Annotated in this window: 43 protein-coding genes, 1 tRNA gene and 1 other RNA gene (1 of these 45 running past the window's edge); 32 read left to right on the forward strand and 13 right to left on the reverse strand. The window is 53.9% G+C overall.

Annotated features, from left to right (window positions below):
- Both ssrS and zapA read right to left on the reverse strand, forming a co-directional pair.
- Positions 1 to 64: non-coding RNA, 6S RNA (gene ssrS / locus UR289_RS09635), on the reverse strand (it extends 120 nt beyond the left edge of the window).
- A 41-nt stretch (positions 65 to 105) separates the two neighbouring features.
- Positions 106 to 435 (reverse strand): cell division protein ZapA, encoded by a 330-nt coding sequence (gene zapA / locus UR289_RS09640; protein ID WP_006811891.1) that lies wholly within the window; start codon positions 433 to 435, stop codon positions 106 to 108.
- Between the two features lie 168 nt (positions 436 to 603).
- Here zapA and UR289_RS09645 point away from each other — a divergent pair, with 168 nt between their 5' ends.
- The 8 genes from UR289_RS09645 (at position 604) to UR289_RS09680 (ending at position 10634) form a co-directional block, all read left to right on the forward strand.
- On the forward strand, positions 604 to 1182 hold the full coding sequence (locus UR289_RS09645; protein ID WP_029739212.1) for a YecA family protein: 579 nt from the start codon (positions 604 to 606) through the stop codon (positions 1180 to 1182).
- Positions 1183 to 1213: 31 nt separating this feature from the next.
- Positions 1214 to 2527 carry a Xaa-Pro aminopeptidase gene (pepP, locus tag UR289_RS09650; RefSeq protein ID WP_029739211.1) on the forward strand — a complete coding sequence of 438 codons (1314 nt, stop codon included), beginning with the start codon at positions 1214 to 1216 and terminating at the stop codon, positions 2525 to 2527.
- Positions 2524 to 3702: a 2-octaprenyl-6-methoxyphenyl hydroxylase gene (gene ubiH, locus UR289_RS09655; protein WP_320709881.1), complete on the forward strand. Its 1179-nt coding sequence runs from the start codon at positions 2524 to 2526 to the stop codon at positions 3700 to 3702. The genes pepP and ubiH overlap by 4 nt, the downstream gene beginning before the upstream one ends.
- 12 nt (positions 3703 to 3714) lie before the next feature.
- On the forward strand, positions 3715 to 4917 hold the full coding sequence (gene ubiI / locus UR289_RS09660; protein ID WP_320709883.1) for an FAD-dependent 2-octaprenylphenol hydroxylase: 1203 nt from the start codon (positions 3715 to 3717) through the stop codon (positions 4915 to 4917).
- 397 nt (positions 4918 to 5314) lie between these two features.
- The gene (gene gcvT, locus UR289_RS09665; protein ID WP_320709885.1) at positions 5315 to 6409 is read left to right on the forward strand and encodes a glycine cleavage system aminomethyltransferase GcvT; all 1095 of its coding nucleotides are present in this window, start codon (positions 5315 to 5317) and stop codon (positions 6407 to 6409) included.
- Positions 6410 to 6432: 23 nt separating this feature from the next.
- Positions 6433 to 6822 (forward strand): glycine cleavage system protein GcvH, encoded by a 390-nt coding sequence (gene gcvH, locus UR289_RS09670; protein WP_008499718.1) that lies wholly within the window; start codon positions 6433 to 6435, stop codon positions 6820 to 6822.
- 124 nt (positions 6823 to 6946) lie between these two features.
- Complete coding sequence (gene gcvP, locus UR289_RS09675; RefSeq protein WP_320709886.1) at positions 6947 to 9820, forward strand: aminomethyl-transferring glycine dehydrogenase; 2874 nt, start codon at positions 6947 to 6949, stop codon at positions 9818 to 9820.
- A gap of 70 nt (positions 9821 to 9890) precedes the next feature.
- Positions 9891 to 10634, forward strand: coding sequence for an SDR family oxidoreductase (locus tag UR289_RS09680; RefSeq protein WP_032660097.1), 744 nt, complete (start codon positions 9891 to 9893; stop codon positions 10632 to 10634).
- A 72-nt stretch (positions 10635 to 10706) separates the two neighbouring features.
- Here UR289_RS09680 and bglA read toward each other — a convergent pair whose 3' ends face one another.
- Both bglA and UR289_RS09690 read right to left on the reverse strand, forming a co-directional pair.
- Positions 10707 to 12140, reverse strand: coding sequence for a 6-phospho-beta-glucosidase BglA (bglA, locus tag UR289_RS09685; RefSeq protein ID WP_320709889.1), 1434 nt, complete (start codon positions 12138 to 12140; stop codon positions 10707 to 10709).
- Positions 12141 to 12256: 116 nt separating this feature from the next.
- Positions 12257 to 12988: a MurR/RpiR family transcriptional regulator gene (locus UR289_RS09690; protein WP_320709931.1), complete on the reverse strand. Its 732-nt coding sequence runs from the start codon at positions 12986 to 12988 to the stop codon at positions 12257 to 12259.
- A gap of 51 nt (positions 12989 to 13039) precedes the next feature.
- Here UR289_RS09690 and yqfB point away from each other — a divergent pair, with 51 nt between their 5' ends.
- Together yqfB and trhA are read left to right on the forward strand one after the other, a co-directional pair.
- Positions 13040 to 13351: a N(4)-acetylcytidine aminohydrolase gene (gene yqfB, locus UR289_RS09695; RefSeq protein WP_047060448.1), complete on the forward strand. Its 312-nt coding sequence runs from the start codon at positions 13040 to 13042 to the stop codon at positions 13349 to 13351.
- A 165-nt stretch (positions 13352 to 13516) separates the two neighbouring features.
- The gene (gene trhA, locus UR289_RS09700) at positions 13517 to 14176 is read left to right on the forward strand and encodes a PAQR family membrane homeostasis protein TrhA (RefSeq protein ID WP_033146591.1); all 660 of its coding nucleotides are present in this window, start codon (positions 13517 to 13519) and stop codon (positions 14174 to 14176) included.
- A gap of 74 nt (positions 14177 to 14250) precedes the next feature.
- On the opposite strand, the gene ygfZ is transcribed toward trhA, so the two are convergent.
- Positions 14251 to 15231, reverse strand: coding sequence for a tRNA-modifying protein YgfZ (gene ygfZ / locus UR289_RS09705; RefSeq protein WP_033146590.1), 981 nt, complete (start codon positions 15229 to 15231; stop codon positions 14251 to 14253).
- 294 nt (positions 15232 to 15525) lie between these two features.
- On the opposite strand from ygfZ, the gene sdhE reads away from it, so the two are divergent.
- Both sdhE and UR289_RS09715 read left to right on the forward strand, forming a co-directional pair.
- Positions 15526 to 15792 (forward strand): FAD assembly factor SdhE, encoded by a 267-nt coding sequence (gene sdhE / locus UR289_RS09710; protein ID WP_010435322.1) that lies wholly within the window; start codon positions 15526 to 15528, stop codon positions 15790 to 15792.
- On the forward strand, positions 15773 to 16183 hold the full coding sequence (locus tag UR289_RS09715; RefSeq protein ID WP_021242050.1) for a protein YgfX: 411 nt from the start codon (positions 15773 to 15775) through the stop codon (positions 16181 to 16183). Before sdhE ends, UR289_RS09715 begins: the two co-directional genes overlap by 20 nt.
- Positions 16184 to 16189: 6 nt before the next feature.
- Here the strand turns inward: UR289_RS09715 and fldB are convergent, their stop codons facing one another.
- Positions 16190 to 16711 (reverse strand): flavodoxin FldB, encoded by a 522-nt coding sequence (gene fldB / locus UR289_RS09720; RefSeq protein WP_039262979.1) that lies wholly within the window; start codon positions 16709 to 16711, stop codon positions 16190 to 16192.
- A gap of 101 nt (positions 16712 to 16812) precedes the next feature.
- Here fldB and xerD point away from each other — a divergent pair, with 101 nt between their 5' ends.
- From xerD to lysS, 5 genes are all read left to right on the forward strand, one after another.
- Entirely contained in the window at positions 16813 to 17709 is an 897-nt protein-coding gene (xerD, locus tag UR289_RS09725) for a site-specific tyrosine recombinase XerD (RefSeq protein WP_023309098.1), read from the forward strand.
- A gap of 28 nt (positions 17710 to 17737) precedes the next feature.
- Complete coding sequence (gene dsbC / locus UR289_RS09730) at positions 17738 to 18451, forward strand: bifunctional protein-disulfide isomerase/oxidoreductase DsbC (protein WP_320709892.1); 714 nt, start codon at positions 17738 to 17740, stop codon at positions 18449 to 18451.
- Positions 18452 to 18456: 5 nt separating this feature from the next.
- The gene (gene recJ / locus UR289_RS09735; RefSeq protein WP_045355605.1) at positions 18457 to 20190 is read left to right on the forward strand and encodes a single-stranded-DNA-specific exonuclease RecJ; all 1734 of its coding nucleotides are present in this window, start codon (positions 18457 to 18459) and stop codon (positions 20188 to 20190) included.
- Between the two features lie 90 nt (positions 20191 to 20280).
- A protein-coding gene (prfB, locus tag UR289_RS09740; protein WP_096151315.1) for a peptide chain release factor 2 occupies positions 20281 to 21379 on the forward strand; the annotation gives its coding sequence in 2 pieces (ribosomal slippage) (positions 20281 to 20355 and positions 20357 to 21379; 1098 coding nt in all).
- Between the two features lie 9 nt (positions 21380 to 21388).
- A complete protein-coding gene (gene lysS / locus UR289_RS09745) occupies positions 21389 to 22906 on the forward strand; it encodes a lysine--tRNA ligase (RefSeq protein ID WP_320709895.1) in 1518 nt (505 codons plus the stop codon).
- Positions 22907 to 22944: 38 nt separating this feature from the next.
- On the opposite strand, the gene idi is transcribed toward lysS, so the two are convergent.
- Positions 22945 to 23487 carry an isopentenyl-diphosphate Delta-isomerase gene (gene idi / locus UR289_RS09750; RefSeq protein ID WP_033146588.1) on the reverse strand — a complete coding sequence of 181 codons (543 nt, stop codon included), beginning with the start codon at positions 23485 to 23487 and terminating at the stop codon, positions 22945 to 22947.
- A gap of 163 nt (positions 23488 to 23650) precedes the next feature.
- Here idi and actS point away from each other — a divergent pair, with 163 nt between their 5' ends.
- From actS to UR289_RS09770, 4 genes are all read left to right on the forward strand, one after another.
- A complete protein-coding gene (gene actS, locus UR289_RS09755) occupies positions 23651 to 24394 on the forward strand; it encodes an amidase activator ActS (RefSeq protein ID WP_039262983.1) in 744 nt (247 codons plus the stop codon).
- A gap of 80 nt (positions 24395 to 24474) precedes the next feature.
- Positions 24475 to 24548: transfer RNA gene (locus tag UR289_RS09760), tRNA-Gly, on the forward strand.
- 523 nt (positions 24549 to 25071) lie between these two features.
- On the forward strand, positions 25072 to 25686 hold the full coding sequence (locus tag UR289_RS09765; RefSeq protein WP_320709896.1) for a hypothetical protein: 615 nt from the start codon (positions 25072 to 25074) through the stop codon (positions 25684 to 25686).
- Between the two features lie 40 nt (positions 25687 to 25726).
- Positions 25727 to 26515 (forward strand): hypothetical protein, encoded by a 789-nt coding sequence (locus tag UR289_RS09770; RefSeq protein WP_320709897.1) that lies wholly within the window; start codon positions 25727 to 25729, stop codon positions 26513 to 26515.
- A 120-nt stretch (positions 26516 to 26635) separates the two neighbouring features.
- Here the strand turns inward: UR289_RS09770 and UR289_RS09775 are convergent, their stop codons facing one another.
- From UR289_RS09775 to UR289_RS09790, 4 genes are read right to left on the reverse strand one after another with little or no spacing between them, the layout of a single operon-like run.
- Complete coding sequence (locus UR289_RS09775) at positions 26636 to 26836, reverse strand: hypothetical protein (protein ID WP_320709898.1); 201 nt, start codon at positions 26834 to 26836, stop codon at positions 26636 to 26638.
- Positions 26837 to 26889: 53 nt separating this feature from the next.
- The gene (locus UR289_RS09780; protein WP_320709900.1) at positions 26890 to 27705 is read right to left on the reverse strand and encodes a major capsid protein; all 816 of its coding nucleotides are present in this window, start codon (positions 27703 to 27705) and stop codon (positions 26890 to 26892) included.
- An 18-nt stretch (positions 27706 to 27723) separates the two neighbouring features.
- Positions 27724 to 27915 carry a hypothetical protein gene (locus UR289_RS09785; protein ID WP_320709902.1) on the reverse strand — a complete coding sequence of 64 codons (192 nt, stop codon included), beginning with the start codon at positions 27913 to 27915 and terminating at the stop codon, positions 27724 to 27726.
- 3 nt (positions 27916 to 27918) lie between these two features.
- The gene (locus UR289_RS09790; RefSeq protein ID WP_320709904.1) at positions 27919 to 28278 is read right to left on the reverse strand and encodes a hypothetical protein; all 360 of its coding nucleotides are present in this window, start codon (positions 28276 to 28278) and stop codon (positions 27919 to 27921) included.
- A gap of 1836 nt (positions 28279 to 30114) precedes the next feature.
- On the opposite strand from UR289_RS09790, the gene UR289_RS09795 reads away from it, so the two are divergent.
- The 7 genes from UR289_RS09795 (at position 30115) to UR289_RS09825 (ending at position 35247) form a co-directional block, all read left to right on the forward strand.
- A complete protein-coding gene (locus tag UR289_RS09795) occupies positions 30115 to 30540 on the forward strand; it encodes a hypothetical protein (RefSeq protein WP_320709906.1) in 426 nt (141 codons plus the stop codon).
- A gap of 23 nt (positions 30541 to 30563) precedes the next feature.
- Complete coding sequence (locus tag UR289_RS09800) at positions 30564 to 30824, forward strand: hypothetical protein (protein ID WP_320709907.1); 261 nt, start codon at positions 30564 to 30566, stop codon at positions 30822 to 30824.
- Positions 30821 to 31003 carry a hypothetical protein gene (locus UR289_RS09805; protein WP_158681349.1) on the forward strand — a complete coding sequence of 61 codons (183 nt, stop codon included), beginning with the start codon at positions 30821 to 30823 and terminating at the stop codon, positions 31001 to 31003. The genes UR289_RS09800 and UR289_RS09805 overlap by 4 nt, the downstream gene beginning before the upstream one ends.
- Positions 30972 to 31628 (forward strand): hypothetical protein, encoded by a 657-nt coding sequence (locus UR289_RS09810; RefSeq protein ID WP_320709908.1) that lies wholly within the window; start codon positions 30972 to 30974, stop codon positions 31626 to 31628. The genes UR289_RS09805 and UR289_RS09810 overlap by 32 nt, the downstream gene beginning before the upstream one ends.
- Before the next feature lie 86 nt (positions 31629 to 31714).
- On the forward strand, positions 31715 to 32287 hold the full coding sequence (locus tag UR289_RS09815) for a hypothetical protein (RefSeq protein WP_320709909.1): 573 nt from the start codon (positions 31715 to 31717) through the stop codon (positions 32285 to 32287).
- Between the two features lie 217 nt (positions 32288 to 32504).
- Complete coding sequence (locus tag UR289_RS09820) at positions 32505 to 34589, forward strand: hypothetical protein (protein WP_320709911.1); 2085 nt, start codon at positions 32505 to 32507, stop codon at positions 34587 to 34589.
- Positions 34590 to 34935: 346 nt separating this feature from the next.
- Positions 34936 to 35247, forward strand: a complete 312-nt coding sequence (locus UR289_RS09825) for an HNH endonuclease signature motif containing protein (RefSeq protein ID WP_320709913.1) — start codon at positions 34936 to 34938, stop codon at positions 35245 to 35247.
- Between the two features lie 1132 nt (positions 35248 to 36379).
- Here the strand turns inward: UR289_RS09825 and UR289_RS09830 are convergent.
- The gene (locus tag UR289_RS09830; RefSeq protein ID WP_071602994.1) at positions 36380 to 36628 is read right to left on the reverse strand and encodes a hypothetical protein; all 249 of its coding nucleotides are present in this window, start codon (positions 36626 to 36628) and stop codon (positions 36380 to 36382) included.
- A gap of 234 nt (positions 36629 to 36862) precedes the next feature.
- On the opposite strand from UR289_RS09830, the gene UR289_RS09835 reads away from it, so the two are divergent.
- A complete protein-coding gene (locus tag UR289_RS09835; protein ID WP_032968401.1) occupies positions 36863 to 37042 on the forward strand; it encodes a DUF3606 domain-containing protein in 180 nt (59 codons plus the stop codon).
- A gap of 58 nt (positions 37043 to 37100) precedes the next feature.
- Entirely contained in the window at positions 37101 to 37379 is a 279-nt protein-coding gene (locus UR289_RS09840) for a hypothetical protein (RefSeq protein ID WP_048957349.1), read from the forward strand.
- Positions 37380 to 37406: 27 nt separating this feature from the next.
- Here UR289_RS09840 and UR289_RS09845 read toward each other — a convergent pair whose 3' ends face one another.
- Positions 37407 to 38603 carry a tyrosine-type recombinase/integrase gene (locus tag UR289_RS09845; protein ID WP_320709916.1) on the reverse strand — a complete coding sequence of 399 codons (1197 nt, stop codon included), beginning with the start codon at positions 38601 to 38603 and terminating at the stop codon, positions 37407 to 37409.
- 539 nt (positions 38604 to 39142) lie between these two features.
- On the opposite strand from UR289_RS09845, the gene UR289_RS09850 reads away from it, so the two are divergent.
- Positions 39143 to 40807, forward strand: a complete 1665-nt coding sequence (locus UR289_RS09850; protein WP_320709917.1) for a ShlB/FhaC/HecB family hemolysin secretion/activation protein — start codon at positions 39143 to 39145, stop codon at positions 40805 to 40807.
- Positions 40808 to 40821: 14 nt separating this feature from the next.
- On the forward strand, positions 40822 to 41921 hold a 1100-nt coding region (locus UR289_RS09855), incomplete at its 3' end, for a filamentous hemagglutinin N-terminal domain-containing protein (RefSeq protein ID WP_320709920.1).

Below are 41921 nucleotides of genomic sequence, written 5' to 3' on the forward strand. Positions count from 1 at the left end.
ACATTCTTGTGGTATGAAATATCGGCTCAGGGGACTGGCCCGCTTGCGAACATCTCAGAGAAATTTTGTCTTCACAGTTACTCTACCATAGTCAACTGAGAAGTGTTATTCAAACTTTGGTCCCGGTCTTTCGGGATTGCGACCTTGATCAAGCAATGCCTGTTCTATGGTCTGCTGGAGCATTTTAATGCGCTGCTCCATGCTTGCCGCGTAGTCGCGGGTCTTCGCTTTTTCCTGAGTCAGTTCATAGCTGATGTTCAACGCGGCGATGAAAACCAGCTGCTCAGTATTTGTGACTCTAGTGCGTTCTTTTAGATCTTGCAACCGCTGATTCAAATCGTCCGCTGCCTGATTCAAAGCATCCCTTTGTTCAGGCGGACAATTCACTCGCAGTGAACGGCCAAAAATCTGGAGATCGACGGGTTGTGCAGACATGCCACCTTCCTGCTGATTGACTGCGCTGCCTTCGCTTATTGCCCCGGGGGCTGCGAAGGGGCGACACTATAGCTACCCTGATGTGAAGATACAAGCCCTTTTCTGGTATCACCAGGGTCCAAAGTGGTAGCATATCATGAAACTTCCCCCCTTTGATGACGAATGCTCATGTCTATACAGAACGAAATGCCTGGTTACAAGGATTTAAACCAGTTACTGAACCAGCAGGGAGTTGGTTTAACCCCTGCCGAAATGCACGGTCTGATCAGTGGCATGCTGTGCGGCGGAAACAGCGACAGCTCATGGCAGCCGCTGATCCACGACCTCACGAATGAAGGGCTGGCGTTTGGTCACGAGCTGGCGGAAGCGCTGCGTAAAATGCACGCCGCAACCAGCGATTCGCTGGAAGACGATGGCTTCCTTTTTCAGCTTTATCTGCCTGAAGGCGACGACGTCAGCGTGTTCGATCGCGCCGATGCGCTGGCCGGCTGGGTAAACCACTATCTGCTGGGGCTCGGCGTGACGCAGCCTAAACTGGATAAAGTGACCGGCGAAGCGGGTGAAGCGATTGACGACCTGCGTAACATCGCCCAGCTCGGCTACGATGAAGACGAAGACCAGGAAGAGCTGGAAATGTCTCTTGAAGAGATTATCGAGTACGTGCGCGTGGCGGCACTGCTGTGCCACGATAACTTCACGCGCTCTCAGCCGACCGCGCCGGAAGTCCGCAAGCCAACCTTACATTAAGAAAAATAACGCACAGGAGGGTGTCATGGTTATCTCGAGTCAAGAGTATTCGCGCCGCCGTCAGGCGCTTCTGGCAACAATGCAGCCGGGCAGCGCCGCGCTGATTTTTGCTGCGCCCGAAGTCACGCGCAGCGCCGACAGCGAATACCCCTATCGCCAGAGCAGCGATTTCTGGTACTTCACCGGCTTTAACGAGCCGGAAGCGGTGCTGGTGCTGATTAAGAGCAATGACACCCACAACCACAGCGTGATTTTCAACCGCGTGCGCGATCTAACGGCCGAAATCTGGTTTGGCCGCCGCCTGGGCCAGGAGGCCGCACCGGCGAAGCTGGGCGTTGACCGCGCGCTGGCGTTTAGCGAAATCAACCAGCAGCTCTATCAGCTGCTTAACGGCCTCGACGTGCTCTATCACGCGCAGGGCGAATATGCGTACGCCGATGAGATTGTTTTCACCGCGCTGGATAAGCTGCGCAAAGGCTCGCGGCAGAACCTGTCCGCGCCGGCCACGCTGACGGACTGGCGTCCGGTGGTGCATGAAATGCGCCTGTTCAAGTCTGAAGAAGAGCTGAATTTGATGCGTCGTGCGGGCGAAATCAGCGCCCTGGCGCACACCCGCGCCATGGAAAAGTGCCGTCCCGGGATGTTCGAATACCAGCTGGAAGGCGAAATTCATCACGAATTTAACCGCCACGGCGCGCGTTATCCCTCCTACAACACCATTGTTGGCGGCGGAGAAAACGGCTGCATTCTGCACTACACCGAAAACGAAAGCGCGCTGCGCGACGGCGATCTGGTGCTGATTGACGCCGGTTGCGAATATCAGGGCTACGCGGGAGACATCACCCGTACTTTCCCGGTGAACGGTAAATTCTCACCGGCACAGCGCGCCATTTACGACATCGTTCTCGAGTCGCTTGAGACGGCGCTCAGGCTGTATCGTCCCGGTACCTCCATGCAGGAAGTGACCGGCGAAGTGGTGCGCATCATGATTACCGGTCTGGTCAGGCTCGGGATCCTGAAAGGGGAGGTCGACACCCTGATCGCTGAAAATGCGCATCGACCGTATTTCATGCACGGCCTAAGCCACTGGCTGGGGCTGGATGTGCATGACGTTGGCGCGTACGGCACCGACCGTTCGCGCGTGCTGGAGCCGGGCATGGTGTTAACCGTGGAGCCAGGCCTGTATATCGCGCCGGATGCCGACGTGCCTGAAGAGTACCGCGGAATTGGCATTCGCATCGAAGACGACATCGTGATCACCGAAACCGGTAACGAAAACCTGACCGCGAGCGTCGTGAAAAACGCTGACGATATCGAGGCGCTGATGGCAGCGGCACGCGCATGAGCGTGATTATCGTTGGCGGCGGCATGACCGGGGCCACGCTGGCGCTGGCCATTTCGCATTTGACGAAGGGGCAGCTTCCGGTGCACCTGGTTGAAGCTATCGCGCCGCAGGCAAAAAATCATCCCGGTTTTGATTCCCGCGCTATTGCCCTGGCGCAGGGTACCTGCCAGCAGCTGTCCCGTATTGGCATCTGGCAGGCCATCGCCGATTGCGCGACGGCAATTAAAACCGTTCACGTAAGCGATCGCGGCCATGCTGGCTTTGTCACGCTGGACGCGCAGGATTACCGCATTGACGCGCTGGGTCAGGTTGTCGAACTGCACGACGTCGGATTGCGTCTGTTTCGTCTGCTCCAGGATGCGCCGGGCGTCACGCTGCATTGCCCGGCGCGCGTGGCCAGCGTGAGCCGCAGTGAGGAGTCGGTCAGCGTAACGCTGGAAAACGGCACCGTGCTTGAAGGCCAGCTTCTGGTCGCCGCGGACGGCTCGCATTCATCGCTCGGCGCCCAGTGCGGCGTGGAGTGGCGTCAGCAGCCTTACGGGCAGGTTGCGGTCATTGCGAATGTCGCGACCGCAGCTGAACATCACGGCAGGGCGTTTGAACGCTTTACGCAGCATGGCCCGCTGGCGATGCTGCCGATGTCGGACGGGCGCTGTTCCCTGGTCTGGTGTCATCCGCAGGATAAGGCTGAAGAGGTTAAAGCCTGGTCGGACGAACGTTTTTGTACCGAGCTGCAGAAAGCCTTTGGCTGGCGGCTGGGGCGTATTACCCATGCTGGACAGCGGGCGGTTTACCCGCTTTCGCTGACTACTGCCTCTCAGTCCATCTCGCATCGTCTGGCGCTTGTCGGTAATGCCGCGCAGACGCTGCACCCCATCGCGGGGCAAGGGTTTAACCTTGGCCTGCGGGATGTTATGAGCCTGGCGGAAACCCTTTCTCAGGCGTGGGGCGAACAAAAAGACTGTGGCGCATACCCGGTGCTCAGCCATTACCAGAAGCGCCGCCAGGTGGATAAAGAGGCGACGATTGGCGTCACCGACGGCTTAGTCCATCTTTTTGCCAATCGCTGGGCACCGCTGGTTGCGGGTCGCAACCTCGGGCTAATGGCGATGGAATTATTCATTCCGGCACGTGACGTGCTGGCGCAGCGGACTCTTGGTTGGGTCGCGCGTTAAGGAGTTATCACCGTGCAAAATGTTGATGTCGCCATTGTTGGCGGCGGTATGGTCGGACTGGCTCTGGCCTGTGGTTTACAGGGCAGCGGCCTGCGCGTGGCGGTGCTGGAGCAAAAGCAGCCTCAGCCCGTTGCGCCAGATGCCCCGCCGGAACTCCGCGTCTCGGCGATCAATGCCGCCAGCGAGAAATTGCTGACGCACCTTGGCGTCTGGGCAGATATTGTGGCGCAGCGCGCCAGCTGCTATCACGGCATGGAAGTGTGGGATAAAGACAGCTTTGGTCATATTGCTTTTGATGATGAAAGCATGGGTTACAGCCATCTGGGTCATATCGTCGAAAACGCGGTGATCCACCACGCGCTGTGGCAGAAAGCGCAGCAGTGCAGCGACGTGACGCTGATTGCGCCTGCGCAGATCCAGCAGGTGGCGTGGGGTGAAAACGAGGCGTTTATCACCTTACAGAGCGGCGACATGCTGACCGCGCGTCTGGTGGTCGGTGCTGACGGTGCGAACTCCTGGCTGCGGAATAAAGCCGATATCCCGCTGACCTTCTGGGACTATCGTCATCACGCTCTGGTGGCGACGATCCGTACCGAGGAGCCGCACGGCGGCGTGGCGCGGCAGATTTTCCACAACGACGGCATTCTGGCGTTCCTGCCGCTTTCCGATCCGCACCTGTGCTCGATTGTCTGGTCCCTGGTGCCTGAAAAAGCCCAGCTGATGGAGGAGGCGACGCCGGATGCCTTTAACCAGGCGCTGTGCATGGCGTTTGATAACCGCCTTTGCTTGTGCACCCTTGAAAGCGAGCGGCAGGTGTTCCCGTTAACCGGCCGCTACGCGCGTCAGTTTGCGGCGCACCGTCTGGCGCTGGTGGGGGATGCGGCGCATACCATTCATCCGCTGGCAGGGCAGGGCGTCAACCTTGGCTTTATGGACGCGGCGGAGCTGGTTGAGGAACTGCGTCGCCTGCATCGCGAAGGCAAAGATATCGGTCAGCATCTGTACCTGCGTCGCTACGAGCGCAGCCGCAAGCACAGTGCGGCGATGATGCTGGCGGGCATGCAGGGCTTCCGCGAGCTGTTTGCCGGGGCGAATCCGGCGAAAAAACTGCTGCGCGACATTGGCCTCAAGCTTGCTGACACCCTTCCGGGTGTTAAACCTCAACTCCTCCGTCAGGCGATGGGTCTTAACGATCTTCCCGACTGGTTACGCTAATCTCGATCCCCGTCACACTTTATTTTCCCGGCCTCTGCGCCGGGGAAATTCCCTCGTTTGAAATATTCTAATTTCACGTCATTTTTCGCATTAGAAAATCTAATCTGCGAGATTTTATGTTACGGAAATTCGGCCCGTTTTTCCGCACGAAATATCACCATGTGCTAAATCCTGTTAGATCATTGTTAATTTTGTGCGGGGTTAATCGCATTTTTCCAGTGAATAACTCTGTAGGCTTTTTAGCGTTTTTTGGTCATAAGCTAATGTGATGACCCGTTTTACCTTATGGTTAACCGCCGGTTTCGGTGGTAAGTTCGGGTAAAAGAGAACGTTTGCGTCGGCGCCGGATAACGGGGCCGATACCGGGTTTCACGGTGAATTTTTCAACGAGGACAAGATGGCTCAACAGACTCCTTTGTACGAACAACACGTGTTATGCGGCGCCCGCATGGTGGACTTCCACGGCTGGATGATGCCGCTGCACTACGGCTCGCAGATTGATGAGCACCACGCGGTGCGCACCGATGCCGGTATGTTCGACGTGTCCCACATGACGATTGTCGATCTGCGCGGTAGCCGCACCCGGGAGTTTTTGCGTTATCTGCTGGCAAATGACGTTGCCAAACTGAAGACGCCGGGTAAAGCGCTCTATACCGGCATGCTGAATGCCTCCGGCGGCGTGATTGATGACCTTATCGTCTACTATTTCACTGAAGATTTCTTCCGCCTCGTTGTCAACTCCGCCACCCGTGAAAAAGACCTCTCCTGGATCACCCAACACGCCGAACCTTATGCCATCGACATCACCGTCCGTGACGATCTGTCGCTGATCGCCGTACAGGGGCCGAACGCGCAGGCGAAAGCCGCGTCTCTGTTTAACGACGAGCAGCGCAAAGCAACCGAAGGCATGAAGCCGTTCTTCGGCGTGCAGGCGGGCGATCTGTTTATCGCCACCACCGGCTACACCGGTGAAGCGGGCTACGAAATTGCGATGCCGAACGAGAAGGCCGCTGATTTCTGGCGCGCGCTGGTGGAAGCTGGCGTGAAGCCTGCGGGTCTGGGCGCGCGCGATACGCTGCGTCTGGAAGCGGGGATGAACCTCTACGGTCAGGAGATGGATGAAGGCATCTCTCCGCTGGCCGCCAACATGGGCTGGACCATCGCATGGGAACCGGCTGACCGTGACTTTATTGGCCGCGAAGCGCTGGAGATGCAGCGCGAGAAGGGCACTGAACAGCTGGTGGGCCTGGTGATGACCGAGAAGGGCGTGCTGCGCGGTGAACTGCCGGTGCGCTTTACCGATGCCGACGGCAATCCTCGCGAAGGCGTGATCACCAGCGGTACCTTCTCCCCGACGCTGGGCTACAGTATTGCACTGGCACGCGTGCCGGCGGGCATTGGCGAAACGGCGGTGGTACAAATCCGCAACCGCGAAATGCCGGTCAACGTGACCAAACCGATTTTTGTTCGCGCCGGTAAGCCGGTCGCCTAATCATTTTTATCAGGAGAACTTCAATGAGCAATGTGCCAGCAGAACTGAAATACAGCAAAGAACACGAGTGGCTGCGCAAAGAGGCGGACGGCACTTACACCGTAGGGATCACCGAGCACGCGCAAGAGCTGCTGGGCGACATGGTGTTTGTTGACCTGCCTGACGTGGGCACGACCGTTAGCGCGGGCGACGACTGCGCCGTGGCGGAGTCCGTAAAAGCGGCATCTGACATCTATGCTCCTGTGAGCGGCGAAATCGTTGCCGTCAACGACGCGCTGAGCGATTCGCCAGAGCTGGTGAACAGCGAGCCTTATGAAGGCGGCTGGATCTTCAAGATCAAAGCCAGCGACGAATCTCAGGTTGCCGCGCTGCTGGATGCGACCGCGTACGAAGCACTGTTAGAAGACGAGTAATCGTTTATCCCCCTCTCCTTTCGGGAGAGGGCAGGGGCGAGGGTGCCCATCTTCCCCTCACCCTAACCCTCTCCCAGAGGGAGAGGGAACTTAAATTCACTGCACGTTTCAGGAACCATCGCTCATGACACAGACTTTAAGCCAGCTTGAAAACCGTGGCGCCTTCATTGAACGTCACATTGGGCCGGATGCTCAGCAACAGCAGGAGATGCTGAAGACAGTTGGCGCGGATTCATTAAACGCACTGATCGGCCAGATTGTGCCAAAAGACATCCAGCTTGCCACGCCGCCTCAGGTGGGGGAAGCCACCACGGAATTCGCCGCGCTGGCGGAGCTAAAGGCTATCGCAGGCCTGAACAAGCGCTATAAGTCTTACATTGGCATGGGCTACACCAACGTGCAGTTACCGCCGGTTATCCTGCGCAACATGCTGGAAAACCCGGGCTGGTACACCGCTTACACCCCGTATCAGCCGGAAGTCTCTCAGGGCCGTCTGGAAGCGCTGCTGAACTTCCAGCAGGTGACGCTGGATCTGACCGGTATGGATATCGCCTCCGCCTCGCTGCTGGATGAAGCGACCGCCGCCGCCGAAGCAATGGCGATGGCAAAACGCGTGAGCAAGCTGAAAAATGCCAACCGCTTCTTCGTCGCGGCGGACGTGCATCCCCAGACGCTGGACGTGGTGCGCACCCGCGCGGAAACCTTCGGCTTTGACGTGATCGTCGACGACGCTGACAAAGTGCTGGATCACCAGGACGTCTTCGGCGTGCTGCTGCAGCAGGTGGGCACCACCGGCGAAGTTCACGACTACGGCGCGCTGATTGCCGAGCTGAAAACCCGCAAAGTGGTTGTCAGCGTTGCCGCCGATTTTATGGCGCTGGTGCTGCTGACGGCGCCGGGTAAACAGGGCGCGGATATCGTATTCGGTTCAGCGCAACGCTTCGGCGTGCCGATGGGCTACGGCGGCCCGCACGCGGCGTTCTTCGGCGCGAAAGATGAATTCAAACGCTCTATGCCAGGCCGCATCATCGGCGTCTCAAAAGACGCTGCCGGTAACACCGCGCTGCGCATGGCGATGCAAACCCGCGAGCAGCACATCCGCCGCGAGAAAGCGAACTCCAACATCTGTACCTCCCAGGTGCTGCTGGCAAACATCGCCAGCCTGTACGCCGTGTTCCACGGCCCGGCTGGTCTGAAACGCATTGCCAGCCGCATTCACCGTCTGGCCGATATTCTGGCCTGCGGTCTGCAGCAGAAAGGCCTTAAGCTGCGCCACGCTCACTACTTCGACACCCTGTGTGTGGAAGTGGCGGACAAAGCGGCCGTGCTGGCGCGCGCGAATGCAGCAGAGATCAACCTGCGCAGCGACATCCACAACGCCGTCGGCATTACGCTGGATGAAAGCACCACCCGCGACGATATCCTGAACCTGTTCAGCGTGTTGCTGGGTGACGCGCACGGTCTGGACATTGATGCGCTCGACAAAGAGGTCGCGCTCGACAGCCGCTCCATTCAGGAAAGCATGCTGCGTAACGATGCGATCCTGACGCATCCGGTGTTTAACCGCTACCACAGCGAAACCGAGATGATGCGCTATATGCACTCTCTGGAGCGCAAGGATCTGGCGCTGAACCAGGCGATGATCCCGCTGGGCTCCTGCACCATGAAGCTGAACGCCGCGGCGGAGATGATCCCGATCACCTGGCCTGAATTCTCCGAGCTGCACCCGTTCTGCCCGCCAGAGCAAGCGGAAGGTTATCATATGATGATCAACCAGCTTTCCGACTGGCTGGTGAAACTGACCGGTTATGACGCGCTCTGCATGCAGCCGAACTCCGGCGCGCAGGGCGAATACGCGGGTCTGCTGGCGATCCGTCACTATCACGAAAGCCGCAACGAAGGTCACCGCGATATCTGCCTGATCCCAAGCTCCGCCCACGGTACCAACCCGGCCTCTGCCCAAATGGCGGGCATGGAAGTGGTGGTGGTAGCGTGCGATAAGAACGGCAACATCGATCTGGTCGACCTGCGTGCGAAAGCCGAGCAGGCGGGCGACAAGCTCTCCTGCATCATGGTGACCTACCCGTCTACCCACGGCGTGTACGAAGAGACCATCCGTGAAGTGTGCGAAGTGGTGCACCAGTTCGGCGGTCAGGTTTACCTCGACGGCGCAAACATGAACGCTCAGGTGGGCATTACCTCTCCGGGCTTTATCGGCGCGGACGTGTCGCACCTGAACCTGCACAAAACCTTCTGCATCCCGCACGGCGGTGGCGGCCCGGGCATGGGCCCAATCGGCGTGAAAGCGCACCTGGCACCGTTTGTACCGGGCCACAGCGTAGTGCAGATTGAAGGCATGCTGACCCGTCAGGGCGCGGTCTCTGCGGCACCGTTCGGTAGCGCCTCTATCCTGCCAATCAGCTGGATGTACATCCGCATGATGGGCGCGGAAGGGCTGAAGCAGGCGAGCCAGGTGGCGATCCTGAACGCCAACTATATTGCGACTCGCCTGAAGTCTGCCTTCCCGGTGCTCTATACCGGCCGCGACGGTCGCGTGGCGCACGAGTGCATTCTCGATATTCGTCCGCTAAAAGAGCAGACCGGCATTAGCGAGCTGGATATCGCCAAGCGTCTGATCGACTACGGCTTCCACGCGCCAACCATGTCGTTCCCGGTTGCGGGTACGCTGATGGTGGAGCCAACGGAATCTGAAAGCAAAGCCGAGCTGGACCGCTTTATCGACGCGATGCTGGCCATCCACATGGAGATCGATCGCGTGCAGGACGGCGAGTGGACGCTGGAAGATAACCCGCTAGTTAACGCCCCGCACACCCAGGACGAAATGGTGGCAGAGTGGAACCACGGTTATTCCCGCGAGCTGGCCGTCTTCCCTGCAGGCGTGGCAAACAAATACTGGCCGACCGTGAAGCGTCTTGATGACGTGTACGGCGACCGTAACCTGTTCTGCTCCTGCGTGCCGATGAGCGAATACCAGTAATATTATTGGTGTAGTCATAAAGGCCGGGTAAGGCGAAGCCGCCACCCGGCTTTTTTATTGGGAGAAGAAAATGGCAATAGCACTGGTCACCGGCGCCAGCCGGGGCATTGGGAAAGCCACCGCGCTGCAGCTGGCGCGCGAAGGCTACACCGTGGCGGTGAACTATCACCACAACATTAAAGCCGCGACGGACGTGATCAACCAGATCGTTGAAGCGGGCGGTAAAGCCTTTGCCGTCCGCGCGGATATCAGTGATGAAGCCCAGGTGCTGGCGATGTTTGACAGCCTCGATCGTGAAGGCGAGCCGCTTCGTGCGCTGGTCAATAATGCGGGCATTCTGTTTGAGCAATCCACTATCGAGAACCTCTCCGCTGAGCGCATTAACCGCGTCCTGGCGACCAACGTCACGGGCTACTTTCTCTGCTGCCGGGAAGCGGTAAAACGCATGTCCTTCAGGCATGGCGGCAAGGGTGGGGCGATAGTGAACGTCTCTTCCGCCGCGTCGCGCCTGGGCGCGCCGGGTGAATATGTGGATTATGCCGCGTCCAAGGGGGCGGTCGATTCGCTGACAACCGGGCTATCGCTGGAAGTGGCGGCGCAGGGCATTCGCGTCAACTGCGTGCGTCCGGGTCTGATTTATACCGATATTCATGCGTCCGGCGGAGAGCCGGGGCGAGTGGATCGCGTGAAATCCTTGCTGCCGATGCAGCGCGGCGGCCAGCCGGAAGAGGTGGCGCAGGCGATTGTCTGGCTGCTGAGCGAGAAGGCGTCGTACGTAACGGGCAGTTTTATTGAGTTGGCGGGCGGGAAGTAAACCCCTCTCCCAAAGGGGAGAGGGGATCAATCGTAGGCCGGTGCAAGCGTAGCGCCGCCCGGCGTTACGGCGTTAAAGTTTCTCGCCGTTGCTGGCAATCACTTCCTTATACCAGTTAAAGCTCTTCTTGCGGGAACGCGACATGTCGCCCGTGCCGTCGTCGTGCTTGTTCACGTAGATAAAGCCGTAGCGCTTGCTGTACTGGCCGGTGGTGAACGACACGCAGTCGATGCAGCCCCATGGCGTATAGCCCATCAGATCCACGCCGTCGTGCGTCACGGCTTTGATCATCTCTTCCACGTGGGCACGCAGGTAGTCGATGCGATAGTCGTCGTTGATGCTGCCGTCTTCTTCCACCTTATCGTAGGCGCCGAACCCGTTTTCCACGATAAACAGCGGTTTCTGATAACGTTCGTACAGTTCGCACAGGGAATAGCGCAGGCCTACCGGATCGATCTGCCAGCCCCAGTCGGATGCTTTCACGTGCGGATTCGGCACGCTGCCTTCGAAGCCGGAAATCGCATCGCCGGTACCGCCTTCCGCTTTCACCGCGTTGGTCATGTAGTAGCTGAAACCTAAGTAGTCGCAGGTACCTTCACGCAGGATCTGCTCGTCGCCTGCCTCCATTTTGATGGAGAAGCCGCGGCGCTCCCACTCGTTCAGCACGTAGGACGGGTAGTAACCACGCAGCTGGACGTCGGTAAAGACATAGCGCTCGCGCATGGATTCCTGGGCGAACATCACGTCTTCCGGTTTGCAGGAGAACGGATAGAGCGCCACCATCGCCAGCATGCAGCCGACCTTCATCTCCGGGTTGATGCGGCGCGCGGCTTTCACCGCCAGGGCGCTGGCCACAAACTGGTGGTGCAGGACCTGGTACATGGTCTCTTCCGGATTGTCATGTTCGGTATAGACCACGCCCGAGCAGCAGTAACCGAACAGTGGCGCGCGCCAGTTACGCTGGTTATTGATTTCGTTGAAGGTCATCCAGTATTTGACTTTGTTTTTGTAGCGCTCAAAGACCACTTCCGCGAAGCGCACAAAGAAATCGACCACTTTACGGTTGGTCCAGCTGCCGTACTCCTGCACCAGGTGCAGCGGCATTTCGAAGTGGGAGAGGGTGATCACCGGTTCGATGTTGTATTTCAGCAGCTCGTCGAACATGTCGTCGTAGAACTTCAGCCCCTCTTCGTTTGGCTGCGTTTCGTCACCTTTCGGGAAGATGCGCGTCCAGGCGATAGAGGTGCGGAAGCACTTGAAACCCATCTCGGCAAACAGCTTGATGTCTTCTTTATAGTGGCCGTGGAAGCCGATCGCCTCGTGGTTTGGGTAGTATTTACCCGGCACTACTTCCTGGGTGATTTCGCGCGGGACGCCGTGCGCGCCGCCGGTCAATACGTCACAAATGCTTGGCCCTTTTCCGCCTTTGTTCCAGCCGCCTTCAACCTGGTGAGCGGCAACCGCGCCGCCCCATAAAAAATCTTTTGGTAAGGTTAATTTTTTCATCGCTGCTCTTCTCAATAAATGGCTTATTGGCATCGAGTCTAGCAAAGCGAAATTGAATGTCACGATATAACAATTCACAGTAAATGTGATTTGTTACATCAAAAAAACAGGGTGTTTTATTCTGTGAGTTTCTTCGCCAGTTTACGCCCGAGAGACTCCAGAATATAAATGACGGGAATTTGCGTGGTGATGTCATAGACGCCTGCAATACGCGTCTGAGGAACATGCCAGGAGAGATTAAAGTCCGCCAGTTTTGCGAGACGCGAGTGCTCGTGGCTGGTAATAGAGAGCACCTTGCAGTGATGCAGGCTGAACTGGCTGGCGAAGCGCAGGATCTCCTCGGTCTCGCCCGAGACGGAGAGCACAATCGCCAGCGCATTTTTCGCCATATCGTTGGTGACCGGGAAATAAGGATCATCAATATGGTTACTGAATTTTCCGATATTAGAAAAGAAACGTGCGCCATATTTTGCCAGCGAACCCGATGTTCCGGCACCGACAAATATAACTCGCTCTGACGATAAAATAATATCAACCGCCTTATCTAATAACGCATCGAACTCTTCATTATTCACGCTTTTAAAAAAGCTGATAATTTCGCTGGCACCGAAATTTGCCTGCTGGGGCTCGTTCTGTTCAAGATAAAGCTTAAAGCGCACCCGAAATTCAGAATACCCTTCACAGTTAAGCTTGCGGCAAAAGCGCAGGATAGTCGTGGTTGAGACGTCTGCCGCATCCGCCAGCTCGCGGATGGTCATGTACATCACTTTGTCACGATTTTTTATGACATAGTTGTAGACCATCATCTCCAGGTTATTGAGACTGGCAATGGCGGAATGGGAGAACATGCTCACAATGGCTACACTCACTCATCAGACTTTTCTTCAGGGAATAATAACATGCAGCCAAACGACATCACTTTTTTTCAGCGCTTTCAGGACGACATCCTGGCCGGGCGTAAAACCATCACTATCCGGGATAAAAGTGAATCCCATTTCAAAACCGGCGATATCCTGCGGGTGGGGCGTTATGAGGATGATGGTTATTTTTGCACCATTGAAGTAACAGGAACGTCAACCGTTACGTTCGACACATTGACGCAAAAACATGCTGAACAGGAGAACATGACCCTGGATGAATTGAAAAGCGTGATCGCAGAGATCTACCCCAGACAGAACCAGTTTTATGTAATTGATTTTAAATGTTTATAATTGAAATCGAAACGCACGTTCGCTGAAATTAAAGTGTAACTGTCTGATTGTAATTTAGAAACGTTATGTTTAACTTTATTTTAGCTAACAGGTGTTCACTGGAATCATTCTCAGTTAGCATAGTTATGCGATGAATAATCATCTTTTGTTTTCCCGGAGTTTTGTATGGTGAGCAGACCATTAATCGCACAGGGATATTCGCTGGCTGAGGAAGTAGCCAACAGCATCAGCCACGGCATTGGCCTGGTGTTTGGGATTGTCGGTTTAGTGTTATTGCTGGTGCAGGCGGTGGACGCCAATGCCAGCGCGATGGCCATTACCAGCTACAGCCTGTATGGCGGGAGTATGATCCTGCTGTTCCTGGCGTCGACGCTGTATCACGCGATCCCGCATCAGCGGGCCAAGATGTGGCTCAAGAAATTTGACCACTGCGCTATCTATCTTCTGATTGCAGGCACTTACACACCGTTTCTGCTGGTGGGGCTCAACTCACCGCTGTCGCGTGGCCTGATGATTGTTATCTGGAGCCTGGCACTGCTGGGGATCCTGTTTAAGCTGACCATCGCGCACCGGTTTAAGGTGCTGTCACTGGTCACCTATCTGACAATGGGCTGGCTGTCGCTGATTGTGGTGTATCAACTGGCAATCAAACTGTCGGTAGGGGGCGTGACGCTTCTGGCCTTAGGCGGCGTGGTGTACTCGCTCGGCGTGATTTTCTACGTCTGCAAGCGCATCCCATACAACCATGCCATCTGGCACGGCTTTGTGCTGGGCGGCAGCGTATGCCACTTTTTGGCGATCTATTTGTACGTGGGGCAGGTGTAGTTTTTTCCATCGTGCGGGCGGTTGCCCTCACCCCGGCCCTCTCCCACAGGGAGAGGGAGGGCACCTGGATACGATTACTCTTCTAACGAATATGGCAACGGCTCGATGCTCAGCGTGTTCGCATCGTCACGCACGCGGAACACGCTGTCGGCTTCCATGTCGTTGTTCATGACGGCCTGTACCAAAAGACGTCCATCATCCAGCTGTACGGCGGCTAACACGGTGCCGGTGCGGCGCCAGTTATCACCCATCTTCAGCTCTAAGTCTTCACCCGCTTCAGGTACACGGCTGGCATGGCCCGCCAGCGTCCAGAGCGCTCGTTTGTTAGCTCCGCGGAATTTTGCACGCGCCACCATCTCCTGGCCGGTATAACAGCCCTTTTTAAAGCTGATCCCCCCCAGAGCCTGCAGGTTTGTTGCCTGAGGAATAAACTGCGCGCTGTTTGCGGCGTCAATCACCGGCAGACCCGCTTCGATATTCAGCGCCAGCCACTGCTGACTGTTGTTGAGCTGCGCTTCGCCGCGCAGCGCTTCGGTCACGCGTTCGGCCGTTGCCGCATCCGTGACTAACAGGAAACGCTCCGCAGGGTGTTCAAACCACAGGATGGAGGTCGCGCCTTCGCTGACCACCTGCTTTTCTGCATCCGGCAGTTCGCTGAAGAGATTTTTCAGCGCCGCACGCGCCTGGAAACCGGCCACTCCCAGCAGGACATGTTCGTCGTCCGGGGCGATAGTGACTTTGGAGAAGACCGCGTACTTCTTCAGCTCTTTGAGCTGGGCCTCTTGCAGGCTGCGGCGCTCAATAAAGGCAAAGCCGTCCTGACGGCGGAAGAGTCGCAGGTTGCTCCACATTTTGCCTTTTGGGTCGCAATGCGCGGCCAGCAGGTGCTGGTGTTCGGTCATCTGGCTGACGTCGGCGGTCACCTGGCCCTGCAGATATTTTTCGGCGTCGGCACCGCTGAGCGTTGCCAGCGCCCAGTCATCAAGAGAAATAAGCGTCAGCGGCAGACGCGCAGAGGCGGCGGGCTGGCGAGGAGAAAATGGTGTAAATGCCATAACGATATCCTGAATTGCTTAACGCTTTGATAATGCCTAATGGTAAAAGAGCCTGCAGGCAATGCAAGCGCTTTCAACAGACCATTTGTGCCCTAAACCGGTTATGCGTAGCGCTACGCAAAATAATGTAATCCGCTGTCTTTGTAGGGATTATTCTGGAAGCCTGCTCGGCGATCGCAATATTCCAGTAATGAAACGGTCAAAAACACGTTACACTAGCTGGTGTCCCCGTAGAGAAATAAAGAACACTGAACGGGGTACCGACTGTGCCAAACGTAATGCAGGAAACTGAACATGGATATTAACAACAAGGCCCGTATTCACTGGGCGTGCCGTCGCGGCATGCGTGAACTTGATATTTCCATCATGCCTTTCTTCGAATATGAGTATGACAGCTTAAGCGATGATGATAAGCGTCTGTTTGTTCGCCTGCTTGAGTCTGACGATCCGGATTTATTCAACTGGCTGATGAACCACGGCAAACCCGCCGACACCGAGTTGCAACGGATGGTGCAATTAATTCAAACACGGAATCGGGAACGTGGTCCTGTGGCAATCTGATCTTCGCGTCTCGTGGCGCTCGCAGTGGATGTCTTTATTGCTCCACGGCCTGGTCGCGGCCTTTGTTTTACTGATGCCGTGGCCGCTGAGCTATACGCCGCTGTGGCTGCTGTTACTGTCGTTTGTCGTTTTTGACAGCGTACGCAGCCAGCGTCGCATTAATGCCCGTCAGGGAGAGATTAAATTACTGATGGATTCCCGCCTGCGCTGGCAGGGTAAAGAGTGGGATATTCTCGGTATGCCCTGGATGCTCAACTGCGGCATGATGTTACGGTTACGCAAGGTGGACGGCGGGCGTTGCCAGCATCTGTGGCTGGCGGCTGACAGTATGGATGCTGCCGAGTGGCGAGACCTGCGCCGGATGCTGTTGCAACAGACGACGCAGGGGTAATGCGCGTTAGCTAAACTTTTCAGCCATTTCGCCCAGAATCTGCTCGCACCAGCTTTGCAGGCGCTCATCGCTGAGATCGTACTGGTTGGTTTCATCCAGCGCGAGTCCAACAAACAGCTCGCCGTCGGCAATAATCGGTTTTTTACTGGTGAACTCGTAACCTTCGGTTGGCCAGTAGCCGATAAACGACACCCCTCTCGGCGCCAGCTTGTCATGCAGCATGCCGAGCGCGTCCAGGAACCATTCCCCGTAGCCCAGCTGATCCCCCATGCCGTACATGGCAATGATTTTGCCGTCGAGATTGACCGAATCGAGTTGATCCCAGATGGCTTCCCAGTCTTCCTGTATCTCACCAAAATCCCAGGTTGGGATGCCAAGGATCAGGACATCGTACTGTTCCATCAGCGCGACCGCGTCATCTTTCAGGTTATGCAACGTCACCAGTTCCGGGCCAATGATGTCGCGAATTTTCTCTGCCGCCATTTCGGTGTAGCAGGTGCTGGAACCATAGAACAGACCAATATTCATCGCGTAACTATCTCAATTCTTGCTTTGACTATGCGCGTAGTGTACCAGAAACCGGTCGCAATCAGGCATAATGGCCTGACTGCAGAATCAAAGGGGCTGATGTGGAAAAGGATCTCGCACTGATCGAACAGTTTCTCGACGCGCTGTGGCTGGAGAAAAATCTGGCGGAGAATACCCTCAGCGCCTACCGTCGCGATCTCACCATGCTGGTGGAGTGGCTTGCGCACCGGGGGTTATCCCTTGCGAGCGCGCAGCGTGACGACCTGCAGGCGCTGCTGGGGGAACGTATCGCTGGGGGCTACAAAGCCACCAGTTCCGCGCGTTTGCTCAGCGCCATGCGTCGGCTGTTCCAGCACCTCTACCGTGAGAAGATTCGCGAAGACGATCCCAGCGCGCTGCTGGCATCCCCTAAGCTCCCGCAGCGGCTGCCGAAAGATCTCAGCGAAGCACAAGTTGAGAGATTATTACAGTCACCGGCAGTTGACCTGCCGCTGGAGTTACGCGATAAAGCCATGCTTGAGCTATTGTATGCTACCGGCTTGCGCGTTTCGGAACTGGTTGGCCTGACGATGAGCGACATCAGCCTGCGTCAGGGTGTGGTGCGCGTCATTGGTAAAGGCAACAAGGAAAGGCTGGTTCCGCTGGGTGAAGAGGCGGTTTACTGGCTGGAAACGTACCTGGAGCACGGTCGTCCGTGGCTGCTCAATGGTACTTCTATCGACGTCCTGTTTCCGAGCCAGCGCGCCCAGCAGATGACGCGGCAAACGTTCTGGCATCGCATCAAGCATTACGCCACACTGGCGGGTATCGATAGTGAAAAGCTTTCGCCGCACGTATTGCGTCACGCCTTCGCGACGCATCTGTTAAACCACGGCGCTGATTTACGCGTGGTGCAGATGCTGCTGGGCCACAGCGATCTTTCCACGACGCAAATTTATACCCATGTCGCGACGGAACGCCTGCGGCAGCTACACCAACAGCACCACCCTCGTGCGTGAGTGCCGACGAATTGTAACAGGATCACATATGAAAAAGTCTTTCGCGCTGTTCACCCTGCTGGCAGCCTCATTTACCGGTTTCGCCCATGCGGACGACGCCGCCATCAAACAGTCGCTGGCTAAGCTTGGCGTCACCGGCAGCGATATTCAGCCTGCACCGGTTGCCGGCATGAAAACGGTACTGACCAACAGCGGCGTGCTGTACGTCACCGAAGACGGCAAACACATTATTCAGGGGCCAATGTACGACGTGAGCGGCGCGCAGCCGGTGAACGTCACCAACCAGCTGCTGATGAAAAACCTGAACGCGCTCGAAAAAGAGATGATCGTCTATAAAGCGGCGCAGGAAAAACACGTTATTACCGTTTTCACCGACATCACCTGCGGCTACTGCCACAAGCTGCATGAAGAGATGAAAGACTATAACGCGCTGGGCATTACCGTGCGTTACCTGGCCTTCCCGCGCGCGGGCGTGCAGAGCCAGCCAGAGCAGGACATGAAGGCTATCTGGTGTGCGAAAGACCGCAACAAAGCGTTTGACGACGTGATGAACGGCAAAGACGTTAAGCCGGCCTCCTGCGACATTGATATCGCTAACCACTATGCGCTCGGCGTGCAGTTTGGCGTGAGCGGTACGCCAGCGATTGTCCTGAGCAACGGCTATGTTGTTCCGGGCTATCAGGGACCAAAAGAGATGAAAGAGTTCCTCGACGCGCACCAGAAACAGTTTGGTGGTAAATAATCCGCGTGAAAGCCCCGATAAAATTGCGCCGCCGCGAGGCGGTTGAACCCGTTGATTTACCGGACGATCTCCCGGCGCTGCTTAAGCGTCTCTACGCCAGCCGCGGCGTGCGTCGCGCTGAGGATCTTGAACGCAGCGTGAAAGGGATGCTGCCCTGGCAGCAGCTGAGCGGTATCGAAAAAGCTACCGAAATGCTCTACAACGCGCTTCGAGAGGGAACGCGGATTGTGGTGGTAGGCGATTTCGACGCCGACGGCGCAACCAGCACCGCGCTGAGCGTGCTCAGCCTGCGCGCGCTGGGCTGCGATAACGTCACGTATCTGGTGCCGAACCGTTTTGAAGACGGCTATGGCCTAAGCCCGGAAGTGGTCGATCAGGCCCACGCCCGTGGTGCACAGATGATCATGACCGTCGATAACGGGATCTCCTCCCATGCGGGCGTCGATCATGCTCACGCGTTGGGGATCCCGGTGCTGGTCACCGATCACCACCTGCCGGGCGAAACGCTGCCGGATGCGGAAGCGATTATTAACCCCAACCTGCGCGACTGCGATTTCCCGTCGAAATCCCTCGCAGGCGTGGGCGTAGCGTTTTATCTGATGCTGGCGTTACGGACCCTGCTGCGCGATAAGGGCTGGTTCGACTCTCGCGGTATTGCCGTACCGAACCTGGCCGAATATCTCGATCTGGTGGCGCTGGGCACCGTCGCGGACGTGGTACCGCTCGATACCAATAACCGCATTTTGACCTGGCAGGGCCTAAGCCGCATTCGGGCGGGCAAGTGCCGTCCGGGGATCAAGGCGCTGCTGGAGATTGCCAACCGCGATCCGCTCAAGCTGGCGGCAAGCGACCTGGGCTTTGCCCTCGGGCCGCGTCTTAACGCAGCCGGAAGGCTGGACGATATGTCCGTCGGCGTGGCGCTGCTGCTGTGCGACAACATCGGTGAAGCGCGCGTGCTGGCCAACGAGCTGGACGCGCTGAACCAGACACGCAAAGAGATTGAGCAGGGGATGCAGGCCGAAGCGCTGACCCTGTGCGAAAAGCTTGAACGCAGCGGCGATACGCTGCCGGGCGGCCTGGCGATGTACCATCCCGAGTGGCATCAGGGCGTGGTGGGCATTCTGGCGTCGCGTATTAAAGAACGTTTCCATCGGCCGGTGATCGCGTTCGCCCCCGCGGGTGACGGCACGCTGAAAGGCTCTGGTCGCTCAATTCAGGGGCTGCACATGCGCGATGCGCTGGAACGTCTCGATACGCTGTATCCGGGTCTGATGATCAAGTTCGGCGGCCATGCGATGGCGGCTGGCCTGTCTCTGGAAGAGGCGAAGTTCGACGAGTTTCAGCGTCTTTTTGGTGAGCTTGTCACCGACTGGATTGACCCGGCCCTGCTGCAGGGGGAAGTGGTTTCCGATGGCGAGCTTTCACCGCTTGAGATGACGATGGACGTGGCCCAAATGCTCCGCGATGCCGGTCCGTGGGGGCAGATGTTCCCGGAACCGCTGTTTGACGGTCGTTTCCGTCTGCTGCAGCAGCGCATCGTCGGTGAACGTCATCTGAAGGTGATGGTTGAACCGGTCGGCGGTGGACCGCTGCTGGACGGCATTGCCTTCAACGTCGATACCTCCATCTGGCCGGACAACGGCGTGCGCGAGGTCGAGCTGGCGTACAAACTGGACATCAACGAGTTTCGCGGTAACCGCACCCTGCAGATCATCATCGACAATATCTGGCCAATTTAGCGGCAGTAATCTCTATAAAAAAGGGCGTGGATTCGGTACAATCCCGCTCTTATCACCGCATTTTGACAAGTCCATAAAAGAAAACAGACCATGTTTGAAATTAATCCGGTAAAAAACCGTATTCAGGACCTCACGGAGCGCTCTGACGTTCTTAGGGGGTATCTTTGACTACGATGCCAAGAAAGAGCGTCTTGAAGAAGTAAACGCCGAGCTGGAACAGCCGGACGTCTGGAACGAACCTGAACGCGCACAGGCGCTGGGTAAAGAGCGTTCCTCTCTCGAAGCTATCGTAGATACGCTGGATCAAATGGCTCAGGGGCTGGAAGATGTTTCCGGTTTGCTGGAGCTGGCCGTCGAAGCCGACGACGAAGAAACCTTTAACGAAGCCGTGGCAGAACTCGACGTGCTGGAAGAGAAGCTGGCGCAGCTGGAATTCCGTCGTATGTTCTCCGGCGAATACGACAGCGCTGACTGCTATCTCGATATTCAGGCAGGTTCTGGCGGCACCGAAGCGCAGGACTGGGCCAGCATGCTGACGCGTATGTACCTGCGTTGGGCAGAAGCGCGCGGCTTCAAAACCGAAATTATCGAAGAGTCTGAAGGTGAAGTCGCGGGTCTGAAATCCGTCACCATTAAAATCATTGGCGATTACGCCTACGGCTGGCTGCGTACCGAAACCGGCGTGCACCGCCTGGTGCGTAAGAGCCCGTTCGACTCCGGTGGCCGTCGTCATACCTCCTTCAGCTCCGCGTTTGTTTATCCGGAAGTTGATGAAGATATTGATATCGAAATTAACCCGGCGGACCTGCGTATCGACGTTTATCGCGCATCCGGCGCGGGTGGTCAGCACGTTAACCGTACGGAATCAGCGGTGCGTATTACCCACATTCCTACCGGGCTGGTAACACAGTGCCAGAACGACCGTTCCCAGCATAAGAACAAAGACCAGGCCATGAAGCAGATGAAAGCGAAGCTTTATGAGCTGGAGATGCAGAAGAAAAATGCTGAGAAACAGGCGATGGAAGACAACAAGTCCGACATCGGTTGGGGCAGCCAGATCCGTTCTTACGTCCTTGATGACTCCCGCATCAAAGACCTGCGTACCGGGGTTGAAACCCGCAACACGCAGGCGGTGCTGGACGGCAGCCTGGACCAATTTATCGAAGCAAGTTTGAAAGCAGGGTTATGAGGAACCAACATGTCTGAACAACAAGCACAGGGCGCTGACGCGGTAGTCGATCTTAACAACGAACTGAAAACCCGCCGCGAGAAGCTGGCAGCGCTGCGCGAGCAGGGCGTGCCGTTCCCGAACGATTTTCGTCGTGACCATACCTCAGACCAACTGCACGCTGACTTCGACGCTAAAGAGAACGAAGAGCTGGAAGCGCTGAACATCGAAGTGGCCGTTGCAGGCCGCATGATGACCCGTCGTATCATGGGTAAAGCCTCCTTCGTGACCTTGCAGGACGTTGGTGGCCGTATTCAGCTGTACGTTTCCCGTGACGACCTGCCGGAAGGCATCTACAACGAGCAGTTCAAGAAGTGGGACCTGGGCGATATCCTGGGCGCGAAAGGTAAACTGTTCAAAACCAAAACCGGTGAACTGTCTATCCACTGCACCGAGCTGCGTCTGCTGACCAAAGCCCTGCGCCCGCTGCCGGACAAATTCCACGGCCTGCAGGATCAGGAAGCGCGCTATCGTCAGCGCTACCTGGATCTCATCTCTAACGATGAATCCCGTAAGACCTTCAAAATTCGCTCCCAGATCATGGACGGTATCCGCCAGTTCATGGTCAACCGCGACTTTATGGAAGTGGAAACCCCAATGATGCAGGTGATCCCAGGCGGCGCGTCTGCGCGTCCGTTCATCACCCATCACAACGCCCTGGACCTGGACATGTACCTGCGCATCGCGCCGGAACTGTACCTGAAGCGTCTGGTGGTCGGTGGTTTCGACCGCGTGTTCGAAATCAACCGTAACTTCCGTAACGAAGGTATCTCCGTTCGTCATAACCCAGAGTTCACCATGATGGAACTCTATATGGCGTATGCGGATTACAAAGATCTGATCGAGCTGACCGAATCCCTGTTCCGCACTCTGGCGCAGGACATTCTGGGCACCACGCAGGTTCCTTACGGTGAAGAAGTCTTCGACTTCGGCAAGCCGTTCGAAAAACTGACCATGCGCGAAGCGATCAAGAAATACCGTCCGGAAACCAACATGGCGGACCTGGATAACTTCGATTCTGCGAAAGCGATCGCGGAAAGCATCGGTATCAAGGTTGAGAAGAGCTGGGGTCTGGGCCGTATCGTGACCGAGATCTTCGAAGAAGTGGCCGAAGCGCACCTGATTCAGCCGACCTTCATCACCGAATACCCGGCTGAAGTCTCTCCGCTGGCGCGTCGTAATGACGAGAACCCGGAAATCACCGATCGCTTCGAATTCTTCATCGGCGGCCGTGAAATCGGCAACGGCTTTAGCGAGCTGAACGATGCGGAAGACCAGGCTCAGCGCTTCCAGGATCAGGTTGACGCGAAAGCGGCAGGCGACGACGAAGCGATGTTCTTCGACGAAGACTACGTGACCGCGCTGGAGCACGGTCTGCCACCAACGGCGGGCCTGGGGATTGGTATCGACCGTATGGTCATGCTGTTCACCAACAGCCACACCATCCGCGACGTGATCCTGTTCCCGGCGATGCGCCCGGTGAAATAAGGCGTTAAGATGTAAAAAAAGCCCCGAAAGGGGCTTTTTTATTGCGCCGCGAAGGCTTTGAGTTTTTCGCGGGCGGTTGTCGCTTCCATGACCATCCACGGGCTAAAGGCCCAGGGCGTCGCGTCCAGCGCGCGGAATAACGCGTCCAGCTCCACCCACTGATAGTCCATCACTTCATCTTCGTTTATCGTCACGTCATTGGTGATGCGGGCCGCGAATACCGGGCAAATTTCGTTTTCCACGATCCCGGACGGGTCGGTTTCCCGATAGCGAAATTCAGGGGCGACGGCGGTGATATCGGTTAGCTCAGCGCCCACTTCAAAGCGGCAGCGGCGGATTATCGCCTGTATCGTCTCTTCGCCGGACTGCGGGTGGCCGCAGACGGAGTTGGTCCAGACGCCGGGCCAGGCTTTTTTGGTTAAGGCGCGCCGGGTGATCAGACATTCGCCGTTTGCGTTAAAAAGCCAGGAAGAGAAAGCCAGATGCAGCGGGGTATGTAAGGTGTGCGCGGCATATTTTTCCTGAGTGCCAATCACCATTCCCTGGTCGTTTACCAAAATAACGTGTTCTTGAATACTCATTGATGCTCCAGTGCCAAAATGCCGAGTGGTTCAGCACCATCAGCCGGATCATTATACGGCATTCTTATACGAACGGTTTGGCGCGTAGAGCGGAAAAGGGCATGACCCATATTCGTTTTGGCTGTTATCATAGTGCGCCATTCACGCTGACCGAGGATCTGTTTTGTTTGCAGGAAGCCTGACGAGAAACCCCATCACCGCCATTTTTTGCCTGACGCTGACGCTATTGCTGGCGGGCTGTTCAGGGAGCAAATCTTCGGATATGGGCAGCTATTCCGGTTCGGTCTATACCGTTAAGCGCGGGGATACGCTGTACCGGATTTCGCGCGCAACGGGAACCAGCGTGAAGGATCTGGCGCGGCTGAATAACCTCTCGCCGCCCTACACCATCGAGGTGGGGCAGCAGCTGAAGGTTAGCGGCGGCTCGTCCTCGGGCAAAAAATCCTCTTCGAAAGGCAAAACCGCCAAAGTGACGCCGTCCTATCAGGTGCCGCAATCATCATGGCCGCCGGTTGGACAGCGCTGCTGGATTTGGCCTGCCAGCGGTAAAGTGGTCGCCCCTTACTCACTTTCTGAAGGTGGCAACAAGGGTATTGATATCGCCGCTGCGCGCGGTACGCCGGTTTATGCCTCCGGGGCAGGGAAGGTGGTGTACGTGGGTAACCAGCTGCGCGGCTACGGTAACCTGATCATGATTAAGCATGGCGAAGACTACATCACTGCCTATGCGCACAACGATACTATGCTGGTCAACAACGGGCAGAACGTCAAAGCCGGGCAGAAAATTGCCACCATGGGCAGCACCGGTACGGACGCGGTGAAGCTGCATTTCCAGATTCGCTATAAGGCGACTGCCATCGACCCGCAGCGTTATCTGCCTGCGCCCGGCAGCAAACCGAAGTGCTAAGTGATTATTTTATCGCCGGTTAGTTGTTAAGAGGCTTGTATGAAGGTGCGTAAGGTCTATAATGCCATACGCACCTCAAAGCGGGCGTAGTTCAATGGTAGAACGAGAGCTTCCCAAGCTCTATACGAGGGTTCGATTCCCTTCGCCCGCTCCAATCTCCTGATAAATCAAGAGGTTACTATTTATCAGTTAGTTACGTTGCTCCGCTAAAGCAGGTACAACTTAAACTACCCATTGTTCTACGCCCGCACCTGTCGCGTGATTGGTCTGTGGTACAAGGGAGCATATCATCACGCTGGCGGTGGTTCCACGTTCTTACCGCGACAGCACAACAACGAACAAAAAGCCGCATACCTGGCACAACTCCCAAACAGATTGATCACACGCATTTAAGCCCGATGTGTGGCCTTGTGAGCCACGTAAACAGGTGAATAGTGGTAATGCCCCGGTAGCTACAGATCCGGCTCTGCCAGCGCTTCGCTCACGCTCCTAACGGTACACGAGCACCCTGATAAGGTGTGATCCTTCTGACAATCTGATGTAGTCGCTACGCTCCGCTTGTTGCTTGTACCACTAACGGGGCTTTATGGATGCTATTGTCTGTGACCTGGTTAGTTGTAAAATCATAAAAACTTTCATGTAATGTTAAGCACCTGTATGGATAAAAGGACGGAACTATGGTTAAAAATTACGAGGAAGAATCATTTAAAGTTATCAGTCGATTCAATGCATTACACTTAACCCCAGAAAGATTAATGAAGATCGGGGCTTTTGTTGTTTGTTATGGTCAGTTTGAAACTACTTTGGAGCGTGCCTTATGGACTCTGAGAGAGATTGATGTAAAAGGAGTTAGGCCCTTTACCGAAAAATTGCCATCTGATAAATGGTTCGAGTATTTGGGAAATGGTAATGATAAACTTAGCAATGAATGTAATACAGTCTTAAATCTTGCTTCTCTCGCTGCTATTGATTTGGCTGATTATAGGAATAGTTTGGTTCATGGATATTTATTACCGCTGGGTGATAAGCCTTCATTCATGAGAAATCCAAGATGGCATGGTGAACTTAGGAATAAAAGAACAGGCGATGCCTATATCGAAGAGCCACTCCTAGATCTTGCTATTATTTCTGGATGGACATTATTTAGGGTTGTTAGTCTAACAGAAAAAATTTTTGAGGATGAATCGGCAGAACTCTCAATAGTTATGTTAGAAAACGAAGTAAAAGAGGCACGAAGCTGTACAAATGAGTTACGCCATCTCAGAAGTTTAATGAATGAAGAGAAATATTAGTCAAAATCTTGAATTTCAATTATGAGGTATGGGAGGTTTTATGGATGGTGTTTGTAAGTTATGTCTTGAAGCAAAAGAACTTCAGGAATCACACAGTATCCCTAGAAGTTTCTTTAACAAAGCAAAAGGAAACGGCGGTCAAGTTATCTCTATGCAAAAAGGAAGGGAACCAAGAAGAGAAAATTTAGATCCTAAAGAACCAATGCTATGTTTTGAATGCGAACAATTTCTTAGTGGTCAATACGAGTCTTATGGGATCAGATTGCTAAGAAACCCTCACAATATTAGAAAGAACTCTGATCATATTATTATTAGCAACTTCGATTACAAGCGCTTTTATCTATTTCTATTATCAATACTTTGGAGAGCCTCTAATGCTATGGACCTGCATTATTCTTCGGTGGTAGGGAATCCTGATTTTGGGGAGATGATGAGGCGCTGCATTAAAAATAACATTGTTAGGTTTAATAATAAGAGTCAGGTTAAAATTGATAACTTTATCAAGATTAGAGTGCTACGGATTGTTGATAGCACTGGCAATATTCCTGATCATGTCATCAAATCGGTCCTCACGAACTTTGCTTTTGGTGAGATTGAAAGTATAAATGGGATTGGATGGTATTTTATAGCTGAAGGTTTTATCTTTCACTATGTATTTTATCCTGGTGAAAATTACTATGATGCCCGCACTACAAGATTGAACTCACAGCTTACATCTGGAAGTCATCAGAAAATACAAAAAGTAGAGGTATCTAAAGATAGAATGTTGGCAGAAATGTTTAATTATATGATCGAATGTTCGAAAGGCTATCATCAACAAAGAGAATAATGATTTTTGTTCTTTTGCCCCTCTATGAAAGGAATTGTTTTCCCCTTTATATAACCTTTACGCCACAGGCCCCAGCCAATAAAAAAGGCCAGCCCTCACAGGCTAGCCTTTTGAATATTTTCAGTTTTTCATGCACTGCCGGAGTTTTTTCTTCTCCAACATAATTTTTAATGCTCGCTCAAAGCCGTGTAGCTTTTCATAGCGGCATAACGACACCTGATCGATCCCAAGTTTGCGGGACAGCGCCGCACGGTTGATAATATCGGCATTGGTGGCGGTGTACACCTCACCCATCCCCGGAATGTTGATCGCTAATTTCATTGCTCACCTCAAAATTAAAGAAAAACCCCAGCAATGCCAGGGCTTAAAGTCTGTTACTTCAGCGTAATAGTGGTCAGCCACTGAGGACGCAACAGGAGAGGCAACAGAGAAAATTCTGACTGCATTTTAATCATCCCGTCATCGTCTACGCTGGTCCAACCGTAGCGATCCTTAACGCCACCGGTGACGGCGTACGATTGATTGCGGCTGCATGGACCCGCGATACGGCGCAGGAAGCTCATTTCCGGATTAGTCATGCGTGGGACGACCAAACCGCTGTTTTCTTCAACTGGGTAGGTAGGGTCACCAGCCAGATCAACGAAGGTCACAGGACCCAGCGACATGGTATTAAAGCCACTCAGCGCGTTAGGGATAACCACACCGGAGATCTGCGCCTGCTGTACGCTGTGCAGAATGAACGCCTGAATCTCTTTGTTGGTGGCTATAGCGTCATAAAGACCACTGTCACACATAACATACAGACGGTCGCTATAGTTGCGGGCACCGCCTAAAGCTTGGGCCATCTGCCGACGCAGTTTGGCAAGTTGCTGGTACAGAGAATCGGATGAAGCATCCAGGACAAAGGAACCAGGGGACACGCCAAACACCGCATCAAAGGAAATATCACCGTCATCTGTATGAGGTGCAGTAACCTTACGTTCAAACAGTGCCTCAGCGAGGGAAGTTTCCACAGTGCGACGATAGTCACGCTCGAATTGGGTAGCACGTTGAGAGATAACCTCAGTGATCGCCATGCTCTGATTAGTTTGAGGACTGATCAGTCCCTGCCAGTCAGCCGGGCGGACCATTCCGGTCTCATGAAATACATTGATCTCCGCATCACGGAAAACAGCGGTCCCGGCTTTCATGTGGTTTGTGTCCGTACCTTAGCGGGAGACGCTCTCTAGCTTGCTCTCTTCTGCTGCGGTGATATCAGCCACACGCGCATTAGGAACACTTGATGTACCACGGGAGAACAGGCCCAAGTCCTGGATCAGATAGTTGCCCTCTTTGGTATCCTTCAGGGTTCCAACCAGATCCAGACCTTCAAACTCTTTACGGATATCTTTAACGCTCATTGATTAAGCCTCCATGCTGTTGTTGTTGCCAATACGAATAGATCCATCTGCGGTTAAACGCTTGATCGCTTCCTTCAGGGAGTCGGCATCTTTGGCGCGGAGGTTGAACGTGTTTACATAGGCGTTGCGGTCCACCACAACGACAGTCTTGTTATCGCCTGCGGAGACGTTCACCAGACAGATCAGAGGTTGACCCTCTACAGCCTGATCGAATAGCTCGTAAATCTCAGCATTGAATACATCACCGACGAACAGATCCGCCGGGAGGCTGACACCTTTGATTTCCGTGCGAGAAAAGAGATCGCTGGCGCTGGCGATCAGCACGTCGGACATGCGTTTAGGAAACGCTTCAGAAGTACGCATAAATTTTCCTTGAGGAGGGTTTTAGACGTGGAGAGAGTCCACAGGTGATCCGGCATTTGCACCGGATAATCAGGACAGCCAGAACGGCGGGCCGGAATTGGTTGAAGGTTGGGAGGCCGTGGAGTGGATAAAAGAAAAGGCGGCTATCCTGCCGCCTCTCTTCGTTCCTGGCTCTCTCTCACCCTCTAGGGCAGGGGAAGGAAATTATCCTTTTGTATGGATACTCAGCCAGCAGGCCACGGGAGCGAACCAGCCAGAGAATACCCACAAAAAAGCCCGGGAAGGTTACCGGGTGAATCCAAGAGGAGATTTTATTTTGTTTTGGTTTGGTTTTCCTGTGGCGACTCACCAGACGAGACAAGGCACCACGGGAAAACGGCGTGAACTGAAACACGCCGGAAACCGTAAACGGTTTATCACCGCTACCAGGGAACCACCCCCGGAACGGCTGTACCCTTGCGGGCTAGGCTTTTGAGATAGGAGAATCCCAGCATTGGCGGAACTGGAGAGGACCGCACATAAAGCATTCTGGCAAGTGGAGTTGAAAGAACGCTTTAGGTGAGGAACCAGAGCGGGGAGAAGCCGCCCGGCTCACTCGTACAGATCCTGATTAGCTGGCTAAAGCATACGTTGCGACTCTGTACACAGCGTGACGCGATGAGTTGCAAAACGGCGATTCTGGAGACTCACCACTAATCACGCTATGTGTATATTTTACAATGATTTATGCAAAATTGCAATAAAATGATCAATTAATTGTTGACTTCTATGGATGTATGTGTATTTGGCGGGTTTGTAGAGTGATTACGGTCGGGTTTGCGGGTGGTGGTCTGACTCAGGGGGGCTATGTGTCCCAAAAGACACACTAAACAATAATAGATATATAAGACCTCGCTCCGCTCGCCCTCCGGGCTACGGTCTTATTAATCTTATAATTTAATCGTTCAATAATTAATCGCTCAGGCTCTTAATTATTTCTCTCTTAAATTCTAGCCTCTTAAAACCTTTCGCTACGCTCACCCGTCCGGGTCCAGGTTTTAGGCCGGGGGCCTGTTTCCCATATGTGGAGTCTCGCCTGTTGAGGCTCATCTCCCAGGACTGCACTTAAATTTCTTTAGTGGTGAACCGGGGTCAATATGGACCCGGTAGGGCAGCTTAGGCAAAATCTGCCTAAGCAAATATCCGAAGTTAGGCTAAATCTGCCTACTATAAGATTAATAAGATGAACCCTTATTAACACACCTTCTGATAAGAGTGCTTACGCCCTTAAGGGCCAGGTCAAAACCTTAAAGAGAGTCTGGGTATTAATTGTTAATCGAATGATTAAGAGATCAGACTCTTTAGGAAGGGAACATCCGTTCCTGATCTTGGGGAAGAACCTTCCAGAGGTTCGACTCTTTGGGGAAAGCAGAAACAGAACTCGCTCCAGCGAGTGTCTTTTCTGCCCCCTTTGGGAAACACCGTAGCGATACGAAGGTGACACGATGGCGGCGGGGCGGGGTGCCCGGCGCGGAGTGATACCTACATACGCCAAAGAGGCCACACAGGAGGCCCTACACGGCGTTTAAACGTATTGGGTAACCCACATCCACATGGTAGCCATCAGAACGCGATACAGCGCGTTATGCGTATGATTCACAATATGGCTTAAATCCGCTGTAGTCTCGCCAGCGTAGCCCCCGCCCCGATACACAAATCCAGACAGAAATCAATAAATTTCATCGCGTTTATTGCAATTTCCTGCAATCCGGGATAAAATAAATAGCGTGATGCGGATATTATGCTTTAAGTTATAAGTGCCCATCATAGTATGGCTAACAAAAAAGGAGAGTGCAAGTGTCAGTTTATCTAAATGTTGATCGGATGGTTCGAAACGTTGATCACGGCGACGTGACCCGCGAAACGTTATTCCAGCAACGCAGCCGCTACAAGAAAGCGGGCAAGATGGCAGAAGTGGAAGCCATCACTGAAGCCCTTGAATTAACCAAGTGCGCCGCCTCTGGCGTCTTACGACAGGCCCAACGTTTAGCAGCCAACTTTGACGGCATGGACGCAGAGAAGGCTTTAGAGCTTAAGGCGACCGTAGCGGCGTATGCGTCAAAGTCTACTGACCTGCAAGCAAGCATTGTGCTTGCGTTTCAAAGTATGTTCCAGGCTAAAGGCGTCCCGATGGAATATGAGGAGGTCAGCGCCTACCTGAGCCTTTACGCGATGGATCACTTTGAGAAGATCACCGGGGAATTGCCTGTAATTGTTCACTAATTAATCAACAATTGGAGGGGAATATGGTGTACCAGTTTACGGATCTTTCAGAGAGTCGCTTCCTAGCCGGGTTTGCCTCTGAGGTGGTTAAGGCGATCCGGGAGGATGAATCCATGCCGGGCCTTTACGATGACATCTACACGATGTTACAGCAGGTTGAGCCGTCCAGAATGGTGAAGTTGGGCAGGCCAGCGGTCACGGCCCCGGCGAAATTCTGGGCCGGGGTTATGGGTCTGAGCCTGTCTACAAATGACATTAATGAACTTAAGGAGATTAACCTTTGAAAATTGAATTTCCGCAGGATGTAGCGGATCGCCTGTTTGAACTTGCCCGCACCCGTGAGCATGGATCAGCCCATGCAATTATCCGTAAAGCACTCGTTAATTTTTTAGACACAGTTGAATGTGAATCCGTTAAGGGAGATTTTGAAGATGACCGCAGTAGCACCCGAATTTCTAAATAAGCTGTATTCTAAGGACTTTGTGAAAACGTCCCGAACCTTGCGCCGCTTGAAAACGTATAACGGCGTAAAAGTCTCTTTAGAGATGGTTCTGACATACGACCTGATCGCTTCATTCAACCGTGATCAACGTATGGCTAACGCTCACGTTAAGCAGGGGATGCCCTCCGCTTTTGGTCAGGCGGAATTAGCTGATTTTCTCATGTGTTCACTGAGAACAGCCCGCAACGTGATCGGCGCTTTGAAAAAGGCAGGTCTGATCGAGTGTGTCGGACGTGGCCCGCATGATGTGGATCTGTTGGTATGCCTGCCTATTGTCGAAGCTAACACGGAAGAAGCAGCGCCTACGCCTAAGCCGTCCGCTACACGTCCACAGCGGGTCGCTACGGCATTGGAAGAGGTGCAGGAACCCAACCACACGGCGGAGCCTGTAGAAGTGCCTGAAGCGCCGGAGATTAAGCCTGTGAAGGCGGCAGGAGAACAGCCAACGGATTTAATCAGGCTGTATACATCCAAGGTGGAAACGGCGGACCAACCGGAAGAGGTGGCAGGCATTGTCCCGGCCTTTGCTTACCCACTGGGAGAGATCAAGGAGGTATCGGACTATGATTTTAGCGACCCATTTTAATTCTTTGGAAAATTCATAATATCTCCCCAATTATCCTCACTCTGTCAAATCCCGTGTGTGAAGTCAACCCTTGATAGGAGATTCTCTTGAGCATTATTACAACTGAAGTGAAAGAGTTAACCCCGGAAGAAGAAGCAGTGATCGTCGCTCTCTCTGACAAGCTGGCAACCAACAAGCCACGTAAGCCAACTGAGCCGAAGCGCCTAACGACTGATCAGCTTGTCCAGATCAAACGCGCCGCCGTGTTGGGTCATTCAGCCAAGGCGATCTGTAACGCTTTTAATGTGTCGCTTGCATACGCTCTACAGGTGAAGCGTGATTTTAACCCCGGCAAATATCAAAAGGTGCCGCTGACCCTCCCAGAGAAAGCCGTATTAATTCAGCAGATGAAAGCTGACAATCTCCCGGATCAGATGATTGGTGAGATGCTGGGGATCAACGTGGTGACGGTGGAGACCCTCTCCAAGGTTAACCCGGCCCGGTATCTGGTCAATCAGATGCTTCCATATGATGTTGTGCTCTCTAATCTCCGCGCCCCTCGCTATGTGGCTAACCCGGTTTACCGTTTAGGGACCAGCATGATCAGAGTCCGCCGTATTATCAATGCAGGGCGGAAGGAACTCCGCACCGTGATCACCTCTTCCAAACGTGCGGCATAAGCCCGCCGGGCAACCCCCAAAACCCTTGAAATTATTATTTCACCCTATTTTTGTGATTTAAGTTAAATCGAGCTATGGCCCTTGCCGTTGCTAGTTTCAGCCTATGAAATTTTTATTAATCGACTGCTTTTTGATCAGTTGGAAGGTGATTATCTGGTCGCTTTTTGTACTGACTCACATTTACAATTTTCTGCCCTAGATGGGCTAAGGATGCCCTATGGCAAGTAGTAACGTGATCGTCACTAAAGTAGTGAACCGCACCACATTTGATGTGGACAAGGGGAGCTATCAACGCACGGTTGACAAGATCAAACAGGTCGGCAAGGAATGGGACAAAGTAAACGAGAAAGTTAAGTCCCGCAGCCGCCAACAACTCGATAATAGTAAAGCCATCATCCAAGCCAACAATCTGGAGGCCAAGCGCCTGGCGTCACAGAACCGCCTGAACGCCGCCAAGGAGAAAGAGAGGGCAATCTCCGCTAAGACAGCCACCCAACGGAAGAAAGAGACCGCCGATCAGTTACGTGAGGAGACCAAATTACAACGGGAGTTGGGCAAGCGCTTCGCCGGGCAAAGTGGGCCACATGTCCTCCAGCAGTTACCAACAGCGGCGGAAATGGTTCCCACGGTCCAGGGTCTGATCAATGCTCATTCTCCAGAGTCTAAGGCCAATGCAGCGAAAGCAGCAGCCCAAGCTATGCGACAATCCAAAAAGGAAGAGGCAAGGCTCGCCCGTGAAGCTGGCAAGGCTGAAAAGCGCCGCCTTGATTATGCCCGTAGGCGTTATCTGACTATCCGATCTGAAGCCTACAAAATACAGAACATTGAGGGCCTCACCAACGCAGAGAGAACAGGGGCGATCCTGAAGATGCGTCGTGTTGCGGACCTACAGCAGCGTGAAGCCCTGAACGCTCAAGAAACCCGTTTCGAGCTACGCAAGATCACCCAAGAGCTACAGAAGCAAGCCCGGCTACGTCGCCGTATGGCTAACCAGAGAACACACGGCGGCAACTTTGGCGGCAGGTCCAAAGGAGTAACGGCGGGTGTGGGTGTTGGCCTCGCCGGTGCAGCGGCATCCGCAGCGGCGGGACTCTTAGCGGTAGCGGGTGCCTCAATGGCGGTAGCCTCCACACTCCGGGAATCATTTGAACGCCAAAAGGAATACAGCGGCCTCAAAGAGCAAGGAGTAAGCGCCACAGACGCAGACGCGATCCTGTTGGCAGCAAACCAGAAAGGGGCGGGAATCTCTCTCGATAAGTTACAGGATCAGTTTGTAGATTATCTTGATAAACAAGGTGATTTGTCTCTGGGGCAGTGGAAAACTGACAAGCAAGGGAACCGCACATACTCCGGCGGCGGTGAGCTGGCAGATGTCGCCAACCTGGTTGAATCCAAACAGGCGGGGGCCGGGGCAGACGTGATCAAGCGGCTCCAATCGGTTGATTTCAAAGGTTACCTGTCTTACCTCCGCGAACTTCAGAAAACCTATAAATTGACCGATGGGGAGATGACCCTCTTCGGTGAATTGATTGATGATGGCTCTAAGACTTTACGGGCCTTTGACCAGAACGGGCAGATCGCAGCGGACGCCCTGAAAACCGTTAAGAACTCCTCTCTGTACCTCACAGCCTCACAGCGTGAGCAGGTGGGGAACCTCCAGAGCAGTATGATGGTATTGGGCCAGGCGTCCAGCGGGCTGGCTGATAACTTCACGTTGGGATTTGCTGAGGCGTATAATTCTTCGGATGAATTGACCAAAGCAATGGAAAGCCTAGCCCCAGTTATGGAGGGCCTGGGACGTGCATCCGCAGACGTACTAAATTCTTTTGTGCGCCTTTTTGGTTGGCTCTCCCATATCCTTCCGAGTGTAGGCGGTGACGGTACGGCAGCAGGCATTAAGGATAGTTACATGGGGTCACGTGATATGACTCCCAAGTCAGAACAGCCGGAAAAAGGATTCTGGGAAAATCTGTTTGATTTTGACTCTAAGGCTTTCCTCCCGCAGGAATACGGCGGCAAGGCCCCAAATGCGCCAAAACCTCTACAGGTCCCGGATAACCTCCCGGCGTTGGCCCCGTTTAAGGATCTGAAAGTAACCCCGGCCCCTGTGCCTACTTTCAACCCCTCCAGCCTTGCCCAATCAGCGGTAAGACCGCAGAATCAAACCCAGACTGTTGTTATTGACCAGAAACCCCTACAGGTGAATGTAAACGTTAATGACGGCAAAGTTAAGGATCTGGTTAATGCGGAGATTGATGACCGGGAACGGGGACACATGAACATGCTAACCACAGGGCAGTAGTAAACAGAGGAGACCTTCGGGGCTCCTTTTTTGTCGTTCGTCACAAATAAAAACTTAAAAAGTTGACAGGATTATTATTGTGTGTATTGCAATTCATTGTATTGCATTGTAAACTGGTATCTTATTGAGTAGTAAACAAGATCATGACGTTCCCAACCGCTTAGAGTTGAGACACGGGGAAGAACCCCGGCCCGCGACTACTCCTATTTGATAGGAGAGTCTCACAATGTTTTCAGCCCGTTCCCGCCTCACCAGTAACACCACAAAGCCACAGAATCGCCCGGTCAATCCGACCACCGGACAAAAGCCGATCCTCTCTACCCGCTTCTTCCTAGGGGTGGAGTAAATGACCATTACCCCTGATAACGTAGATCTGACTGACTTCACCTATGATGAATCGGCGCGGTATATGGTCCGCTTCTGTGCCAAAGACACCGGAGTTATGCAGGCGGGCCGGGTCGCCCGTGCCTGGGTGCCATCGTTGGGCAAGCTGTACCCAATCAATAACATCGTGTGGTTACTACATGGAAAGCGTATCCCGGAGGGTGTGACAATCCGCCACATTGATGGGAACAAGGCCAATAACCGGATCGATAACCTCTATCCGTACATCACAGAATCGACTGTAAAGCGCCTGATGAAAACGGGGGTGATGTGATGAGCCTGATCGGTGCCTACATAGCAGAACAGAAACGACAGGCCCGGAAGGGCAGACGTAAAAGGAAGTAAGAGAAGAGGGGAGGCCGGAAGGTCTCCCCTTTTTATTGTGGAAACGGCAATGATTAAAATAGCGTTAAATACGGTTTAATCGGGGAAAAGATCGGGCGTACAGGTCATTATTGATTGTAAAGCGTACAGACTTGCCTCCCTTAGAGTTACTAACTGTTTGATTTTTGTGAAACAATTATAATTTCATACGGTGTGTGCGTAGCATTTCACATGCTTAACCCCAAAATAATTTTTCTCAGAAAGTCAAAACCCCGAAAACCTGCAATTGAGAGCAACTCTCATCTATAGGTGAGAGTGATAATCAATCTCAAAAACGCCGGGCGGTAGCCACTGCCCTAAACCAAAATGTGTTTTTGCCACAAGAAAGGGCCTGAAGAGGCGGACGCCTCGAAAGGGGAGATTAGGGGTTTAGTGCGTGGGAGTTATCCACAGGGGAACGGCGTTACTCACAGGAGGATCGGAAATACAGGAATGTAAGATTGAAACGAGGATCACGGATTAGGTTTTGTGTCTGTAGAGGGCGCTACAGGAGGTTAAGAGGTTGGAACCTTCAGAAGTGCACAGGTCTAATCTGTTGCGCTATTGTTAAAAAGGTGCGTGTAACGGTCATTATGTTAAATGGCTGTGCAAATATCAATCAATCTGTAAGTTGAGGCCCATCCAGAATAACAATAATCCTCTGTAAGCGAATATGCGGGCCTGTGGGCTACGCAAGGCTAAAAGCAGTGTTTTATTGTATAGGTGAAGGTGAGATGACGCCACAGAGGAGCGTACAGAGAGCCACCCGGGCGGGGTGCCCTGATATTTCTAAAACATCACATAGGCCCCAGGGGGCGGGGTGTTTGGGTGCCTGGCACATCTGCCCAAACTACAAGATATTTTCCACCTCAACAGGGCAGGGCCAAACCTGGATTTAGTCACCCATAAAAATATAGCGGTGATACTTAATAACCTGCATACAAGCGATCAGCACCATTTGATGCGCAGGTATGTATAGGATTGGCTGGGGGAGGCTTAATTGAGGGAATAAAAAGCCGGGCGATCCCCGGCCTTTCTCTCAACTAACGTTTTTTATTCGATTGCGAAACTACTGAACCCGCTAAGGTCTTAGTAACATCGCTTGAGCGTGGGTTTTTCAATGCTGCTGACGCTTTGGCTTCCATACCTGCACCAGTCTGGTTTTTTGTCCCGGCCTGGGACAGTACCGAACCCGCTAAACTTTTCTGAATCGCCGAGGCGTTCGGATTGTTAAGGGTCTCAGCTGCCAAATGAGACACGCTTTGTGAAGATTGCTTACTATTCGCTGCCATTCAGATACCTATTCACAATATGGATGATTGGATATATTGTATTTTCTATATCAATAAACACAATATGTAGTGTTTATGATAGTAACGAAGCGGCAAAGTTAGCAAGCTCGGAAAAAAGTTTTCACTGGTTTTATGACCAGTGTCAATTGTTTGATAACTGACCGTTTACGAAGCGGCAGAGGAGTCATATAAGTAGTGTGCAGGCATAAGCCTGTATCACGAGGAATCAGTAAAATGGCTGATGACAAGACCAAAATCGGTACACCTGACAACGATTTAATAAGTATCAAACAGGATTACGAAAGACGTGATTGGGCTAAAAAGTTTGGCGTTAGTGAGGCTAAACTTATTCAAGCTGTTCAAGCCGTAGGTCATTCGGCTAAGAAAGTACAGGCATGGCTTAAAGACCATTGATATATGGGCGCCTTACGGGGCGCTTTATTTTTTTTTATTGTTCTTTGGGAGGAAGTTAATGGCTAATAATTTATTTATTACTTATGACCTTATAAAAACTAAAGATTACGCGGCTGTTCATGCAGCCATTAAAACGCTGGGTAACTGGGCAAAGGCGACAGAATCTAATTGGTATGTCAATAGTGTCTATTCTGTTGAAAATGCAGCGAAGATTGTCAAAGCCGCAATGGATAATGATGATAGATTAATTGTTGTGGATGCAACAAATAATAATGCTTATTGGTATAACCTTCCTGATGAAGTTGCTGCTCGTATTCGAGCTGAATGGCCACGATAATATAGGGGGGGCATCCCCCCCTTCAATTTATAGAGCATGGTAATAGACACACTCCACATATTCGGCTAACTCTCTCATCCCAGCGCCTTTGCTATACGTCCTGAATGCTTCGGTTTTGGCTTTCTGCTCTGTGTGTCCGGTGATGGCTCCGATCCGCTGTTCTGGTACTCCTGCACGGTCTAAACAGGTTATGAACATTCCCCGCAAGCTGTGGAAACACTGCCGATCTGTAGCTGTGGACAATGTGCTGTCACGTAGCCGGGTAAACTTCTGACTGTACCACGGCCCCCGTTTACCATCCTTCCGAATGATATTGTTTGACTGTGCCAGTAGATATTCTCCGCTGTTATTTGCCAGATGTTTATCAATAATGCCGATCAGAAGAGAGTGGATCGGAACGTACCGCACCCCTGCTACAGTCTTGGACTTGCTGACAAAGAAACATCTGACACCCTCCAACATTACAATTTCATCCCGTTTGATGCTGGCGATCTCATCAAGTCGCATTCCTGAATACAGCCCAATCAATATGACATCGCGTAGAACGTCATCCGCTTCTCTGATAAGGGTTTGCAATTGTTCAGGCTCAAACGGCTGATAACTTTCAATGGTGCGCCGTGCTTCGAGGTTGTGACCGTGAAACGGGTTACTGTCCGGGATTGCGTCATATCGACGTTTGGCGAACTCGTACAGACTCCCCAAAGAGGTTAACCAGTTCTGGATGGTCTGGGGCGCTACCTTCGATTGTTGGCCCTCTATGAAGTCTGTAACCGTTCTGCGTCCGATCTTGTTCAAACCAATATCAACTTGCCCAATACTCTGGAGAAACACTTCTACGGCCCTCGCTGATTTGCTTAGGGTAGAGAATGCCCGGCGTTCACTATAGACCGTCATGTATTCATCACGGACAGTTGCCAGCGTTGGGACGGGGCCAATCGCCGTTGGTACACTCTTTGCCTGTTTTACAGTGGAGTGGAGGACGGAGAGCGCATTCTGGATGCGGATATCTTCCCGATCAGGGTTCAACATCGCTTTCAGGTTGTTGAACTCAATCAGCATGTGATTTCTGAAGTGTCGCGCCTTGTCGATATCCTTCGTCCCGGTGGACTTTCTCCAGGCTCGTTTGTTGTCGAATATGTGGCGCATGTACTTTGGTACGAAGATTTGGAAAACCCAGATCCCGCAATGACTTTGAAAAAGATACTGATTGTTCTTGATAGCCATGATTACGATCCTATAGGATCACGCTATCAGGTACGAAAATATGTACAATGTTGAGATGGACTAACGAGAGCTTCCCAAGCTCTATACGAGGGTTCGATTCCCTTCGCCCGCTCCAGCTTTTCCTGATGTTATCTTCCTTTGCCTGTTTTTACCCTGTCCACGCTTTCCCATACAGATATCGTCATGCTATTGATTGATAACTTCAAAGACGTTATCGCGCGAGCCCCGATATTCAGCACTGAAATATCAGACTCCATCAGAGTTTGCAGCACGATGAGTGTAACGGGTAATTTAATCAGCACTACTCGCTGACGTTTACATCTCATTATTGGGAAGGTTAGTTAATATTTTGTGAAAGAAGGAACCATGATCGAATAATAAAAATTTCAGAAATTACACTCTTCTTTATCACGACTTTTTATTTTTTTTAGACTTAACGCAAATACTACTACCAATTATAGTAGCCCTCTTTTTGAGACTATTCTCTATTGCGTCAGAGCTGGCATAATTAAGAAAACCAAAAAAATATTATCCTTTATATGCGCTATTACAGCAAAGCCGTCTTTTTTTGCTCGTTATTTTTTTGCTCTCTGAGCCATGCAGCCCCCCTTACTCCTGCTGACCGGGACACCGTGCGTCAGCAGCAGGAGGAACTGTTATTAAAGAACCAGCAACAGCGTGAAGAGCTGGAGCGGAGTATCCCTCGCCCCGCACCTGACAGGCCTCTGCCTGCAGCCGGCGCCGGGCCCTGCTTCACCATTGATACCATTACCCTTTCCGGCACGACCCTCATTTCCCCGAAAACGCAGCAGGCCCTGGTTGCGCCGTGGCAGGGCCGGTGTCTGGATATGGCGAAAATAACGGAGCTTCTCGCCCGTATTTCTGACTGGTATATCAGCCGGGGATATATCACCAGCCGCGCCTTTCTTACCGAGCAGGATCTCTCCGGCGGCCAGCTGAATATTGTGGTGCTGGAAGGACGGCTGGAAGCGATCCGTCTGGAAGGTGAAACGCCGCGCATGCTGAAAATGGCGTTTCCGGGACGGACAGGCGGTATCCTTAATTTACGCGATATCGAACAGGGGATGGAGCAAATTAACCGTTTGCGCGCCGAGCCGGTGCAGATTGAAATTCTGCCGGGAACGCAGGCCGGATATTCCATCGTTAATCTCACGGGCAAACCGGAATTTCCGTTAAGTGCATCCGTGAGCCTGGATAATAGCGGGCAGAAGAGCACCGGTGAAAACCAGCTGAACGGCGTGCTCACCGCCAATAATATGCTGGGGCTGGCGGATAAATGGTTTGTCAGCGGCGGGCGCAGCAGTGATTTTGCCAGCGCGTACGATGCGCAGAATTTCCAGGCGGGCGTCAGCGTGCCGTCTGGCTACGGCCTGCTGGACTACAGCTACGCCTGGAGTAACTACCGGACCACCATCAGTAACCAGGGGTTCAACTGGCTCTCCACGGGCGATACGAAAACCCACCGCCTTAACGCGTCCTGGGTGGTTTTCCGCAACGGGGATGTCAAAACCGGCATTGCGGCGGGCGTGGTTCAGCGCTCCAGCCGCAACTGGCTTAACGACGCGCCGCTTAAGAGCAGCACGCGCAACCTCTCGAGCCTGGTCCTGGGAATTACCCACACGCAAAAAATGCTGGGCGGCGTGGCGACCTTCAACCCGACCTGGAGCCACGGCATGCCGTGGTTCAATGCCGAAACCGACGAAAATAAATCCGGGGATATGCCGCGGGCAGAGTTCCGCAAATGGAGCCTGAACGCCAGCTTCCAGCGTCCAGTCGCCCGTAACGCGTGGTGGCTGACCAGCGCCTACGGCCAGTGGTCGCCCGACCGGCTGTACGGCGCCGAGCGCCTGACGCTCGGCGGCGAAAGCTCCGTGCGCGGTTTTAAAGAGCAGTACCTGTCCGGGGACAACGGCGGCTACTGGCGTAACGAGCTGGGGTATTCCCTCTTCACCCTCCCGGTGATTGGCGCGGTAAGCGCAACGGTCGCCGTTGACGGCGGCTGGCTGGAAAAAGACCGTCAGGACCGCTTTGCCTCCGGCACGCTGTGGGGCGGTTCGGTGGGGCTGAGCAGCGCTGGGCGCGGGTACAGCAGCCAGATTTCGGTCGGCACGCCCCTGCGCTACCCCGACTGGCTCGGCCCGGATCATGTGAGCGTTAACTGGCGCATTGCCTTCATGCTTTAAGAGACTCTACGACTATGGATACCCGTCACCCACCCGTTCGTTTCTCGCAGCGTCTGATCAGCTGGATTGTCTGCGGCCTGATGGTCTGGCAGCCGGTGGCACCCGCCGTCGCGGCGGCGCTCACGCCGGCCGGGCAGACCACGGTCGATCGGGCCGGGAACGGGGTGCCGGTCGTCAACATCGCCACCCCGAACGGGGCGGGTATCTCGCATAACCAGTTCGGCGAGTATAACGTCGGCAGCGAGGGGCTTATCCTCAACAACGGCACGGACCGTTTAACCCGGACCCAGCTGGGCGGGCTTATCCAGAACAACCCCAACCTGCAGGCCGGGCGGGAAGCGACAGGCATCATCAACGAAGTCACGGGCGCCAGCCGCTCGCAGCTGCAGGGCTACACGGAAGTCGCCGGTAAGGCGGCAAACGTCATGGTGGCCAACCCGTACGGCATTACCTGTAACGGGTGCGGATTTATCAACACCCCGAACGTCACCCTGACCACCGGCAAGCCGCAGTTTGACGCCAGCGGTAACCTGCTGGCGCTGGAGGTAACGAAAGGGGCCATCACGGTTGAAGGCCAGGGGCTGGACGCCAGCAAGAGCGACGCGCTGTCGCTGATTGCGCGCGCAACGGAAGTGAACGCCGCGATACATGCGAACGACCTGACGGTGACCGCAGGGGCGAACCGCGTGGGCGCCGACGGCAGCGTCAGGCCAATTGCCGGCGAGGGCGCCGCGCCCGTGGTGGCGGTGGATACCGGCGCGCTCGGCGGGATGTATGCGAACCGTATCCGCCTGGTCTCCAGCGAGGCGGGCGTCGGGGTTAACCTCGGCAACCTCACCGCGCGGCAGGGCGACATTCAGCTGGATGCGGGCGGGAAACTGACGGTCAGGAACAGCCTTGCCAGCGGCTCGATTAGCGCGAAGGGCGCGGGAGTGGCCCTCAGCGGCAGCCATCAGGCCGGTGGTGCGCTGAACGTGGCCAGCTCGCAGGATGTGGAGCTCAGTAACAGCACGCTCGCCAGCCAGGGCGACATGCGCCTTTCCGCGGCGGGGAAAGTGCAGATGACGGGCGGCGGGACAAACAGCGCGGGCGCGCTGGCGGTCAGCAGCGGGCA

This window comes from Enterobacter sp. 302C9, from assembly GCF_034106085.1.
In the GTDB taxonomy this organism is placed as follows: Bacteria; Pseudomonadota; Gammaproteobacteria; order Enterobacterales; family Enterobacteriaceae; genus Enterobacter; species Enterobacter asburiae_B.

What these genes read in the sequence shown, in the direction of transcription:
- zapA (WP_006811891.1), bottom strand. Translation starts at nt 435, where the DNA reads ATGTCTGCACAACCCGTCGATCTCCAGATTTTTGGCCGTTCACTGCGA.
- UR289_RS09645 (WP_029739212.1), top strand. Translation starts at nt 604, where the DNA reads ATGTCTATACAGAACGAAATGCCTGGTTACAAGGATTTAAACCAGTTA.
- ubiH (WP_320709881.1), top strand. Translation starts at nt 2,524, where the DNA reads ATGAGCGTGATTATCGTTGGCGGCGGCATGACCGGGGCCACGCTGGCG.
- gcvT (WP_320709885.1), top strand. Translation starts at nt 5,315, where the DNA reads ATGGCTCAACAGACTCCTTTGTACGAACAACACGTGTTATGCGGCGCC.
- gcvH (WP_008499718.1), top strand. Translation starts at nt 6,433, where the DNA reads ATGAGCAATGTGCCAGCAGAACTGAAATACAGCAAAGAACACGAGTGG.
- gcvP (WP_320709886.1), top strand. Translation starts at nt 6,947, where the DNA reads ATGACACAGACTTTAAGCCAGCTTGAAAACCGTGGCGCCTTCATTGAA.
- UR289_RS09680 (WP_032660097.1), top strand. Translation starts at nt 9,891, where the DNA reads ATGGCAATAGCACTGGTCACCGGCGCCAGCCGGGGCATTGGGAAAGCC.
- bglA (WP_320709889.1), bottom strand. Translation starts at nt 12,140, where the DNA reads ATGAAAAAATTAACCTTACCAAAAGATTTTTTATGGGGCGGCGCGGTT.
- UR289_RS09690 (WP_320709931.1), bottom strand. Translation starts at nt 12,988, where the DNA reads ATGTTCTCCCATTCCGCCATTGCCAGTCTCAATAACCTGGAGATGATG.
- yqfB (WP_047060448.1), top strand. Translation starts at nt 13,040, where the DNA reads ATGCAGCCAAACGACATCACTTTTTTTCAGCGCTTTCAGGACGACATC.
- trhA (WP_033146591.1), top strand. Translation starts at nt 13,517, where the DNA reads ATGGTGAGCAGACCATTAATCGCACAGGGATATTCGCTGGCTGAGGAA.
- ygfZ (WP_033146590.1), bottom strand. Translation starts at nt 15,231, where the DNA reads ATGGCATTTACACCATTTTCTCCTCGCCAGCCCGCCGCCTCTGCGCGT.
- sdhE (WP_010435322.1), top strand. Translation starts at nt 15,526, where the DNA reads ATGGATATTAACAACAAGGCCCGTATTCACTGGGCGTGCCGTCGCGGC.
- fldB (WP_039262979.1), bottom strand. Translation starts at nt 16,711, where the DNA reads ATGAATATTGGTCTGTTCTATGGTTCCAGCACCTGCTACACCGAAATG.
- dsbC (WP_320709892.1), top strand. Translation starts at nt 17,738, where the DNA reads ATGAAAAAGTCTTTCGCGCTGTTCACCCTGCTGGCAGCCTCATTTACC.
- lysS (WP_320709895.1), top strand. Translation starts at nt 21,389, where the DNA reads ATGTCTGAACAACAAGCACAGGGCGCTGACGCGGTAGTCGATCTTAAC.
- idi (WP_033146588.1), bottom strand. Translation starts at nt 23,487, where the DNA reads ATGAGTATTCAAGAACACGTTATTTTGGTAAACGACCAGGGAATGGTG.
- UR289_RS09765 (WP_320709896.1), top strand. Translation starts at nt 25,072, where the DNA reads ATGGTTAAAAATTACGAGGAAGAATCATTTAAAGTTATCAGTCGATTC.
- UR289_RS09770 (WP_320709897.1), top strand. Translation starts at nt 25,727, where the DNA reads ATGGATGGTGTTTGTAAGTTATGTCTTGAAGCAAAAGAACTTCAGGAA.
- UR289_RS09775 (WP_320709898.1), bottom strand. Translation starts at nt 26,836, where the DNA reads ATGAAATTAGCGATCAACATTCCGGGGATGGGTGAGGTGTACACCGCC.
- UR289_RS09780 (WP_320709900.1), bottom strand. Translation starts at nt 27,705, where the DNA reads ATGAAAGCCGGGACCGCTGTTTTCCGTGATGCGGAGATCAATGTATTT.
- UR289_RS09785 (WP_320709902.1), bottom strand. Translation starts at nt 27,915, where the DNA reads ATGAGCGTTAAAGATATCCGTAAAGAGTTTGAAGGTCTGGATCTGGTT.
- UR289_RS09790 (WP_320709904.1), bottom strand. Translation starts at nt 28,278, where the DNA reads ATGCGTACTTCTGAAGCGTTTCCTAAACGCATGTCCGACGTGCTGATC.
- UR289_RS09800 (WP_320709907.1), top strand. Translation starts at nt 30,564, where the DNA reads ATGGTGTACCAGTTTACGGATCTTTCAGAGAGTCGCTTCCTAGCCGGG.
- UR289_RS09810 (WP_320709908.1), top strand. Translation starts at nt 30,972, where the DNA reads ATGACCGCAGTAGCACCCGAATTTCTAAATAAGCTGTATTCTAAGGAC.
- UR289_RS09820 (WP_320709911.1), top strand. Translation starts at nt 32,505, where the DNA reads ATGGCAAGTAGTAACGTGATCGTCACTAAAGTAGTGAACCGCACCACA.
- UR289_RS09825 (WP_320709913.1), top strand. Translation starts at nt 34,936, where the DNA reads ATGACCATTACCCCTGATAACGTAGATCTGACTGACTTCACCTATGAT.
- UR289_RS09830 (WP_071602994.1), bottom strand. Translation starts at nt 36,628, where the DNA reads ATGGCAGCGAATAGTAAGCAATCTTCACAAAGCGTGTCTCATTTGGCA.
- UR289_RS09835 (WP_032968401.1), top strand. Translation starts at nt 36,863, where the DNA reads ATGGCTGATGACAAGACCAAAATCGGTACACCTGACAACGATTTAATA.
- UR289_RS09840 (WP_048957349.1), top strand. Translation starts at nt 37,101, where the DNA reads ATGGCTAATAATTTATTTATTACTTATGACCTTATAAAAACTAAAGAT.
- UR289_RS09845 (WP_320709916.1), bottom strand. Translation starts at nt 38,603, where the DNA reads ATGGCTATCAAGAACAATCAGTATCTTTTTCAAAGTCATTGCGGGATC.
- UR289_RS09850 (WP_320709917.1), top strand. Translation starts at nt 39,143, where the DNA reads ATGCGCTATTACAGCAAAGCCGTCTTTTTTTGCTCGTTATTTTTTTGC.